The sequence below is a fragment of the Pseudomonas sp. A-RE-22 genome (assembly GCF_019956035.1).
In the GTDB taxonomy this organism is placed as follows: Bacteria; Pseudomonadota; Gammaproteobacteria; order Pseudomonadales; family Pseudomonadaceae; genus Aquipseudomonas; species Aquipseudomonas brassicacearum.
This window is the reverse complement of sequence record NZ_JAHBCZ010000044.1, coordinates 1-56,089: the sequence shown is the minus strand read 5'-3', so window position 1 is coordinate 56,089 and position 56,089 is coordinate 1. Positions and strand designations below refer to the sequence as shown.

The window sequence follows — 56,089 nt, the reverse complement described above, 5'->3', positions numbered from 1 at the left end:
CGGTGGATCTACTGAGTGCGACCCCATACCCGAAGGAGCTTCGCAGTCATCCCCATCTTCCCACCGCCCTCTCTTCATTATGTGATCGTTTTGAGCAGATTTTGAAATCTGAAGGATTTTTAATATCCGACCTCAACGAGGCCAAACTATTCTTCAAACCTGATGGCCAATACAGCGGCGAATATGGTTGCGAATGCCATGCAAAGTTGCTCCACTCAAGCGGCCGTAAATACTTTGCAGCGGTCAATTGCATGGGTAAATCTATTGTTCCCCAAGTTGCCAATATCTGACCCAACCCCCTCCGGTAATGTCCTCAATCCAGTGAAAAGCGAGCTTAGCCGGAATACGCCGAGGATGATCTAGCTTCTGATCATCTAGATCGTATCGGAGACGACCATGAAACGATTCGTTGAGGACGAGATTCGAACGCAAGTGGTGCTGCTGCCGTAAATGGCAACCTGACTGAGCCGTGTCTATAGTTTTTGGCGCCAAATCTATCGGAGGCTTGGACATGAGCCAGAGCATTTCGCCCGCCGCTTCAACTGCGCAAAAAACAGGCATGGTCGCCACGACCTTATGGGGCTCGGACAAAATCGCAGGTATCGCGGTCGATCCAGACGGTGCTATCTGGCTTGGCGCTTATAGTCGCCTGGGACGAGGAGGCGAAGAGGATTCAAGCTTCACCGGCAGCCTGGTCCGGTTCAATGCCAACGGTAGCCTGGACCGCAACTTCAGTGGCGACGGTAGATCCCTGCTCCCTGTGTCGCTCGATATCGAGGACGGCGGTAATGCCGCAGTGCAGCCGGGAGGGGCCTACCTGGTGACGCACTACGTGAACATAGGCAACGCCTGGGTTTCGGGCGTAAGTCGTACTTTGGCTGATGGCAGCCTCGATACGAGTTTCGGGAACGGCGGCACCGCGACAGTGCCTTTCTACTGGAGTGACTTTGGCCAGCAAGCGTCGTTCTCTGCGCAAAGCGACGGTAGCTTTTTCGCAAGCGCAGGGTACCCCTCTGGGGAGATCTATATTGCCCGCTTCGACGCGACGGGGGCTCTGGTCTCGTCTTTTGGAGAGGCTGGGATTCTGCACCTACCAGCGACCGTTGGCATTCACCCCAGTAGCACGTTCGACGTTTCGCTGCAGGGAGACGGGAAGGTATTGGTCACGGGGCAAGATACCCTGACCCGCCTCAACCCGGACGGTACGCTGGATAGCAGCTTTGCGAACGGCGGCAGCCTGGCCCTGGATGTTCACGCAGACGCCCTCGTCATCCAGGATGACGGCAAAATCCTGCTGGCAGGCGCCTCGGGCGGCATGGCGAGCGTCATCCGACTCAACGCTGACGGCTCACTCGACACCGCTTTCGGCGATCAGGGTCGGGTCAGTTGGGGCTCGGAAAGCGCGCCTTTCGCAGTCGCCGACATGATCGTGCGGGCCGACGGCAAGCTATTGATTGGTGGAAGCCAAGGCACGAGCGCGGACGGCTATCTGGCCGCCTTGGTCCAGTTGAACCCCGACGGTCGCCTGGACCACAGCTTTGGCAATCCCGACGACGGCTATTACCACCTGGACGGTGGCCGCGATGCTGACTTCTTGCTCGGTACCGCCTCGTTCGACGATGCGATCCTTGGCGGGGCCGGTAACGATCTGCTCGACGGCCAGCAAGGTCGTGACCTGCTGACGGGCGGTGCCGGGGCCGATACCTTCCGTTACCAGTCAGTCACAGACAGTTACCGAACCGCCACCGCGGCCCATAGCGACCGAATCACTGACTTCGACCCCAGCACCGATACGCTCGACCTCGCCTCCCTGGGCTTCCTCGGGCTGGGCAACGGACACGACGGAACGCTGGCGATACGCGTCAATGAAAGCGGGACGCGGACCTACCTCAAAAGCTTCGAGGCCAACGCCGATGGGGAACGCTTCGAAGTGGTCTTCGACGGTAACTTGGGCCAAGCGCTGAATGAAACCAACCTCCTGTTTCAGCAAGCCAGGTTGACGGGCACCGAGGGGGCCGATCGTTTACAAGGCAACGCTCGCGGCGAAATCATCGAAGGGGGCGCGGGCGATGATCGCCTTTATGGAGCGCTAGGGGATGATGTATTGGTTGGCGCAGAGGGCCGGGACCAATTGGTGGGGGGCGGTAACAACGATGTGTTCCGCTTCGACGGACTGAGCGACAGCTACCGCACCGCCACCGAAAACCACACTGATCGCCTGATTGACTATACCGCGGGTGAAGACACGATCGATTTATCCGCCTTGGGCTTTACCCGGCTGGGAAATGGTTACGACGGCACGTTGGACGTGATTTTCAATGAAGCCAAGGACCTGACTTACTTGAAGAGCTACGAAGCCGATGCGTCTGGGGCTCGATTCGAGTTGAGCCTGGTAGGGGACCACTCTGGTTACGGTAACTTGAACATCATCTTCGCCGAGCCCTCGCAAGAAGAGGCCATTAAATTGGTTGGATTGGCTAATGACTTCTGGGTGTAAAACGCAAAGCTGGTTATTTCTTACTCTTTGATCGTTCCCACGCTCCGCGTGGGAATGCAGCTCGGGACGCTCTGCGTCCCCCCAGAGCCGAACGCAGAGCGTCCGTGGAGGCATTCCCACGCAGAGCGTGGGAACGATCTCATTGAGCCCGGCTGGCCTCCGCCCATACTCCTGGTATTAGCTCCCACATCGCCCTGTTCATATTCCGGACCTTGGGTGAAGGATGTGCAGACGCAAATATTTTTACGTTCATTGACTGCATGAACCTGGCAGCCTTTCCTGCTTGACGGCCTACCAGCACCACCGTTTTGAGTCTGGGCAGCAGCGTCAAGAGGCCTGCCAGCTCCTCTACACCAGCACGTCTCTCGCCAGCTTTTATCTTGATGGTGCCATTCCATCCGGGTATGACGTTCCACAGCACCGTTCTCTTGCGGTCGATTTCCGCCAGTTCGGAGAAGGTGAAGAACGCTTCAGCAGTTGAATCATTGTTGTTACGCGAGATAAAGCCAGAACCCTTTTGTTTCGTTTGGGGGGACGTCATGGGGCCGGGCTTTTCCAGCAAAAAGAGCATGTCCGCATCTACCCCGCCATCCATGGGGTCAAAGTCTGGAAATTCCCAGTCAGGGTGTTTGGCGCGAAGGTCCTCTACATAGGCTGTCAGTGGAGCAATGTGAGGTTCATGGAGCATATGCCGCCGCATTGCTACAAGTTCTGGGTGCCTGAAATTTCGAGGTGTATCGTGATATTCAATTGTCATGAAAACACTCAATCGTCCAAGAACCAAAACCCGACGCAAAACGTCGGGTTTTTCCGTTGGGAAAAAAACTACTGCCGCGGCTCCACGTTATCCAACACGCGATTCGCCAGCAACGAACTCAGCTCAATCAATTGCTGAATCCCCTGCGCCACATGACGCCTCGATCCCTCCAGATCAAACGCCAGGTCACTCACCATGGCATCAGCCGAAGCCAGCGTCTCGCTGAGGTTGGCGAGCAAGCATTCGTTATCGAGGCCTTTCACGACGGCGTATAGCTGCCCCGGTTTGGGGTCGTCTTGGGATTTATCCGGTTTCGGTAGCAAGTAGTGATCGAGCACACGCTTGGTGGTTTCGTCTTGCTGCTTGGCTTTGGATTTTGCGGATGTAGAAGTGGAATCTGCCTCTGGCGGATTCGGGGTAATTTTGAACATATGCTTCGGTTCCAGATGTGATGCCGACACCCCGAAGCTACTAAACAATGGGGTGGCAGCTGTACGCAGGTTAGTAGACCGGGGAACCGAAGAAGCCGGCGCGCCTGAGCGCCCTGCGTACAGCCACCATCAAGAACAGGGTAGGGCCCTGTTTGAGAAGCGCTTGTACAACTTCGATTACCTCGGGCTACTAAACCCGACCACTGATGGGCAGTGGCAGGAAGACAATAGAACCCGGGGACAAGACGCACAAGCGGGCGGATTCTGGCGTAGTTGTAGGCAAAGGCGCAAGGATGCGTAGCTTGATAGTGGGGTGTAGGTGAGGGCTGTAGGAGGGAGGTTTTTTGGCGATGCGGGTGGGGTATTTTTGCTTTGGAATCGTGTCGATTCATCGTGAGCAAGCTCGCTCCCACAGGGATCGGGGCTGTTGCTTTCTAGTCATTACCGCTGGGTTGTTGGCCAATAGCCAGCGCTGTGCCAAGGACAGATTCGCGGCAAACAGGTAAGGTGCGCTCCATTGCATCGCCCACCAGGAGGGCGATGCCGTTGTTCATGGAGTTGCACCGCACATGAGTTGCTGGAATGTCCTCGGACTGTCCCCTGATGCCGACGCCCGCACAATCAAACGCCAATACGCCGTCCTGCTGAAGAACACCCGCCCGGATGACGACCCCGAGTGTTTTCAGCGTCTGCGCGAAGCCTATGAAGAAGCGTTGAGCTGGTGCGAATGGCAGCAGGAAGATGAGCCGCTGACGTCCGTGGAGCATGCGCCCACTGTCGTCGTTGCCGAGACTCTGCAACAGCAGTATCAGCAGGCGCTGGCAAGCGGCGCCGGGCTGATGTTTGAAGTCACGCTGCTGCAACGCATCGTCGATACCCAGGAAGTCAGCCTCGATGACCGCCAATGGGCCTTTGAAACCTTCCAGTGGCTGAGCGCCGGGCAACGCCTGGAACTGCCCTGCGCGCTGATTCAATCCCTGGAGATGCAAAGCAAGGCCGCGCTGCAAAAATCCTTGCGCCGGGCCCTCGAACAGCACGACGAAGCCGGATTCCTGGACGCCTATGAGGCGCGCTTGCGTCAGCCCTGGATCGACAAGAGTCCCCATGCGCAGTGGTTCGATACCTGGTTGGCCAAGCTGCTGCTGGACAGCCGCTATTGGTCGCCGACGGTGTTTGAAGCAGTGTGCGCCGGCCAGGGCTGGCATGGCGGCAGCGACCGTACCGGCCCGCCCGACGATTGGCCGCGGCTATTGTGGCGCCAGCAAAGCCCGCAGTTCATCGTCCGGCAACGCGAGCTGGCGACCGAGCCTCCCTGCACCCCGCAGCAACGCGCTGCGCGCCTGCTGTTGGCCCCCATGACCCTGGGCCAACGCCGTGCCTTCGCCCAGCGTTTGAACGAAGACGACTGGGCCGCCTGCCAACGGCTCAGCGACGATATTTATGCCGACCACCCCACGGTGGCGGCCTCGATGCCAGGCGGCACGCCTTACTTCTGGCAAGGTTGGGAACGTACGTTCGACAGTTGGCCGCTGGTGTTGGCGACCGTCGTGGGCTGCATGGTTAGCGCCCTGGTACACGCCGAATCCCTGGCAGGCAACCTGCTGCGAACCCTCGGCATCGGCCTGTTGTGGTCGATACCCATCGTGATGGGCGGCTTCGTGGGGTGGCATGTGTGGCGCCCGATGGCCCATCGGTATCGTCTGCTGGATGAGCGCCTGAGCGCCCTGCTCCCCCGGTGGCTGAGCCCAACGCGCTTGCCGCTGCTGCCGCTGCGCGACTTGCTGCCGGGCGCCGCGATGATGGCCGCAGCCGGTTATAAAATCGGCCCGGCGGCCAGCGTGACGCTGCTGCTCGTGCTGACGGCCATCGGCCTGTTCAAGCGGCACACCCTGAAAACCCACACCCCGTGGACAACCGGCAACGCCCAATGGCCAACCCGGATGATCGCCCTGGGCATCGCCGCGTGTGTGGTGCTGTATGGTGGATTGAAAATGCTCGACCTCCAATATCAGGTCAATCGCAACCAGGGTTTGCAGCAATGGACCGAGCGCCTATGCAGCCGCCTGCCCGCCACCGCACAGGAATGCCAGGCCCCCGCCACCGAGGCGCAATGGTATGGCCAGGAGGCCAGACGATGAATCCGAAATGGTTGATCTCCATCGCTCTGACATTGGGCCTGGGGTTGCTGGGCCTGGCCGGCGCCAGCAAGCAGGTGGCGCAAGTGCAACTGTGGCTCGACAAGCTCGACAGTCCCGAAACCGCCAAGGCCAGCGCCCTGGCGCCGATCATCGACTGCATGAACCGCGTCGACCGGGATTGGCGCCTGTTCTATTACGGCTACACCCACCAGCAATGGTACAGGCCCTCCATCTTCGAACAGCAGACCTACGAGTCCATGGTGCAGATGGACCGGATCCTCAAAGAGTTCGGTGACCACGACGAAGCCCTGGGCAGAGAGCTGCAAAACGATATCTGCACCCAACGCATCACCGGCAAGCTTGAGCGCCTGGAACCCGATAGCCAGTTGATCAATGCGGCCGGGCGATACGTGTTGGCCTTGCAGGACGTCACGCCGCTGACCAACTCGTTCGACTTCTACCAGCGGTCGGGTCAGACGGGCTTTCGACCGCCACAGGGCCGGGTAGCACAAGCCATGGTCATCAAGGGCGATGCCTACATGGCTGCCTCCATCGAACTGCGCACTCGCCTGGAACGCGAGGACGTGCGCCTGCGCCCTGCACAACGGGTGCTGCTGCAGGCGCGCCTTGGCCAGGACATCCACTGGCACTTGCTCAACTACATGATTGCCGCACGCACTGCGGTGGATGAGCTGGAGCAAGGGGCGTACCTCGCCACATTGACCCCAAAGACCCTCGCACCGTTGATCGACGCGGTGCAACAGGCGAGCATGCAGGGCAAGGACTATGTGCGCCTTCACCCCGGCAAGCCACTGGAAGAGTTTGCCAACGGCCTCTGGCAGACCATCACGCCGTCGGCGGACGCGTACCTGCAAGCATTGCAAAGCCTGCAGCAGCACTGGCTCGAGCGTGCGACGCCGCAGCAACTGAGTGACGACTTTGCCCTCGTCACCCGTCGCTACGACGTCTTGCTCAGCTTCTACAACAGATCGGCGCGCAGCGCCTTTTGAGTCTTCAATGAAAAGGAATAGATTTGCTGGAAATAAAAAACTGTCCCTTATTGGCTGAAAATCGCCAGAAATAAAGGGGCGGATTGTTAATTAATTCCGGTGTATTTCCTTCTCTTACAGCTTGGCAGTGGCAATTTTACAAAGGTTGCGCCCGTTATTTACGCTTGAGCATCTCCGGCAACTGCGCCACCAGTTTCTGGTTATTCAACGGCGCCCGAATAAACCCACGCTGGGTACCGTCCGGGCCAATCACGGCGAGGTTGCCGCTGTGATCGACCGTGTAGTTGGGCTTGCTAGTGTCCGCCGGGATGAACGGAATGCTCACTGCATTGGCGAGTTTCTGCAGGTCTTCGACGGAAGCGGCGGTCAGCCCTATGAACTGCGGATCGAAGTAGCCCAGGTACTGCTTGAGTTGCTTGGGCGTGTCGCGGTTCGGGTCGACGCTGACCAGCACGATTTGCAACTTGGCCACAGCCTCGGGCGGCAGTTCGCTTTTGATCTGGCGCAGTTGGGCGAGGGTGGTCGGGCAGATGTCCGGGCAGAAGGTGTAGCCGAAGAACAGCAGGCTCCATTTGTCTTTCAACCCGTCCATCGCCACGGGCTGGCCGTCCTGGTCGGTCATTTTCACGTCCGGCAGGTTGCGGCTCTGGGGCAGCAGGATGATGCCGGCATCGATCAGCGCCATCGGGTCGCCCTGGCCTTTGCCGGACAGCACCTTGTTGATGGTCAGGCCGAGGATCAGCGCGATCACGGCCACGAGAATGAAGACGGTTTTCTGGGTTCGAGTCATAGGCTCAACAGTAAGTAATGATCTACAAGCAGCGCGATAAACAGCAGGAACAAGTACCAGATAGAGTACTTGAAGGTGTTGATCGCCGCGTGCGGCCGACTGCCACGGTACAACACCACGGCCCATTGCAGAAACCTGGCACCCAGCACCAGCGCGCAAACCAGGTACAGCATCCCGCTCATGTGGATCACGAACGGCATCAGGCTCACCGCCAGCAGCACCAGGGTGTACAGCAGGATATGGATCTTGGTGTAGTGCTCGCCGTGGGTCACCGGCAGCATCGGGATGTCGGCCTTGGCGTATTCCTCCTTGCGGTGAATCGCCAGGGCCCAGAAGTGTGGCGGGGTCCAGGCGAAGATGATCAGCACCAGCAGCAGCGGTTCGGCGCTGACATGCCCGGTGGCCGCCACCCAGCCCAGCAGCGGTGGCGCCGCGCCAGCCAGGCCGCCGATGACGATGTTCTGCGGCGTCGCCCGTTTCAGGAAACCGGTATAGACCACCGCATAGCCCAGCAACGAGGCCAGGGTCAACCAGGCCGTCAGCGGGTTGGTGAACGCCAGCAGTAACGCTTGGCCGGCCACCGCCAGTGCCAGGGCGAAGGTCAGGGCGGCGGCGGGGGAGACTCGCCCCTCGGCCAACGGCCGTTTGTGGGTGCGGGCCATCACCGCGTCGATGCGCCGGTCCACCACATGGTTGACCGCCGCCGCGCCGCCGGCACACAGGGCGATGCCCAGGTTGCCGAACACCAGGACTGTCCACGGCACGCCGGCGCGGGTGGCGAGGAACATGCCGACCAGCGAGGTGATCAGCATCAGCACCACCACTTTGGGCTTGGTCAGCTCTAGGTAATCGCGCCAGATCGCTTGGCTGTGGCGTTCACCGGTCAAGGTTGCCATGGCATCTCTCCTTTTATTGTTATGGGGCTGGCGCCGTGTTTAGGCGGGTTGAACCGCCAGCGCAGCGGGACTTGATGCTTGACCCGGACCAGGCTGGTCCGGGCGTGATAGTTGACCAATACCAGGGTCAGCAGCAGTGCCGCGCCCCCGGCGTTGTGGGCAACGGCCACCGGCAACGGCAGATGGAACAGCACGTTGCTGATGCCCAGGGTGATCTGCGCCGCCAGTGCGGCCAACACCAGCCCGGCCAGCCGGGTCATGCCGACAGTCTTCAATTGCCAGGCCAGGCCCAGTAACACCACCGTCACCAGCAGCGCACCAATGCGGTGGGTCAGGTGGATGGCCGTGCGGGCGTCGCTGTCCAGTTGCCCGCCCAGGTAGTTCGGCCCGATGTGCTGGGTCAGGTGGAAGCCGTTGGCAAAATCGGCCGGTGGCAACCATTGGCCGTGGCAGGTGGGGAAATCGATGCAGGCCACGGCGGCGTAATTGGAGCTGACCCAACCGCCGAGGGCGATCTGGCCGATCACCAGCAGCAGCCCGGCCGTGGCCCAATGTTGCAGGCGCTTGGGCACGGTCAGCGCCGGCAATACGCCGGACAAGCGCAAGGTGAGCAGAAACAGCAGGCTCAACGTCGCGAAGCCGCCGAGCAAATGCCCGGTGACCACCTGCGGCCACAGCTTGAGGGTTACGGTCCACATGCCGAACGCCGCCTGGGCGAACACCACGGCCAGCAGGAACAGCGGCAGTTTCAACGGCAGGCCCGGGTGACGACGGTTCATCCAGGCCCGGGCGGCCAACAGGGTAATCAACAGCCCCAGGGTCCCGGCAAAGTAGCGATGGACCATCTCGTTCCAGCCTTTAAGGGCCTCCACCGGGGTGTCGGGGAAATGCAGCTCGGCATGGGCCAGCTGGGCTTCGCTCTTGGGCACGCTGATGAACCCGTAGCAACCGGGCCAGTCCGGGCAGCCGAGGCCGGCGTGGGTGAGCCGGGTGTAGGCGCCCAGCAGGACGACGATCAGTGCCAGCAGCGTGGCAAACAGTGCGAGGCGAAATCCAGGTTTGGCCATGTCGATGCCCTCATCCGATGTTCGACAGTTTCAGCAAGTGACGCAGGTCGTTGAGCAGGTCCTTGCCCTTGACCCGGGCGTCGTAGCGCAGCACCAGGTTGCTGTGGGGATCGATGATCCACAGTTGCGCACCGCCGGAGCCTTGGGCGCCTTTCTGGTAGGCCGGCAGGTCCAGTGGGTAGCGTTGCAACTGCGGGTATTCACGCTGCAGTTGCCCGTCATATTCGGCATCCAGCGGTTGCGCGATAGCCAAGGCGTGGCTGGCGCGGGAGGCGTCGCGGCCGAGGCCGATCTGTACCTGTCGGGCCAGGTACACCAGTTGCCGGCAATCCACCGAACATTCCTGCGGTGCGGTGACCAGGATCTGCCAGCGCTGTTCATCGGCCTGTACGCCAATCTCGGCGCGGGTCTGGCCGTTGCCGATCAGTTCGCCGTGGTAGCTGCGGCTGTCGGGCACCCAGAACTGGAATTTGTACATGCCGGTGGCCAGGATCATCGGGCCGATCACCCCGAGCACGATCAGCAGCAATTGCAGGCGTCCCTTGCGACGGTTGGGCACCACGGGCGCCTCAGACGTGTTGGTTGGATTCATGGTGTTTCCCATGGTGTCTCCCTGCGTTGTGCCATCCGAGATAAAGGAACAGGCCGAACAGTGCCGTCGCCATGGCGAACCACTGCACGGCATAGCCGAGGTGTTTTTCCGGGCCCATGGCGACCACCGGCCAATCGGTCCGGTAGGCGCCGGGGCCGCTTTGTTGGCGTAATTCATAGGTGAAGCCGCTGCGACCCAGTTCGGCCCAGAGCTTGTCCGGTTCGATGGTGGTGACCAGTCGCGGCCACGGGGCGCCCGCCGGGTCGGCGTGAAGCTGGAAGGTCGCGCCCGGTGCCACGTAGACCCAGGCCTGGAGGCTCACCGGTTGTTCCGGCGTGTTGAAAACCGGTGGGGTGCGCCGGTCGGGCCAGGGCAACCAGCCACGATTGACCAGCAGCCACAGTCCGGTGCGGTGGTCGAGGAACGGTTGCAGCACCTCGACACCGACCTTGCCGTCGTGCTGGCGGTTATCCAGCAGGATGCTGTGCTCGGCGTCGAACTGGCCCTGCAGAGTTACGAGTCGAAAGGCCGGATCGGTGGTGTGCGCAAGCTCGGTGCTGTCCATCGGCGGCGCCACGCGGCGCTCGGCGTAATTTTCCATGAGCACACGCTTCTGTTCGCCGCGGTTCAATTGCCAGAACCCCAGGCACACCATCACCGGCACCAGCACGGCCACCACCAGCGACGGCACGATACCCGGCCGGAAGTGTTTCATGGCGCCGTCCGAAAGCCGTCGAACGGGATAGCTATACTCACGTGCATCGCGTCCCCCCGGAGTGTCCCTAATGCTAAAAGCAGCCATCGTCCTGATGCTGATTGCCACGGTTGTCAGCCTGTTCAGCGGCCTGTTTTTTCTGGTCAAGGACGACAGCAACTCCAATCGCCTGGTCATCGCCCTGGCGATTCGGGTCAGTCTGGCCGCCGTCACCGTCGGCTTGATCGCCTGGGGTTTTTTCAGCGGCCAGTTGGTATCCCACGCGCCCTGGTAGTCGTGCCTCAGAGCACGTAGACGAAGACGAACAAACCGATCCACACCACATCGACGAAGTGCCAGTACCAGCTCGCCGCCTCGAAGCCGAACTGGTGCTCGTTATCGAAGTGCCCGCGCATGATGCGCATCAGCATGACGAACAGGATGATCGTGCCGATGGTGACGTGGGCGCCGTGGAAACCGGTGAGCATGAAGAACGTCGCACCGTAGACGCCGGAGCCCAGGGTCAGGCCCAGTTCCTTGTAGGCGTGCATGTATTCTTCGGCCTGGAAGCCCAGGAAGGCGCAACCCAGCAGCACGGTGATCGCCAGCCAGATTTTCAGCGCACCGCGATGGCCTTTTTTCAAGGCGTGGTGGGCAATGGTGACGGTGACGCTGGAGCTGACCAGCAGGATGGTATTGAGCAGCGGCAAGCCCCAGGGGCTGATGACTTCCTTGGGCGCCGGAAAGAGTTTCGGGTCCGGGTTGTTCAGCAACGGCCAGGCGAACTCGAAGCTCGGCCAGAGCATGTGTGACAGCCCCTTGGTGCCTTCACCCGCCAGGCCTGGCGCCGAGATGTTGCGCACATAGAACAGCGCACCGAAGAACGCGATGAAGAACATCACTTCGGAAAAGATGAACCAGCTCATGCCCCAGCGGAACGAGCGATCGAGTTGTGCGCTGTACAGCCCGGCGCGGCTTTCCTTGACCACCGCGCCGAACCAGCCGAACAGCATGTAGGCCACCAGCAGGCCGCCAACGAAAAAGATCAGCGGGCCATGGGATTCCGGACGCGCCGCCTTCAGATCGTTGAACCAGGTCGCCAGGCCATACACCGTGACGAACATCCCGACCGTGGCGATGATCGGCCATTTGCTCTGGGCCGGAACGTAATAGTGTTCGTGAGTTGCCATTTATTGTTCTCCTTATCGGGCACGCTATCGGTCAGTGTTTAGAGCCACCGGTGGATGACGAGCGGTGATATCGAACAGCGTGTAGGACAGCGTCAGGTGCTTCACTTCCTTGGGCATGTCCCGGTCGACGATGAAGCGCATGGGCATTTCGATGCGTTCGCCGGGTTGCAGCACTTGCTGGGTAAAACAAAAACATTCGGTCTTGTGGAAATACGCCGCCGCGGTGCTGGGCGAGATACTCGGAACCGCCTGGGCGCTCATCGGCCGGTTGGTGGGGTTGTGGGCGACGAACACCATCTCGTTCACCGCTCCCGGCTTGACCACCAGTTGGTCGCCCTTGGGGTAGAAATCCCAGACCATGTCCACCGCGTTGGTCGACAGGAACTGCACCCGCACCTGCCGCGATTCATCGACGGTCTGCTCGCCTTCGTACTGCCCGCCGGTCTTGCCGTTGATGCCGAACGCCTTGCACATCACGTCGTAGATCGGCACCAGGGCAAACCCGAAGATGAACATGGCCACCACCACCAGCAGCAGGCGGGTGACCAGTTTCTTCATCGAAATCGAATCAGCCATGATTTCCAGTCCCTACCCAGAACCCTGTGGGAGCGAGCTTGCTCGCGATAGCGACGACTCGGTGTGTCAGATACACCGCTATCGCGAGCAAGCTCGCTCCCACACAGGCGCCATGTGTCATCTATTTCACTTCCGGCGGCGTAGTGAAGGTGTGATACGGCGCCGGAGAAGGCACGCTCCACTCCAACCCTTCGGCACCATCCCAAGGCTTGGCCGGTGCGGGCGGGCCGCCTCGGATGGTCTTGATCACGATGAACAGGAAGAAGATCTGCGTCGTGCCGAACATGAACGCGCCGATGGACGAGACCATGTTGAAGTCGGCGAACTGCAGGTTGTAGTCGGGAATCCGCCGGGGCATGCCCGCCAGGCCGACGAAGTGCATCGGGAAGAACGCCATGTTCATCCCGACGAACGACAGCCAGAAGTGCAGCTTGCCGAGGGTTTCGTCGTACATGTGGCCGGTCCATTTCGGCAGCCAGTAGTAGGCCGAGGCGAAGATCCCGAAGATCGCGCCGGGCACCAGCACATAGTGGAAGTGCGCGACCACGAAGTAGGTGTCCTGGTACTGGAAGTCCGCCGGGGCGATGGCCAGCATCAGCCCGGAGAAACCACCGATGGAAAACAGGATCACGAACGCCACGGCAAACAGCATCGGCGTTTCGAAGGTCAGCGAGCCTTGCCACATGGTGCTGGCCCAGTTGAACACCTTCACCCCGGTGGGCACGGCGATCAGCAGGGTCGCGTACATGAAGAACAGCTCGCCCACCAGCGGAATGCCGACCACGAACATGTGGTGCGCCCAGACGATGAACGACAGGAACGCAATGGCGGCCGTGGCATAGACCATCGAGGTGTAGCCGAACAACGGCTTGCGCGAGAAGGCCGGGATGATCGAGCTGACGGCACCGAAGGCCGGCAGGATCATGATGTACACCTCGGGGTGGCCGAAGAACCAGAACACGTGCTGGAACAGCACCGGGTCACCGCCACCGGCGGCACTGAAGAAGCTGGTGCCGAAGTGGATGTCCATCAGCATCATCGTCACGCAGCCGGCCAGCACTGGCATCACTGCGATCAGCAGGAACGCGGTGATCAGCCAGGTCCAGACGAACAGCGGCATCTTCATCAGGGTCATGCCAGGGGCGCGCAGGTTGAGGATGGTGGCGATCACGTTGATCGCGCCCATGATCGAGCTGATGCCCATCAGGTGGATGGCGAAGATGAAGAACGTCACGCTTTCCGGCGCATAAGTGGTGGACAGCGGCGCGTAGAAGGTCCAACCGAAGTTAGGCCCGCCACCGGCTGTGAACAACGTCGACACTAGCAGCAGGAACGCGGCCGGCAACAGCCAGAAGCTGAAGTTGTTCATGCGCGGCAGGGCCATGTCCGGCGCGCCGATCATCAGCGGGATCATCCAGTTGGCCAGGCCGACGAAGGCCGGCATCACCGCGCCGAAGACCATCACCAGGCCATGCATGGTGGTCATCTGGTTGAAGAACGCCGGCTCCACGATCTGCAGACCGGGCTGGAACAGCTCGGCGCGGATCACCATGGCGAACGAGCCGCCCAACAGGAACATGGAGAACGCGAACCACAGGTACAGCGTGCCGATATCCTTGTGGTTGGTGGTCAGTACCCAGCGCATCAGGCCCTTGGCGGGGCCATGGGCGTGGTCGGCGCCGGCATGACCGTGGTCATCGATCACAGCACTCATGTCCTGTCTCCTTCGAACGAGTGGGCTGGACGGCGCGGGGCGGTGAGCCCCGACCGGTTGCGGGAACGAACGTCAGGCCGGCTCATTTGCTTTCCGCCTGTTTGAGTTCCAGCACTTCTTTAGGCGTAACCATGTCGCCCTTGTTGTTGCCCCAGGCGTTGCGTTCATAGGTCACGACTGCGGCGATATCGACTTCCGACAACTGTTTGCCGAACGCGGCCATGGCGGTGCCGGGCTTGCCGTGGTAGACGAGGCTCAGGTGATCAGCCTTGGGCCCGGTGGCGATTTTCGAGCCTTTGAGGGCCGGGAACATAGGCGGCAAGCCCTGGCCTTCGGCCTGGTGACAGGCCACGCAGGTGGTGTGGTAGATCTTGTCGCCACGTTCCTTGAGCTCGTCCAGGGTCCATTCCTTGCTGGTCAGCTCTTTAAGCTGCGCGGCTTCGGCCTTGCGTTCGCCCAGCCATTTCTCATAGTCGGGCTTGCTCTTGACCTCCACCACGATCGGCATGAAACCGTGGTCCTTGCCGCACAGCTCGGCGCACTGGCCACGGTACAGGCCGGGCTTGTCGACGCGGGTCCACGCTTCGTTGACGAAGCCTGGGATCGCATCGCGCTTGACCGCGAAGGCCGGCACCCACCAGGAGTGGATCACGTCGGCGGAGGTCACCAGAAAGCGCACCTTGGCATCGACCGGCAGCACCAGCGGCTTGTCGACCTCCAGCAGGTAGTGCTCGCCCTTGGCGCTCTGGTTATGGATCTGTTCGGCGGGGGTCGCCAGGTTGCTGAAGAACTCGACGTCCTGGCCCAGGTACTTGTAGTGCCACTTCCATTGATAGCCAGTGACCTGGATATCAATGTCCGACTCGCTGGAGTCGTACATCTTGATCAGGGTGGCGGTGGCGGGAATCGCCATCAGCACCAGGATCACGAAGGGCACGATGGTCCAGAGGATTTCGACGCGGGTGTTTTCGTGGAAATGCGCGGCATTCTGGCCGGTTGAACGGCGGTGCATGATCATCGACCAGAACATGGCGCCGAAGACGATGATGCCGATGACCACACAGATCCAGAAAATGGTCATGTGCAGGTCGAACACTGCGTTGCTGATCTGTGTCGCTCCAGGCGCCATATTCACAGTCCAGGCCGCTTGTGCCTGGCTGAAAATCGACCACAACAGGAGGCCCATCCATACGTGTGGATGTCGCGTCATTGCGGGTTCCCCTTATCGTTCTTGTTATCCCGTAGGCGTAAAGCCTGCGGCAAGGGATCGGCTATTCAGACTGCTTAATTGACTCGCCGCGCCTTGCTGCACATGCAATCGGGTGTCATCAGCTAACTCCATTCCAACCCGAGTATAGACAGCACCTGCAACCTCGCAACGCGATGGCGTAAATCGTTTGAAACAGACAGGGCTTGCACTAGAGCCCGCGAATGGAGAAGGATGCGAACCTGAGTGATGGCAAATCGATATAACTGCGACGTAGCAAGGAAGAGACGGTTATGAAAAATAGGTCTTAGGAGTGTTTTTGCGCCAGCTAAGTTATGTCTTCCCTATTTCATTGCCTTTGTTTCCTGGAGTTGTCATGAACACCGCCGCATTGCGCGAGCAGATCCAAAAAGCCCAACAACACGAGGCCGAGACCGGCCAGTTGACCCGTCAGCTGGAGGCTCAGCTACCGCACCTGCACGCCGCCATTCAACTGCCGGACATCGACGCGAAGGGCGTGATGACCCGTTTTGTCACCGCTTACATCGAACAAGTGCCAGACTTGCTGGACGCCGCCAACGAGGTGGCCCGCGAAGCCGGTATCGAATCGCAGATCAAGCCGGTACTGAAAATCGCCGAACAGTTTTTCCTCCAGCCACCCAAGCTGATGGAAGGCCACGTCGGTCTGGACAGCCTGTTGGATGAAGCCTACCTGGCCCATCGGCTGGTGGAGGAGGTCAACGACCTGTACATCAAGCATTTCAGCCAACCGCTGATCCCGCTGGACATGACGGTCGCCAACCTGATCGCTCACCATTTGATCGGCGAACCGTTCGCCAACCAGCTGGACGAAGCCGTGCATCACGCCGTTGACGAAATGCTCGACGAAGACAGCTTTGCGCTGGAGTCGGTGGAGTCTTACCGGGAGAAACTCGGCAGCCCGGACACGGGCGCTGCCTGGAAGCGCTGGCCGTGCCTGTCGCGCCAGCTGGGTGTTGGGCTGGAACTGGATCAGCCGGCGGCTTGATCCAGCAGCAAAACATGAAGCCCTTGTGGGAGCGGGCTTGCTCGCGAAGGCGCAGTGTCAGGCAGCATTTAGCTAACTGATCCACCGCTTTCGCGAGCAAGCCCCACATTGGATCTGTGCCGCTCATGAATCGTGTGTCCTACACCCAATCCCTGTGGGAGCGAGCTTGCTCGCGATGACATTACATCAGCCACATCACAGTTGACTGATACTCCGCTATCGCGAGCAAGCTCGCTCCCACATTGGGTCTGTGGTGTTCATGAATCCTGTGCCTTACACCCAGCCCCTTTGGGAGCGAGGTGTCAGGCAGAGGCTGCGCCAACCCCTACGGTGGTACGCAACCGCCCTTCCAGCCGGCGCTTGAGCCCGCGGGATTCGATCAGCAGCTTCGAACCCTTGCTGGCATTCGCCCGGCCCCATTCTTCCAGTAGCTCCAGGCACGAGTGATCGATGTAGCTCAGGTTATTGAGCGGCACATGCACGGTCGCGCCTGTCGGTATGCTACCCAGCACCTGGGTCAGCGCCGGGACCTTGAGGAAGGTGGCTGCCCCGACCAGTCGCAGTTCCATCTCGCCTTCCTGGGGCAGGTCGATCAGGCTGATTTTCAGTCGCGAGGCTTTCCAGGCCAGTTTCGCCAGGGTCAGGCCGAAGCCGATCAGCACACCGGTCAGCAGGTCGGTGAAGATGATCGCCAGCGCCGTTGCGGCGTAGGTGAACATCGGCATCCGGCCATAGCGACCCAGGCTGCGAAACGCCTTGAGGTCCACCAGTTTGAAACCGGTGTACACCAACACCCCCGCCAGGCTCGCCACCGGAATGCTTTGCAGCACGCTGGACAGCAACAGCACGAAGAGCAACAACCACAGGCCGTGGAAAATCGTTGACATCCGCGTGGTGGCCCCGGCCTGGACGTTGGCCGAGCTGCGCACGATCACCCCAGTCATTGGCAGGGCGCCGAGCAGGCCGCAGAGCATGTTGCCGATACCTTGCGCCGACAGTTCGCGGTCGAAGTCCGCACGATCACCGCTGTGCATGCGGTCCACGGCGGCCGCCGACAGCAGGGTTTCGGCGCTGGCGATGAAGGCCACGGCGAAGGCGGCGATCAGCAGCGTCGGGTCGGCCAGGTTCAGCAGGTCCGCCGGGCGCAGCCAATCAATGGCTTCGGCGAGGTTCTCCGGGACTTCCACCCGTTTGACCTGCAAGGCCAGCATCAGGCTGGCGATGGTCGCCAGGCCGACACCGAGCAAGGCGCCGGGAATGAAGCGCAGGCTGTGGGGACGAAACTTCTCCCACAACCACATCACCGCAATCGTCGACAACCCAAGCAGGCCGGCCTGCCAGCCGAAGGACGGCAAGGCCTGGGCCACCGCCGCCGGGAACGCCGCCAGGTTATCCAGCCCTGACGGCTTGGGCGCCGCGTCGAGCATCACATGGACCTGGGACAACACGATCAGCACGCCGATACCCGCGAGCATCCCGTACACCACCGCAGGTGCGGTGACCCGGAACCAGCAGCCGAGACGAAAGCGCCCGGCCAACAATTGCAGCAGACCGGCCAGCAGCAGGATCGGCCCGAGCATGGCGACGCCATGCTGGCGCACCAATTCGAAGACCAACACCGCCAACCCGGCGGCCGGGCCACTGACTTGCAGCTTGGAACCTGCCAGGAAACCCACTACCAGGCCACCGATGATGCCGGTGATCAGGCCTTTGGCCGGTGGCAGGCCGGAGGCGATGGCAATGCCCATGCACAAGGGCAGCGCCACCAGGAACACCACCACCGAAGCCAATAGCTCCCGTGGCAGAACAGCTTTTAATTGAGCACGCATGGCGACTCTCCCGAAGTTTTCTTCAGGCATGGCGAGGCCCTACCGCGCAAATAGCGGTAAGGCTGAACCACACAAGGATGTTTAGGAGTGGTTAGAAGCGCGCTTTGGGCGTCGCCACCGGTATCGGATGGCTGCCATCGAGCGGCAGGAAACGTCCCTGGTCCGCGTCATAGGCTTTGATCTCGCTGGTCTCGATGTTGTACACCCAGCCATGGATGAACAACTGACCATTGGCCATGCGCGATGCGACCGAGGGGTGCGTTCGCAAATGCTGCAACTGCGCGATCACGTTCTCTTCGGTGAGGATCGACATGGTCTGTTTTTCGTCGCCGCACGGACAGTTGTCGTGGACCATGGTCTTGGCCACTTCGGCGTGGCGCAGCCAGGCCTTGACCGTGGGCATTTTTTCCAGGGTATCGGGGTTGAGCACCGCGCGCATGGCGCCACAATCGGAATGGCCGCAAACGATGATGTGCTGCACGCCGAGGGCCAGCACGGCGTATTCGATGGCGGTGGAGACGCCGCCGTTCATTTGCCCATAAGGTGGAACGACGTTGCCGACGTTACGGGTCACGAACAGGTCGCCGGGGGAGCTATGGGTGATCAACTCGGGCACGATGCGCGAATCGGCGCAGGTGATGAACATCGCCCGGGGTTTCTGGGCGGTGGCGAGTTTCTTGAAGAGCTCTTCCTGTTGCGGAAAGATCTCGTGATGGAAATGCAAAAAGCCGTCAACAATATGCTGCAGCGCTGCATCGGCGGTTTCCGCCTCGGGTTGGGCTGAAGCCGACGCAGCCAACGGCTGTTTATCCTTGTCACTCATGATTCATCCTCTTTGACGTTGACGCCAGTGGCTGGTTAAAAAACATCCAGGTCGAGGTGTTCGACCCGTCAGTCACTCGCTGAACAAGGTAGCGGCCGAAACTTAACTCAAACTGAAATCGAAGGCTCTAGGACAACGATTCCAGGGGTGGCAAAACACTGGCGCAGCTCATGTCCAGTAGCCGTTCCAAGGTCAACTTTAATCAAATCAAAGACATCTGTCGGCCCGGCGGACAGAAGGCATCGCAATCAAGATTGTATCCGTCGCGGCGCTCAAGCCCCAAGCGCTTGAGGGCCTTGGCGAAACGTTGGGCCAGCAGGTCGGCGAACGGGCCTTCGCCGCGCATCCGCGCACCGAAGCGGCTGTCATACAGTTCGCCGCCGCGGCTCTGGCGGACCAGGCTCAACACATGGGCGGCGCGCTGCGGGTAGTGCGCTTGCAACCACTCCTCGAACAGCGGCGCGACTTCCAGCGGCAGGCGCAGCATGACGTACGCGGCATTCTGCGCGCCGGCGGCGTGGGCTTCGGTCAGCAGGCTCTCGATCTCGCTGTCGTTGATCATCGGGATCATCGGTGCACACAGCACTCCCACGGCAATGCCCGCCTCGCGCATGACCTTGATCGCCCGCAACCGCGCCTTGGGCGCCGCCGCGCGGGGTTCGAGAATACGCTTGAGCTCATCGTCCAGGGTGGTGAGGCTGATCATCACATGCACCAGGCGTTGTTGCGCCAGCTCGGTCAGCAGGTCCAGGTCGCGCAGGATCAGCGAACCCTTGGTGACGATGGTCACTGGATGCCGATAGCGCAGCAGCACCTCGAGAATCCGGCGGGTGATCCGTTGTTCACGCTCGATAGGCTGATAGGGATCGGTGTTGGACCCCAGCGCGATTGGCGCACATTGGTAGCCGCGCCGGGACAATTGCTCTTCCAGCACATCGGCGGCATTGGTCTTGGCGATCAGCTTCGTTTCGAAATCCAGCCCCGGTGACATGTCCCAATAGGCATGGCTGGGCCGCGCATAGCAGTAGATGCAGCCGTGTTCGCAGCCTCGGTACGGGTTGATCGAGCGGTCGAAGGGAATATCGGACGAGGTGTTGCGGGTAATGATGGTCTTGGCCATTTCGATGCGTACTTCAGTGCCTTGGGTCGGCGGGACTTCCTGATACCAGCCGTCATCTTCGGCCACCGAGCGACTCGGGGCGAAGCGGTTGTGCGGGTTGGTCGCGGTGCCGCGGCCGCGAGGCGGAAGTGAAGCTGACATGGGAGCACTCCGAAAGGCTGTATGTGCATACAGTATTCGTTGCATTCGATTAAGACCAGTGCCATTCAGCAGCCCGAATACCCGATCATCGTTCACAACGCTTTGACGTTCTCCTCACAGGCTTTTAACCGCAGCGAGCCGAAACTGTCGATCTCGCATTCCTTCGTTTTCGGTCGTCCGTGCATGCTCAAGCTCTGTTCCCGTTCACTGCTCTGCCTGGCCTTGCTCATCGGGCTGGCCGAGATCCCCGCCCAAGCGGCCGATTCCCCTGACGCGAGGCCCGCGGAATGGGCGCAGCCGGTGGAAAAGGACTACAACCTCTACCAGATGTCACCGACGCTCTACCGCAGCTCCCTGCCGGATGGCGCAGCGCTGCCCTTGCTGACCAAACTCAGGATCGGCACGGTCATCACCTTCCTGCCGGAGTCGGACAAGCGTTGGCTGTCCACCCCCGGCATCGAGCAAGTGCAGTTGCCCTATCGCACCAATCATGTCGATGACAGCGACATTCTCAGGGCTTTGCGCGCCGTCCAGGCGGCCGAAGCCAAGGGGCCGGTGCTGATGCACTGCAAGCACGGCTCGGACCGCACCGGGCTGGTCGCCGCCATGTACCGGGTGGTGGTGCAGGGTTGGAGCAAAGAGGACGCCTTGAACGAAATGACCGAAGGGGGCTTCGGTGACAGTCATCACTTCAAGGACGGGGTGCGCTACATGATGCAGGCCGATGTCGACAAACTCCGCGTGGCGCTGGCGAATGGCGATTGCAGCACCAGCGTCTTTGCCCTTTGCTCCCTGGAAAGCTGGGTCAACTCAACCACGACGACGCGTCACCTCGACCCTCAGGTTGTGCTTCCCGAGCGATGATCGCTACGTGCCCAGAAACGCCGTGATCGACTCAGACAGCGGTCGCGAATCGCCCGGCCCGAAAATCGTCTCGCGCAACGCCTGCCCGGTTTCCCGGTTGAACAGCCCGTCGCGCTTGATTCTCTGGAACACGGTTTTCGCCAATTCCCTCGACCAGGCATAGGCATAGAGCCCGGCACCATAGCCGGTCACCATGTAGTCCAGGCCATTGGGCCAGCGTTCGGTTGCAGACACCGGCAGATGCCCGACCTGCGCGCTGACTTGGTCGAATACGTGTTGGGCGGTGCGTCCATCGCCGTGGCTGCGGTGCAATTCCATGTCGAACAGCGCATCGCGCAAGAACGAGGCGCTGTCCCAACTGGTCTGGGTATGGAGGTAGACCAGCAATTGATCGGCGAGGGTGTCCGGCAAGGGCGCCCCGGTTTGGTGATGTTTCGAGACACGCAGCAGGCAGGGTTTGGCGAAGCACCATTGCTCGAACAACACCCCGGCGAATTCGGCCGTGTCCCGGGACAGTTCCGAGATGCCCGAAATTTCGCGGTATTCAGCCCGGGTCAAGACGTGATGCAAGCAATGGCCGAACTCATGAAAGAGGATGCGCAGCTGCCGATGATCCAGCAACACCGGGTTTGCGCCTGAGCCACGCGGCAACCAGCCATGCAAGACCGCGATGGGGAGCCGAGGCCGGCCTTCGGCGGTGATGCGGCGATTGCGCAGGGTGGTGGTATTGGGAAAACCGTCCTGGTTCGCCTCTGCAAACGGGTCGAAATAGAGGTAGCCCACGGTCTCGTCCCCCTCGCGGACTTCAAAAAGACGCACGTCCGGATGCCAGGTTGCGACGTCCTGGCGTTCAACGATGTTCACGCCGAACAGGTCCCTGGCGATCAGCAACAGCTGTGCAAAAGTCGACTCCAGTTCAAACCAGGCACTGGTGGCCTGCCCCGAAACCCCTGTCGTTTGCCGCCGAAGCTTTTCGGCCAGGTATTGATGATCCCAAGGCTGGAGACCGCTGAAGCCTTGCGTTGCGGCAAATTTTTCCAGTTGCTCGGTGTCCCGGGCAAATACGCTGCGCTGCTGGGCGAGTCGTTCCTGCAAGAACGACAGGACCTGTTCCGGCGACTCGGCCTGCTCCGGTTCGAGCGCCATTTGAGCGTAATTCGAATAGCCCAGTAACGTGGCGTGTTCATGGCGATCCCTGAGTAACTGCGCGAGGACTTCGCCGTTGTCGAACACGCCGGCATGGGGCCCCTGATCCGATGCGCGCGTGCTGAAGGCGACGTAGATTTGCTTGCGCAAAGCGTGATCGTCAGCGTAACGGGTGACCAGACGAAACGACTCCTCGTCGAGCATCAGCAACCAGCCCTTGCGTCCAGCCATACGCGCCTGGTCAGCCATGCGTTGTTTGAAGGACGATGGCAGGCCGCTCAACCGGGCCTCGTCGTCAAACGTTTGGCTCCAGGCTTTATTGGCCTCGTGCAAGTGTTCCAGGAACAAGTCACGGGCGCCTTGGATACGCAGTTGCAGGTCTTTCAAGTCGGCCTGTGCGGTGTGCGCCAAGCCGTTCTGGCGAAACTGCCGGAGGACCTTTGCCAGGGTTCTTTTTCTCGCTGGCGTGAAATGTCGGGCTATCGGGCTGTTTGCCAAGCGTTGATAAAGCTGGAACAGGTCGGGATGGTGTTTGAGTGACCGCTGGAAATCCTGTAGCCGTTCGCTGCAGTCCGACCAAGCCTGGATCCAGGCGTCACCTAACCTGTTCCAGCTCAGTCGCTCCAGCACATAGCCGAAGCTCTTCAAACGGGCGTGGATCTCGTCCATCGCCAGCACGAGGTCGTCCCAGGTGGGGAAGGGTGTCTGGGTCTTGATGATTTCGGCGACTTGAGCGCGGCTCTCGGCAAGAATCCGGTCAAGGGCCGGTGAAAAATGTTCGGCTTGGATCAGCGAAAAAGGGGGCAGGTCATGGGCCTGCAACAGCGGATTGGCATCGTCGGGCATGGCAGCCTTCCTCTCAGTCTGGACGTGATGAACAGTCTGCAAAGGAAGGTGTGGGTGCGGGCGGTATATATGTATCGCTTCCGGGCCGTGGGGCCCGGAAGGTGATATCGGATCATTCCGTCGGTTTTTTCTTCAACTTGGGGTTGGGGAAAAACTGCACCGCCTGAACCTTGGCGTCCGGCGCCTTGAGCGCCGAGGTATTGACCCGGGTGCCCAATTCCTTGGGCACCGACAGGCCTTGCTCGTTGAGTGTGTCGGAATAACCGCAGGCGACACATTCACGGTGCGGTACGCCGTCTTCGTTCCACATCATCAATTTGTCCGGCTCGCTGCAGGCCGGGCAGACCGCCCCGGCGATAAAGCGTCGCTTGGTAATCACAGGTCCCTCGCTCATGCTGCCGCGTCCTCGGTCAGGCCGCTGTGGCGCAAGAGTGCGTCAATCGACGGCTCACGGCCACGGAAGTCGACGAACAGCACCATCGGCTCCTGCGAGCCGCCACGGGCCAGGATCGCCTCACGGAAAGCACGCCCGGTGTCGGCGTTGAGCACGCCGTCCTCTTCGAACTTGGAGAATGCGTCGGCCGACAACACTTCCGCCCATTTGTAGCTGTAGTAGCCCGCCGCATACCCGCCGGCGAAGATGTGGGCGAAGCTGTTGGGGAAGCGGTTGTAGGCCGGTGGACGCATGACCGACACTTCGTCGCGCACGCCTTCGAGCACTTGCAGCACGCTGCGGCCATCGCCGTGGGTGGCGTGCAGCTCGAAGTCGAACAGCGAGAACTCCAACTGGCGGACCATCATCAGGCCGGACTGGAAGTTTTTCGCCGCGAGCATTTTCTCCAGCAGGTCCTGGGGCAGAGGCTCGCCGGTTTCGTAGTGGCCGGAAATCAGCGCCAGGCCTTCAGGCTCCCAGCACCAGTTTTCCATGAACTGGCTCGGCAGCTCCACGGCATCCCAGGCCACGCCGTTGATGCCGGACACGCCGGCATGTTCGACGCGGGTCAGCAGGTGGTGCAGGCCATGGCCGAATTCGTGGAACAGGGTGGTGACTTCATCGTGGGTCAGCAGCGCCGGCTTGCCGCTGTCGGCCGGGGTGAAGTTGCACACCAGGTTGGCGACCGGGCTTTGCAGGACGCCTTCGAAGGTGCGACGACGGTCGCGGGCGCCATCCATCCAGGCCCCGCCACGCTTGTTGGCGCGGGCGTAGAGGTCGAAGAAGAAGCGGCCGACGTGCTGGCCGTTTTCCTTGATTTCGAACAGGCGCACGTCCGGGTGCCAGGTGTCGAAGCCTTTCAGTTCGGCGATCTCGATGCCGTAGAGGCGTTGCACGATGGCGAACAGGCCGCCCAGTACCTTGTCGATCGGGAAGTACGCACGCAGGGCTTCCTGGGCCACGCTGTAACGCTGCTGGCGCAGTTTTTCACCGTAGAAACCGCTGTCCCAGCTTTGCAGGTCGGGGCAGCCCTGTTCGGCGGCGAAGGCTTTGAGCTGTTCCAGGTCCAGGGCAGCGAACGGTTTGCTGCGCTTGGCCAGGTCCCGCAGGAAACTGAGCACCTGATCGCTGGATTCGGCCATCTTGGTCGCCAGGCTCAACTCGGCGAAGTTGGCGAAACCGAGCAATTGGGCCAGTTCCTGACGCAGGTCGAGGATCTGTTCCATCACCGGGCCGTTGTCGTTCTGGCCGGCATTCGGGCCCTGGTCGGAGGCGCGGGTGCAGTAGGCGGCGTAGACTTCTTCACGCAGGGCGCGGTCTTCGGCGTAGGTCATCACCGCGTAATAGCTGGGGAATTCCAGGTTGATCAGCCAGCCGTCCAGCTCCTTGGCCTGGGCGGCCGCGGCCATTTGCGCCTTGGCCGAGTCGGTCAGGCCGGCGAGGGCGGCCTCGTCGGTGACGTGCTTGGTCCAGGCCTGGGTCGCGTCCAGCAGTTGATTGGAGAAGCGGCTGCCCAGTTCGGACAGTTTGCTCTGCACTTCGGCGTAACGCTTCTGCTGCTCCGGTGGCAGGTCGATACCCGACAGGCGGAAGTCACGCAGGGAGTGTTCCAGGATGGTTTTCTGCGCCACATCGAAACCGGCGGCTTCAGGGCTGCTCGCCAGGGCTTCGAAGGCCTGGAACAACTCGCGGTTCTGGCCCAGCTCAGTGGAGTAGGCACTCAGTGCCGGCAGGCAGGCCTCGTAGGCTTCGCGCAGTTCAGGGCTGTTGCGCACGGCGTTCAAATGACTGACCGGGCTCCAGGCGGCGCCCAGGCGATCATTGAGCTCATCCATCGCCAATACCAGGCCGGCCCAGGTAGGCTGCTGGACTTGGGTCTTGAGGAGCTCGGCGATGGCGGCACGGTTGTCAGCCAGGATCTGCTCGATGGCCGGTTGCACGTGCTCGGCACGGATCGCCGAGAATGGCGGCAGGTCATAGGGCTGCAAAAGAGGGTTGTTCACGCTCACGGTCGACACCTTGGCTGGAAGAAACATGGGCCCATCTTAATTACAATCGACGTTCACCGCAGCTAGCAGCGCCTATCACCGGATAAGAGAGAGCCTATCGTGACCCTTCGCACGTACCAGAACCACAGCCCGCGGCTAGCCCGGGGCGCTTTTGTCGACAGCACCGCGGTGGTGATCGGCGACGTCGAAATCGGCGAAGACAGCTCCGTCTGGCCGCTGACGGTCATACGCGGCGACATGCACCGCATCCGTATCGGTGCGCGTACCAGCGTCCAGGATGGTTGCGTGCTGCACATCACCCACGCCGGTCCGTTCAATCCCGAGGGCTTCCCGTTGCTGATCGGCGACGACGTGACCATCGCCCACAAGGTCATGCTCCATGGCTGCTCCGTGGGCAGCCGGGTCCTGATCGGCATGGGCAGCATCGTCATGGACGGCGCGGTGGTCGAAGATGATGTGATCATCGGTGCCGGCAGCCTGGTACCGCCGGGCAAACGCCTGGAAAGCGGCTTTTTATATGTGGGCAGCCCGGTGAAACAGGCCCGGCCGTTGACGGACAAGGAGCGCGCCTTCTTCACCTACAGCGCGGCGAACTACGTGAAGCTCAAGGACCTGCACCTGGCCGAAGGCTACGACCAGCCCTGACGGGTTCGCCTGCCACCTCTATTCATCGTGGCGAGGGAGCTTGCTCCCGCTGGGCTGCGCAGCAGCCCCATGACTTCCAGGAACTGCAATGCATTACCAGACTGTACTCTTCGACCTCGACGGCACCCTCACCGACCCCCGCGAGGGCATCACCCGTTCGATCCAGTTCGCCTTGAGCAAACTGGGCATCGACGAACCCGACCTGACCCGCCTCGAGCATTTCATCGGCCCGCCGCTGCTACAGGCGTTCATGCAGTTTTACGACTTCGATGAAGCGAAGGCCTGGGAGGCGGTGAATTTCTATCGCGAACGCTTCAAGGTCACCGGCCTATACGAAAATCGCGTCTTCGACGGCGTGATGCCACTGCTGGAAACCTTGGGCAGCCAAGGGCGCCAGTTGTACATCGCCACGTCCAAACCCTGGGTCTTCGCCCGGGAAATCGCCCGCCACTTCGACTTCGCCCGGCACTTCAAGGTGATCTACGGCAGCGAACTGGACGGCACCCGCACCAACAAGGTCGAGTTGATTGCCCACCTGCTGGCCGAAGAAGGCCTCGACCCGACCAGCACCCTGATGATCGGCGATCGCAAGCACGACCTGATCGGCGCCCGCAGCAACGGCCTGGATGCAGCGGCGGTGGGGTATGGATTCGGCAGCCATGAAGAACTCAGCGCCGAGGGCCCGGCGTATCACTTCGAGACGGTGGATGCGTTGCGTCAGGCGTTTTTGCGGGGTTAGTCATATTGCCATCGCGGGCAAGCCTTGCTCCCACAGGGCAGCGCCTTGAATGCTATGGGGGCAAGGCTTGCCCCGCCAAAAAGCAGCATCTGGAGTACCTGCGGGAGCAGGCCCCCCAAAAAGGCAGCATTTGGAATACCTGTGGAAGCAGGTTTTCTCCCCCAAAAGGCAGCATTTGGAATGCCTGTGGAAGCAGGTTTGCTCCCCCCAAAAGCAGCATTTGGAATACCTGTGGGAGCAAGGCTTGCCCGCGATGAGGCCATCATGGACGCAGCTTAAATCGAATCAGACCCATATCGCGTCCCACAATGGGTAGTCCCCAATTTTCTCAACTAAACCGGCTCGCAGCGGGTTTGCCACGACATATCGAGCGACTGTTTGCAGATCTTCCTCCTTGCGAATGGCTCGGTCATGAAATCCCTCCTGCCAAAGCGATCCTTCCCGCTGCGTCAATCGATTGAAGACAACCGTGGTCCGAGACTTTGTTCGCGCAATCAGCTTGGAGAGTTCTATACCCTGCAATTCGATCAGCCAGTGAAAATGGTCTGGCATCACCACCCAGGCCAACGAATGGGCAAATTGTTCTTTCTGAGCCTTTCGGAAGGCGTCAACCACCAAGCGTCCTGTCTCGAAGCGGCCAAAAAACGGCTCGCGGCCGCGCGTATTCACGGTCAGTAAATAGACGTGTCCAGACTGCGAATAACGTCCGAAACGCAACTGTTGGGAATGAGGCAGTGTTGTCACAAGTGATCCTCCTTGATCTGTCCTTTATTTCAAGGCTAGGACAGCAGAAGCGGATCCGACTTGGAATGTTGGAGCAGGATGTGTCTGGGCTGACGCCATCGCGGGCAAGCCTTGCTCCCACAGGGAATCAGGCCCTGAACTGGCTTGGCGCCACGCCGCTCCAGCGCACGAAGGCGTGGCGGAAGCTGGCGGTTTCGCTGAAGCCCAGTCGTTCGGCGATTCGATAGATCGGCAATTGGTCCTCGCAGAGCATCTGCTTGGCCCGTTCGAAGCGCAGTTCGTCCAGCAGTTCCTGGTAGCTGCAGCCCAGGTCCTTGAGGTGGCGGCGCAGGGTGCGCGCCGAGCAGTTCATCTGTTCGGCCAGGCCTTCCAGCCCGGGGGCGGCGTTCAGTTGGGCGTCGAGCAACTGGCGGATCCGCCCCAGCCAGGCCTGGCGTCCGGTGAACTCGGTATTCTGCCGGCGGCAACGTTCGGCCATGGCGTGATGGGTGATGGGGTCGGCCAGGGGCAAGGGTTGGTCGAGCCAGTGGCGCTCGAAGGCGAACGCGTTATCGACGCTGTCGAAGCGCACCGGGCAATCGAAGAGTGCGGCGTAGCGCGCCTGGTAATCGGGCGCCGGATGTTCGAAGCGTGCCGCACGCAAGGGTAGTGCATGACCAAGGAGGTCGTTACAGATGACCTTCAGCGAAACCATGCAGAACTCGGCATTGAACACCGCCAGGGCCGGGTTCTCCCGATAATCGCTGGCGCTGAACCAGATGTGCTGGCCGTCATCGTCCAGGTTCAGTTCGAAGAGTGTTCCCAATAGCGCCGGATAGCGCAGCGCCAGGCGCAAGGCGTCACCTAAGGTGGCACTGGTGAGCAGCGCATAGCCGAGCATGCCGTATGACGAAACGTGCATGCGCAGGCCCAGCTCCAGGCCGATGTCGCGCTTGAGGGCCACGGCGTTGGCGCAGACCTGCATCTCCTGGTTGGTGGTGATGCGCGTATCGGCCCGGCTCAGGTCCGCCGCGCTGATACCGCTGCCGGCCAGCAATGCCTCACTGGACAGCCCTTGGTTCTTGAAGGCGCTCAGTACCAGGGAGACGGCGTTGAGGGTGGTGAGGTGGGAATGAAGCATGTCCGTTTCCAGCCTGGGGAAGGCTGGAAACGGAGCAAGTTATATGCCGGATGAAAATCGAAGGTTCAACACAACCTCTAATGTGGGAGTAGACCTGTGGGAGCAAAGCTTGCTCGCGAAGAACGATGACGCGACCTTACAGTTGATCTGTGTCGCCTGCATCGCGAGCAAGCTTTGCTCCCACAAGTGTCCCCTCCCACAGGTTTTGCAGCGTCTAAGCTCAGCTCAGCTCGCCACACAGGTCCAGCTCTACCAGCCGCCGAACCTCTTCCACTGGCAGCCCGGCGCCAATCAAGGCCTGCAACTTGCCGAACGCGGCTTCGCGGGTCATGCCGCCGCCGGACAGCACGCCAACGCCACGCAAGCGGCTGCCAGCTTCATACACGTCCAGCTCGACGCCACCTTCATGGCATTGGGTCACCGCCACGACGACCACGCCGCTGTCCCGCGCCCGCTCCAGGCTGGCGAGGAAGGCCGGGTTGTCGCTCGGCCCGGTGCCGCTGCCGTAGCATTCCAGCACCAGGCCCTGGACACCGCTGCCCAGCAGGCCATCGAGGACCTGCGCGCTGATGCCGGGAAACAGCGGCAACACTGCGATGTTTACCAGTTGCTTGGGCTGGTTGTAATTCAACTGCGCCGGCAGCGAGGAGGCTTTGACACCTCCGCCCTGGCGTTCCAGGCGCTTGAACGGGTGACGACCAAAGCTGCGCACTTTCGCGCAACGGGTTGGCGCCAGCAGCTCACCGTGGAAGTACAGGTGCACGCCCGGCGCCAGGCCCTGGCCAAGAGCGACCAGCGCGCCGCTGAGGTTTTCCCAGGCGTCGCTGTCGGTCACGCCGGCGGGCAGCATCGAGCCGGTGAAGCAGACCCGCGCATGCAGGCCCAGCAGCTGGAAGCCCATCGCTGCAGCGCTGTAGGCCAGGGTGTCGGTGCCGTGCAGGATCAGTACGCTGTCGCAGCCCTGCACATCCACGGCATCGACCACCGCTTCGCGCAGTTGCTGCCAGTAGGCCGGGGTCATGTTGGCGCTGTCGATCAGCGGCGACATTTCCCGGAAGCGCCATTGCGGGACGACGAGTTCGGGTTGGCTGTGCAGGTAATCACGCATACGCGCTTCGAAACCGGATGCCGGAGCCAGGCCGTGGGCGCTGGCCTGCATGCCGATGGTGCCGCCGGTGTAGAGCACCATGACGTGCTGGGCGGCAGGGTAGGTCGAGCCATTCATGGGGTTGTTCTCCGAGGACGAAAACGGCAGCTTGGGTTAGCTGCCACAACATAAGGCCGAGCATGACGCCGACCTCAGGCTGTGTCACGCCGGGCGCAGGGGATGCGCCCGGTTTTTTCCAAACAGCTTGTACCGATCAGCGTTGCGCTGCGGTCGCGCCAGCAACAGCGGTGTCAGGATTGGCAACCGACGCCGATGGGTTGGCAGGCCAAGCCTTGCGGTCCAGATCCAGGTCCGGGAACTTGCTGGAATCGAAGACAGGGGTCCTGATGCCGGCCGAACGTTGGTCATCGTAGTCACGCAGGATGCGCATGCCGACCTTGAACAGCAGGAACAGCGCGATCAGGTTCACGAACGCCAGCAGGGTCATGGTGATGTCGGCGAAGGCGAACACGGTGCTGAGGTTTTCGATGGCGCCCCAGAAAATCAGGACCAGGACCAGTGCACGGTAGGCGATCAGGGCCTTGCGGTTCTCACCCAGCATGAAGCGCAGGTTGTTCTCGCCCAGGTAGTAGTTGTAGAGGATCGAGGTGAACACAAACAAGGACAAGGCCACGGAGATGAATACCCGGCCCCAGTCACCCACGACGGCCGCCAGGGAGTTCTGGGTCAGGGCAATGCCGTCGCCTTCGAAGCCCGGGGTGTAGAAGCCCGACAGCAGGATCAGCAGCGCGGTGCAGGTGCAGATCACGAACGTGTCCAGGAACACGCTGAATGCCTGTACCACGCCTTGGGCTACCGGGTGCTCGACCGACGCGACAGCAGCGACGTTAGGCGCACTGCCCAGGCCGGCTTCGTTGGCGAACACGCCACGCTTGACGCCCATGACGATGGCGCTGCCGATCAGGCCGCCGAAGGCCTGGTCCAGACCAAAGGCGCTCTTGACGATGGTCGCCAGCATGCCCGGTACATGTTCGAACTGCAGCACGATCACGTAGATGGTCACGGCGATGTACGCCAGGGTCTTGACCGGTACCAGCAGGTCAGCCACCTTGGCGATGCGCTTGATCCCGCCGATGAACACCAGGCCCAGCAGCACCGCCAGGCCCAGGCCGGTGTAGGTGGTGTCGAAGCCGAAGGCGTTGTTCAGGGAGTGGGTGACGGCGTGGGCTTGCAGGCCGTTGAAGGCGAAGCCGAAGGTGACCAGCAACAGGACCGCCATGATCATGCCCAACCAGCGCTTCTGCAGGCCGTGCTGGATGTAGTAGGACGGGCCGCCACGGAACTGGCCTTCGGAGTCGCAGCGCTTGTAGAGCTGGCCGAGGGAGCACTCGAAGAAGCTGCTGGACATGCCGACCAACGCGGTCACCCACATCCAGAACACCGCACCAGGACCACCGAGGGTCACGGCGATGCCGACACCGGCGATGTTGCCCGCGCCGACACGACCGGCCAGGCTGAGCATCAAGGCCTGGAACGAGCTGAGCTGGCCAGCACTGCTCTTCAGGCTGTCACGGAACACCGCGAACATATGAAAGAAATGACGGAACTGGACGAAACGCGAGCGGATCGTGAAATAGCTCCCGAGCCCGACAATGAGCACGATCAGCACTTTCCCTGAGAGGAAGTCGTTGATGACTTCAAGCATGAGTATTCCTCGCTGTTTTTTGTTTAAGCAAATGCTGGCCATTTGGAAATATCGCGTTACATCGGTTGGTGCGCGGCCCAACAGGTGAGGCGATGTTTCGTCCCGGTCCATTTTCGCGGGTTGTTATTAGTTCGGTTTTCGCATGTTTAAGGGTCTCGCTGCAGACGACCACTCATGCGAAGAGGGGCGGCACTATACCTATCAGTGCGGTGCCCGTCTGCACAGTTGTGGTGCGTCCGACGAAACGAAACCTTTGAAACACCTGGCCTTTCGGTCAGGTTATTGTGGGGGCGAGCCTGCTCGCGTTGGCTGGCGACGCGGTTTACAACGGGCAGCGCGTCGTCGTTTATCGCGAGCAGGTTCCTTCCCACAGGTTCAGTCATCCTTTGCTGCTATCAATTAAAAAAAGGGCTTGGGGAAGATCCCCAAGCCCTCAAAAGGTGAGAGGTGTCTAGTCCCTCGACCTGGTGAGCGGTGTTCGTGTCGATCACGCTTTGAGCGGGACCAGACGCGGAGCAATCATGTTTTCCGGGCGCAGGATGTCGTCGAGCATGGCGTCGTCGAGCAAGCCTTCTTCGCGCACCAGTTCCAGCACGCCGCGGCCACTTTCCAGGGCAACACGGGCGATGCGGGTGGCGTTTTCATAGCCGATGTACGGGTTCAGGGCGGTGACCAGGCCGATCGAGTGCTCGACCAGTTCACGGCAGCGCGCTTCGTTGGCGGTGATGCCGACGATGCAGTGCTCGCGCAGCATGTCCATGGCCCGTTGCAGCAGGCGGATCGAGTCGAAGATCTTGAAGGCGATCAGCGGTTCCATCACGTTCAGTTGCAGTTGGCCGCCTTCGGCCGCGATGGTCAGGGCCAGGTCGTTGCCGATGATCTGGAATGCCACCTGGTTGACCGCCTCCGGGATCACCGGGTTGACCTTGCCGGGCATGATCGAGCTGCCTGGCTGGCGGGCTGGCAGATTGATTTCGTTGATGCCAGTGCGTGGGCCGCTGGACAGCAGGCGCAGGTCGTTGCAGATCTTCGACAGCTTGACCGCGGTGCGCTTGAGCATGCCGGAGAACAGCACAAAGGCGCCCATGTCGGAGGTGGCTTCGATCAGGTCGGCGGCCGGAACCAGCGGCTGGCCGCTGATGGTCGCCAGGCGCTGTACGGCCAGGGCCTGGTAGCGCGGGTCGGCGTTGATGCCGGTGCCGATGGCTGTGCCGCCCAGGTTCACTTCAGTGAGCAGTTCAGGCGCCAGGGTTTTCAGGCGCGCCAGGTCTTCGCTCAGGGTGGTGGCGAAGGCGCGGAATTCCTGGCCGAGGGTCATCGGCACGGCGTCTTGCAGCTGGGTGCGGCCCATTTTCAGGACGTGGCTGAATTCTTCACCTTTGGCCGCGAACGCCTGGATCAGGCTGTCGAGGCTGGCCAGCAACGCGTCGTGGCCCAGCAGCAGACCCAGGCGGATCGCGGTCGGGTAGGCGTCGTTGGTGGACTGCGCCATGTTCACGTCGTTGTTGGGGTGCAGGTACTGGTACTCGCCTTTCTGGTGGCCCATGGCCTCCAGCGCGATGTTGGCGATGACTTCGTTGGCATTCATGTTGGTCGACGTGCCAGCGCCGCCCTGGATCATGTCCACCACGAATTCTTCGTGGAAATCGCCGCGGATCAATCGTGCACAGGCTTCACTGATGGCTGCGTGCTTGGCTTCGCTGAGCTGACCCAGTTCGCGGTTGGCGTCAGCGGCGGCCTGTTTGACCATTGCCAGACCGACCACCAGCTTAGGGTAATGCGAGATCGGGACGCCGGAGAGACGGAAGTTGTTTACCGCTCGTAGGGTCTGGATGCCGTAATACGCTTGCGCTGGTACTTCGAGTACGCCAAGCAGGTCTTTTTCTGTGCGGAATGATGCAGCGGAGGACATGATAGAAATCATCTCGATAAGGACCCGGTCTGAGCCGGAACGCTGCGAATCCTAGGCTCTCAAAAAAAATAGGGCCAATGCTGTTAAGCACTGGCCTATGCATATTCGGCATAATGTCGGTGTGACGTCGGCGGTGCGACGAACGTGTGACCTGTTTTGGTGCGTGTAAGGGAGGACGTGATGAATCTTGAAAGCAAATGGCTTGAGGACTTCAGTGCCCTGGCCGCTACCCGCAGTTTCTCCCAGGCGGCCGAGCGGCGTTTCGTGACGCAACCGGCCTTCAGCCGGCGAATCCGCAGCCTCGAGGCGGCGCTGGGGCTGACCCTGGTCAACCGTTCACGCACGCCCGTCGAGCTGACGGCGGCGGGGCAGTTGTTCCTGGTGACGGCGCGCACGGTGGTCGAGCAACTGGGGGAAGTGTTGCGCCATTTGCATCACCTGGAGGGTGGGCAGGGCGAAGTCATACAAGTAGCCGCTGCCCACTCCCTGGCGCTGGGCTTTTTCCCGCGCTGGATTGCGCAACTGCGCAACGACGGGATGAACATCGCCACGCGGCTGGTGGCGACCAACGTCGGCGATGCCGTCCACGCCTTGCGTGAAGGGGGCTGCGACCTGATGTTGGCCTTCTACGATCCGGACTCGGCCATGCAGATGGACCCGGAGATATTCCCATCGCTGCACCTGGGCCAGACCGAAATGCTGCCGGTGTGCGCGGCCGATGCCGATGGCAAGCCGCTGTTCGACCTTGAGGGCGAGGCCAGCGTGCCGCTGCTGGCCTACAGCGCCGGGGCGTTCCTCGGGCGTTCGGTCAACCAGTTGTTGCGCCAGCGGGCGCTGCGGTTCACCACGATCTACGAGACGGCCATGGCCGACAGCCTCAAGAGCATGGCCCTGGAAGGCCTGGGCATCGCCTGGGTGCCGCACCTGAGCGTACGCGCCGAACTGGCCCGGGGCGAACTGGTGATCTGCGGCGGCCCGCAATGGCACGTGCCGTTGGAGATCCGCCTGTACCGCTGCGCCCTGGTGCGCAAGGCCAATGTGCGGTTGTTGTGGCGCAAGCTTGAAGGTGGCGTGGCGCAGGGTGCCGCGGGATCTTGATAGCACTGCAAACCCTGTGGGAGCGTTGCCTCAAGACTGACTTTGAGGTCAATAAAACCGCCACTTCACCGCAAATGACAGATGGTCGGCGAAAGTGCGTTTAACGCACCATTTTCGGTATACTGCCCGGCCTTCGGTCGGCTTGCCCGGCCATAATTCGTACAACAAGCCACGCCGGTTTCCTGCGTGGCTTGTTGTTTTTTGACGCGCCTGCGGGCGCCCAGAGAGAAGAGGCACGACGATGAGTGCACTGGTTGGCGTGATCATGGGCTCCAAGTCCGATTGGTCCACCCTTAGCCACACCGCCGATATGCTGGAAAAGCTCGGCATCCCTTACGAGGTGAAAGTGGTCTCCGCCCACCGTACCCCGGACCTGCTGTTCCAGTACGCCGAAGAGGCCGAGGCGCGTGGCATCGAGGTGATCATCGCCGGTGCCGGTGGCGCCGCCCATTTGCCAGGCATGTGTGCGGCCAAGACCCACCTGCCGGTGCTGGGCGTGCCGGTCCAGTCTTCGATGCTCTCGGGCGTCGATTCGTTGCTGTCGATCGTGCAGATGCCAGCCGGCATCCCGGTCGCGACCCTGGCCATCGGCAAGGCCGGCGCGATCAACGCGGCCCTGCTGTCGGCGAGCATCCTGGGCGCCAAGCATCCACAATTTCATACCGTGCTGAAAAAATTCCGCGCTGAGCAGACAGACAGCGTCCTGGACAATCCAGACCCACGCATTGCCTGAGGTTGTTGACGAATGAAGATCGGTGTAATCGGTGGCGGCCAGTTGGGTCGCATGTTGGCCCTGGCGGGTACACCGCTGGGGATGAACTTCGCTTTCCTGGACCCGGCGCCGGACGCTTGTGCCGCGGCGTTGGGTGAACACCTGCGGGCCGACTACGGCGACCAGGATCACCTGCGCCAATTGGCCGATGAAGTCGATCTGGTGACCTTCGAATTCGAAAGCGTCCCGGCCGAAACCGTGGCCTTCCTGTCCCAGTTCGTTCCGGTCTACCCGAGCGCCGAAGCCTTGCGGATCGCCCGTGACCGCTGGTTCGAAAAGAACATGTTCAAGGACCTGGGCATCCCCACGCCGGCTTTTGCCGACATCCAGTCCCAGGCCGACCTGGACGCCGCCGTCGCTGCCATCGGCCTGCCCGCCGTGCTCAAGACCCGTACCCTGGGTTACGACGGCAAGGGCCAGAAAGTCCTGCGCAAGCCTGAAGACGTGGTCGGTACGTTCGCCGAACTCGGCAGCGTGGCCTGCCTGCTGGAAGGCTTCGTGCCGTTCACCGGCGAAGTCTCGCTGATCGCCGTGCGTGCCCGTGACGGTGAAATCCGTTTCTACCCGCTGGTGCACAACACTCACAAGGACGGCATCCTCAAGCTGTCCGTCGCCAGCACCGACCATCCGTTGCAGGCCCTGGCCGAGGACTATTCCAGCCGGGTACTCAAGCAGCTCGATTATGTCGGCGTGATGGCGTTCGAGTTCTTTGAAGTGAACGGCGGCCTCAAGGCCAACGAAATCGCCCCTCGGGTACACAACTCCGGGCACTGGACCACCGAAGGCGCCGAGTGCAGCCAGTTCGAAAACCACCTGCGGGCGGTCGCTGGGTTGCCGCTGGGGTCGACCGCCAAGGTCGGTGAGAGCGCGATGCTCAACTTCATCGGCAAGGTGCCGGACAGCGAGAAAGTCCTGTCGATCGCTGACTGCCATTTGCATCACTATGGCAAGGCGTTCAAGGCCGGGCGCAAGGTCGGTCACGCCAACCTGCGCTGCGCGGACCGGGCGACTTTGGCGCAGCAGATCATCAAGGTCGAGACGCTGATCGCCGAGCAATAATCCGCAACATCGGTGGAACCATTCGTCGGCTAACCTCTCTCATGGCTAAGTGCCAAAGCCTGATCGGGCTTTGGCATCGCTATCCAATCAGAGGGCAATGCCATGGGAATCATCGGAACCATTTTTATCGGCTTGATCGTTGGCCTGCTGGCACGCTTCCTGAAACCGGGCGATGACAGCATGGGCTGGATCATGACCATCCTGCTCGGTATCGGCGGTTCGTTGGCAGCCACGTACGGCGGCCAGGCCCTGGGCATCTACCAGGCCGGCCAAGGTGCTGGTTTCATCGGGGCCCTGGTGGGCGCGGTGGTATTGCTGGTGATCTACGGCCTGATCAAAAGAAACTGATTCAAATGCAATAAAGCCCTCTCTGCCTGGCGCGCAGAGGGGGCTAGAATGCTCGGCGTTTCACTTTCCACTCATTGCCGAGCCCTTTCATGCGCCGTCTAGTGTTGACCCTTCTTCTGCTGGGCAGTGGCCTGGCCCATGCTGCCGAACTGCCGGAAACCGACTGGCTCGAACTGATGCCCAAGTCGGACCAGAAAGCCCTCGAGGCCATGCCCGAGATCGACCACGACTCCCCCGAAGCCAACGGCACCTTCACCGAAAAAGGTGGCCTGAAGCAAAGCAAAGGCTTGCCGGCGGTGATGTATTCGACCAAGACTGTGGCGGCGATGAACGACAAGCATATCCGCATCGGTGGTTACCCGGTGCCGCTGGAAACCGACGCCAAGGGCCGCAGTACGCTGTTTTTCCTGGTGCCATACCCCGGCGCCTGCATCCACGTCCCGCCACCGCCGCCTAATCAGTTGGTGCTGGTGCGCTATCCCAAGGGCCTGAAGCTGGAGGACATCTATACACCGCTGTGGGTGACCGGCACGCTGAAGATCGAAAAGGTCGACAACGACCTGGCGAGTGCGGCGTATGCGCTGGAGGCGGAGAAGGTGCGGGTGGTGCAGGAGGCGGATTTGTAGGTCTGGTACGAGTCCACTGTGGGAGCGAGCCTGCTCGCGATAGCGGACTGACAGTCAATATTTGCATTGACTGATACACCGCTATCGCGAGCAGGCTCGCTCCCACATGGGGATTTTCAGTGTGGCTTAGAGCGGCTTGCTGCCGATGCTCACACCCAGGGTATGGCTGGCCTGCGGCAACAACGTCACCACATCGTCCATCACGTTCGCCGTCTCGATGCACAGCATGCGCTGCCAGCCGTCGTCGGCCATGTCGCTGAAGGCCTTGGCGCGTTCGGTCCAGGGGTTCCAGATCACCGCCGAGCGCGAACCGCTGCTGGTCAGCTCGATCCGGCGTTCCCACTGCGGGTCAATGATGCTCAGCTTTGGCGGGGTGTCGAGGTAGATGCGGTCGGTCTCGCCAGCAAAGTGCAGATCGCCGGCCTGGGTGACGGTTTTCCAGTCGTCCAGGGTCTCGATGTAGCTCAAGCCATCGACCCCTTCGACCTGCACGTTGCGCACGTCGCTCACGGCAAAGTAGCTGTGCAGCGCCTGGCTGAGGCTGACGGCTTCGCTGCCACGGTTATGGCTGGTGAGGCGGATATGCAGTTGCTCGTCCATCACGATGGCCAGCGTCAGGTCGACCTGGTGAGGCCAGCCTGAAAGGCCATTCTCGGGGTAGGGCAGCACGAACTCTACCTTGAGGCTTTCGCCTTCGGCTTCGATGCCCTTCAACTCCCAATCCATCGTCCGCACCAGGCCGTGGGCCGTGGCCGGGTCGTTGCTCACGCGCATGGCCTGTACGCTGTCGGGGTTGCGCGTCAGGTTGCCGAACCATGGCCAGCACACCGGCACGCCTGCGCGGATGCTCTTGCCGGCCTTGAACGTGGCCTGGTCGTTGAGCCAGATCAGCGGCGGCTGGCCGTCCACTTGATAGCTGAGGATATGCGCGCCTTGTTGGGCCACCAGCAACTCGGCTTGACCGTGGCGGATGCGCCAGGCGTTCAGTTCATCCAGTTTGACGGCTTCGACGTTGGGCGTAGGCATGTTGCAAATCTCGCTCGGGAACAGGGACTGCAATGGACCGCAAAACGGCCGCCGTGTTTAACGGGCGCGCGGCGGAACCGAGCGGGTGCGACCGCTGCCGTCGATGGCGACGAAGACAAACACCGCCTCGGTCACCTTGCGCCATTCACTGGATAGCGGGTCGTCGCTCCAGACTTCGACCATCATCTGGATCGAACTGCGGCCGATTTCCAGCGCCTGGGTGTAAAAGGAAAGCTGCGCCCCCACTGCCACCGGCACGAGGAACGCCATGCGATCGATCGCCACGGTGGCCACGCGCCCGCCCGCCACTTTGCTGGCCATGGCGGTGCCGGCCAGGTCCATCTGGGACACCAGCCAGCCGCCGAAAATATCGCCGAAGCCGTTGGTCTCGCGAGGGAGCGCGGTGATTTGCAGGGCCAAGTCGCCTTGCGGGATTGGATCTTCTTGTTCGAGCTCTATCATGCCGGGGGTGCCTCTGACCCGTAACGCTGTCTTGTACTTCAGGTGAATAGCCGTCTTTGTAAAAAACGATTCAGCCCGAACATACTGCGTTCGTCACGTTTTTCGTAAAGGCGTGCCAAAGGGAAACTCTGCGAAACCGGCTGGTTCTGGTACTACACCACCAACGACGTTTTCGCACAGCAACCCCTTACAGAGTACTGCAAGGTTGCGAGTATATCGGGCGATAGACGTCGAGACGACCACTCGGTTCTGATTTTGACTATCAAATACGCACCTCTATGTGCTTTTTCGAACAATTTGCTATCGTGCCGGACCTGCCCAGGCCCCCAACCCGTGTTACCAGGGTTGCAGAACCGACTATAAGAGAAGCCCTTGCCATGACCACTGCGCCTTCGAGCACGGCGACGCCCGCACAACCCGCACGTCCATTGACCCGCAACGATTACAAGACCCTGTCGCTTTCTGCCTTGGGCGGTGCGCTGGAGTTCTACGATTTCATCATTTTCGTGTTCTTTGCCACCGTGGTCGGCAAATTGTTCTTCCCTGCCGAAATGCCCGAGTGGCTGCGCTTGATGCAGACGTTCGGCATTTTTGCCGCCGGTTACCTGGCCCGGCCGCTGGGCGGGATCGTCATGGCCCACTTCGGCGACCTGCTGGGGCGCAAGAAGATGTTCACCCTGAGCATTTTCATGATGGCCGTGCCGACCTTGATCATGGGCCTGCTGCCCACTTATGCACAGATCGGCATGTGGGCGCCGATCCTGCTGTTGCTGATGCGCGTGATCCAGGGCGCGGCCATCGGCGGGGAAGTGCCGGGTGCCTGGGTATTCGTTTCCGAACACGTTCCGGCGCGCCACATCGGCTATGCCTGCGGCACGCTGACTTGCGGCCTGACGGCGGGGATTTTGTTGGGTTCGCTGGTCGCTACGGCGATCAACAGCATCTATACACCGGTGGAGGTGGCCGATTACGCCTGGCGGATCCCGTTCCTGCTGGGTGGCGTGTTCGGGCTGTTTTCGGTGTATCTGCGCCGCTGGTTGCACGAAACTCCGGTGTTCGCCGAGCTGCAACTGCGCAAGGCCCTGGCCGAGGAAGTGCCGCTGCGGGCCGTGTTGCGTGATCATCGCGGCGCCATCGCCATTTCCATGCTGTTGACCTGGCTGCTGTCGGCCGGCGTCATTGTGGTCATCCTGATGACACCGACCGTGCTGCAGACGGTGTACCACTTCAGTCCGACCACCGCGTTGCAGGCCAACAGCCTGGCGATCGTGTTCCTGAGTCTAGGTTGCATCGGTGCGGGTGTGCTGGCCGACCGTTTTGGTGCTGGCCGGGTATTTGTCTTCGGTAGCGGTTTGCTGCTGATCACGTTCTGGACCTTCTACCACTGCCTGTTCGACCACCCCGAGTGGCTGTTTCCGCTGTATGCCTTGAGTGGCTTGCTGGTAGGTACCATCGGCGCGGTGCCTTATGTCATGGTCAATGCCTTCCCGGCCGTGGTGCGTTTCAGCGGCTTGTCGTTCTCCTACAACCTGGCCTACGCAATCTTCGGCGGGTTGACGCCGATGATCGTGACCCTGCTGTTGAAAGAGAGCTCGATGGGGCCGGCGTATTACGTGGCGGCGATCTGTGGGATCGGGATTGTGGTGGGCGGTTATCTCTGGAAGAAGGGGCGCTAGCCCGAATCTTTCACTGACTGTACTGGCCTCATCGCGAGCAAGCTCGCTCCCACAAGGGTTCTGCGTTCACCGCAAATCCCCTGTGGGAGCGAGCTTGCTCGCGATTGGGGCCGCATGAATCATCTTGTAAAACTCGATACTGGCCTTTCATCCAATTGTCATATTTCAGCCATAGAGTGTTCACACGGCTTACCGATACTTGGCCGACTTAACACACCCTATCTGCTAGGAGTAAGGCATGAAACTGAAGCGTTTGATGGCGGCAATGACGTTTGTCGCTGCTGGCGTTGCGACCGCCAGCGCGGTTGCCGCTGGTGTTGACCCGGCAATTCCGTCTTACACCAAGACCACTGGTGTATCGGGCAACCTGTCCAGCGTCGGCTCCGATACCCTGGCTAACCTGATGACCTTGTGGGCCGAGAACTACAAGAAAGAATACCCGAACGTAAACATCCAGATTCAGGCCGCCGGTTCCTCTACCGCGCCACCTGCGCTCACCGAAGGCACCTCCAACCTGGGCCCGATGAGCCGCAAGATGAAGGACAACGAGCTGCAGGCTTTCGAAACCAAATACGGTTACAAGCCTACCGCCATCCCGGTTGCCGTGGACGCCCTGGCGGTATTCGTGCACAAGGACAACCCGATCCAGCACCTGACCATGGAACAGGTCGATGCGATCTTCTCGTCGACTCGCCTGTGCGGCGCTAAAGCCGACGTGAAAACCTGGGGCGACCTGGGTGTGACCGGCGACCTGGCCAACAAGCCAGTGCAACTGTTCGGTCGTAACTCGGTATCCGGCACCTACGGCTACTTCAAGGAAGAAGCCCTGTGCAAAGGCGACTACAAGCCAAACGTCAATGAACAACCAGGCTCGGCTTCGGTCGTGCAGTCGATCAGCTCTTCGCTGAACGGCGTTGGTTACTCGGGCATCGGCTACAAGACCGCCAGCGTGAAGACCGTGGCCCTGGCCAAGAAAGGCAGCACTGAGTTCATCGAAGACAGCGAAGAAAACGCCCTGAACGGCAAGTACCCGCTGTCGCGCTTCCTCTACGTTTACGTCAACAAGGCACCGAACAAGCCTCTGGCCCCGCTGGAAGCCGAGTTCGTGAAGCTGGTCTTGTCCAAGCAAGGCCAGGAAGTTGTAGTCAAGGACGGTTACATCCCGCTGCCAGCCAAAGTCGCCGCCAAGGCACTGGCTGACCTGGGTCTGTCGGAAGGCGGCAGCGTCGCCAAGAAGTAATACCTGAGCCCGGGCCGAAGTCCGGACTCCTGTGGGAGCGGGCTTGCTCGCGAAGAGGTCAGTGCATTCAACAGGGATGTTGACTGACTTTGCGAGCAAGCTGTCCCACAACCCCAAATTCCTGTCCGCTGCCGGTTTCCTCGGCGGCGGATTTGTTGCGTCACTGCATTGTCATCTTTCTGTCATACAGGATCGCTAGGGTGTGCGCATGAATGATCTGGCCAATTCCACAATGACTACGACTTCCCCTCCCAAGCGCATTGACTTCAATACGCCTGAGCTGCAACGCAAGCGCCGCATTCGCGCGCTCAAGGATCGCCTGACCCGCTGGTACGTGCTGGTCGGCGGCCTCGCCGTCCTGGCCGCCATTACGTTGATCTTCTTCTTCCTGGCCTATGTGGTGCTGCCCCTGTTCCAGGGCGCGGACCTGACCGCCAAGGACTCGATCACCCCGGCCTGGATGCAAGATGCCGGCAAACCCCTGATGATCTCCATCGAAGAGCAGAACCAAGTCGCCATGCGGGTTTCCGACAAGGGCCAGGCGCTGTTTTTCGATATCACCAGTGGTGCCGAACTGCGCCGTATCGACCTGCCGATTCCGGCCGGTGCCAGCGTGACCGCCATTGGCGAAGACCAGCCTGGCAGCCCATTGGTGGTGATCGGTCTGTCCAACGGCCAGGCCCTGGTATTCCGTCACACCTATAAGGTCAGCTACCCGGACGGCAAGAAAACCATCTCGCCTGCCGTCGAATACCCTTATGGCGAGACGCCGATCGTGTTGAACGAGCAGGGCGCGGCCCTGGAGCATGTCAGCCTCAACGCCACCGATTCGACCCTGCTGCTGGCCGGTTCCAGCGGTGCCCAACTGCAAGTGCTGTCGATCACCAGCGAAGAAAACATGATGACCGGCGAGGTCACCAGCGAGCAGACCCGCATCGATCTGCCACAGATGACCGAGCCGGTGAAGAACATCTTCGTCGACCCGCGCCAGCAATGGCTGTATGTGGTCAACGGGCGCGCCCAGGCCGATGTGTTCAGCCTGCGGGACAAGAGCCTCAACGGTCGCTACAAACTGCTCGAGAACGCCGACGCCCAAGTCACCGCCGCCACCCAGCTGGTGGGCGGAATCTCGCTGATCATCGGCGACTCCAAGGGCGGCCTGGCGCAGTGGTTCATGGCCCGCGATCCGGACGGCGAGCTGCGCTTCAAACAGATTCGTACGTTCCAGATGGGCACCACGCCGATTGTTGAAATCACCGCCGAAGAGCGTCGCAAAGGCTTCGTAGCGCTGGACGCGGCCGGCAAGCTCGGCGTATTCCACAGCACCGCCCACCGCACCTTGTTGGTGGACCAGGTGGTCGACGGCCAAGGCCTGTTCGGCATGTCGCCACGGGCCAACCGCCTGATCGTGGAGCAGGGCGGCAAGCTGCAACCGCTGACGCTGGACAACCCGCACCCGGAAGTCTCGTGGAGCGCGTTGTGGAGCAAGGTCTGGTACGAAAACTACGACGAACCCAAGTACGTCTGGCAATCGACCGCCGCCAACACCGACTTCGAACCCAAGCTGAGCCTTTCGCCGCTGACCTTCGGCACCCTGAAAGCCGCGTTCTACGCGATGCTGCTGGCGGCGCCACTGGCGGTTGCCGCGGCGATCTATACTGCCTACTTCATGGCCCCGGGCATGCGCCGCAAGGTCAAGCCGGTGATCGAACTGATGGAAGCCATGCCGACGGTGATCCTCGGGTTCTTCGCCGGCCTGTTCCTGGCGCCGTACGTCGAAGGGCACCTGCCAGGTATTTTCAGCCTGCTGATGTTGGTGCCAATCGGCATCCTGGTCGCCGGTTTCGTCTTCAGCCGCCTGCCGGAATCCATTCGCCTGAGAGTGCCGGACGGCTGGGAAAGTGCCCTGCTGATCCCGGTGATCCTGTTCGTGGGCTGGCTCTCGCTGTACATGAGCCCGTACATGGAAGCCTGGTTCTTCGGCGGTGACATGCGCATGTGGATCTCCCATGACCTGGGCATCACCTACGACCAGCGCAACGCCCTGGTGGTCGGCCTGGCAATGGGCTTCGCGGTCATCCCGAACATCTACTCCATCGCCGAAGACGCCGTGTTCAGCGTGCCGCGCGGCCTGACCCTGGGCTCCCTGGCCCTTGGTGCGACGCCGTGGCAGACCATGACCCGCGTGGTCATCCTCACCGCCAGCCCCGGTATCTTCTCGGCGCTGATGATCGGCATGGGCCGTGCGGTGGGCGAGACCATGATCGTGCTGATGGCCACGGGTAACACGCCGGTCATGGAAATGAACCTGTTCGAAGGCCTGCGCACCCTGGCGGCCAACGTGGCGGTGGAGATGCCCGAGTCGGAAGTCGGCGGTAGCCATTACCGCGTGCTGTTCCTGTCGGCACTGGTGCTGCTGTTGTTCACCTTTGTCATGAACACCCTCGCCGAGCTGATCCGTCAGCGTCTGCGCAAGAAATATTCGTCGCTTTAAGAAAGGTAGAAGTCTGTGAAACAGAACTCCCTGAAAGGATGGTTCAAGAGCGGCGCCCCCGGCGTCTGGATCAGCGGTGGCGCGGTATCCATCGCGGTCATCATGACCATTGGCCTGCTGGCGGTGATCACTGTACGCGGCCTGGGTCACTTCTGGCCGGCGGACCTGGTCCACGCCAACTACAACGTGCCGGGCATGCCTGAGCACCTGGTGGTCGGCGAAGTCGTGCAGAAAGAAGAAGTGCCGCGCGAGCGCCTGAAAAGCGCCGGCCTGCCGGTGCCGGACGAAGGCCCCGAGTTCATGACCCGCGAACTGATCAAGGTGGGTAACCGGGACCTGAACGGCACTGACTTCACCTGGATCGTCGGCGAGTGGCTGACCAACCAGACCACGCCGCCGGAACTGATGGCGATCGAGCGCCGTGAGTGGGGCAACTTCTACGGCTACCTGGTCAACGTCAAGGAAGACGGCAAGGTCATCGCCGAAGGCGAGGCCGCCTGGCCGCAACTGCAGGCTCGCGTACAGCGGGTCAACCAGTTGGCCGCCGAGCTCAAGACCCTGGAAAAAGTCGACATCGGTGCAATCAACGCTGGCTTGGAGCGCATCCGCCTGCACGGTCGCAAGCTGGAGCTGGACGGCAAGCTCGATGCCGCCGCCCAAGCCGACCTGGAAAGCGAGCGCGCCGAACTCAATGCCCGTTACAAGGACATCGAGGCGCGCCTGTCCGACCTGCATGCACAATTCAACCGCGACAGCCTGACCGCCCGCGATGCCAACGGCAAGGAAGTGGAGATCGGCATCGGCAAGGTGGTACATGCCTATCAACCGAACCGCATGGGCACGTTTACCAAGCTCGGTTTCTATTTCAGCAAGGTCTGGGAATTCCTCAGCGACGACCCTCGTGAGGCCAACACCGAAGGCGGCATCTTCCCGGCGATTTTCGGCACCGTGATGATGACCCTGATCATGGCGATGATCGTGACGCCGTTCGGCGTGCTGGCGGCGGTTTATTTGCGTGAATACGCCCGCCAAGGCCCGATGACCCGCCTGATCCGCATCGCGGTGAACAACCTGGCCGGCGTTCCAGCCATCGTCTACGGTGTGTTCGGCCTGGGCTTCTTCGTCTACGTGCTGGGTGGTTCGGTCGACCGGCTGTTCTTCCCCGAAGCCTTGCCGGCGCCGACCTTCGGCACCCCGGGCCTGCTCTGGGCATCCTTGACCCTGGCGCTGCTGGCGGTGCCGGTGGTGATCGTGGCCACCGAGGAAGGTCTGGCGCGGATTCCACGGACCGTGCGCGAAGGCTCCCTGGCCCTCGGCGCGACCAAGGCCGAGACCCTGTGGAAAATCGTCCTGCCCATGGCGAGCCCGGCGATGATGACCGGGATGATCCTCGCCGTGGCCCGTGCCGCCGGTGAAGTGGCGCCGTTGATGCTGGTGGGCGTGGTGAAACTGGCGCCGTCGCTGCCGCTGGACGGCAACTACCCGTACCTGCACCTGGACCAGAAGATCATGCACCTGGGCTTCCATATCTATGACGTGGGCTTCCAGAGCCCGAACGTCGAAGCGGCGCGACCGCTGGTGTACGCCACGGCGCTGTTGCTGGTGCTGGTGATCGCCACGCTCAACCTGTCGGCGGTGTGGATCCGTAACCACCTGCGCGAGAAGTACAAAGCACTGGATAGCTGATTACACATTGATTTTCTGTGGGAGCGAGCCTGCTCGCGATGGCGTCACCTCGGTTCAAAGCCAGACCGAGTCGCCTGAATCGCGAGCAGGCTCGCTCCCACACAGACACATACACAGATTGGCATGGCCGCTCAGTGGCCAACCGAACCGAATTTGTTAGCACAGGGAGCCTCCCATGCAACACGAAGCACATACACACGGCATCAACATGTCGGCCCTGGGCCGCGACAAGCAGAGCCTGGACCTGGCCCAGGAAACCGTCGCCATCGAAGTGCCCGGCCTGAGTCTGTTCTACGGCGACAAGCAGGCGCTGTATGACGTCAGCCTGAACATCCCGAAACAGCGCGTCACCGCGTTCATCGGCCCGTCGGGCTGCGGCAAGTCAACCTTGCTGCGTACCTTCAACCGCATGAATGACCTGGTGGACGGCTGCCGTGTCGAAGGGGAAATCAACCTCTACGGCAACAACATCTACCGCAAGGGCGAAGACGTGGCCGAGCTGCGTCGTCGCGTGGGCATGGTGTTCCAGAAGCCCAACCCGTTCCCGAAAACCATCTACGAGAACGTCGTCTACGGCTTGCGCATCCAGGGCATCAACAAGAAGCGCATCCTCGACGAAGCCGTGGAATGGGCGCTCAAGGGCGCGGCGTTGTGGGATGAGGTCAAGGACCGCCTGCATGATTCGGCCCTGGGCCTGTCCGGCGGTCAACAGCAACGCCTGGTGATTGCGCGCACCATCGCCGTGGAACCGGAAGTGCTGCTGCTCGACGAACCTTGCTCGGCCCTGGATCCGATCTCGACGCTGAAAGTTGAAGAACTGATCTACGAGCTCAAGTCCAAGTTCACCATCGTCATCGTGACCCACAACATGCAACAGGCGGCGCGGGTTTCCGACTACACGGCGTTCATGTACATGGGCAAACTGGTGGAGTTCGGCGACACCGACACCCTGTTCACCAATCCGGCCAAGAAACAGACCGAAGACTACATCACCGGTCGTTACGGCTAGTCGAGGCTGCTGCATAGGCGCACTGCGCTATCAGGATCAACATTTAACTGCTTGAAGCTTGCAACTTGAAGCTTGCAACTTTCGCGGAGCGAACAAGATGATTTCGAAGGAAGGCCTTACTCACCACATTTCCGCACAGTTCAACGCCGAGCTTGAGGAAGTGCGCAGTCACTTGCTGGCCATGGGCGGGCTGGTGGAAAAGCAGGTCAACGATGCGGTGACCGCGCTGATCGAGGCCGACTCCGGCCTGGCCCAGCAGGTGCGCGAAATCGATGATCAGATCAACCAGATGGAGCGCAACATCGACGAGGAGTGCCTGCGTATCCTGGCCCGTCGTCAGCCGGCGGCTTCGGACCTGCGCCTGATCATCAGCATCTCCAAGTCGGTAATCGATCTTGAGCGAATCGGCGACGAAGCCACCAAGATCGCCCGTCGTGCCATTCAGTTGTGCGAAGAAGGCGAGGCGCCGCGCGGTTATGTCGAGGTTCGCCACATTGGCGACCAGGTGCGCAACATGGTTCGCGATGCCCTGGACGCCTTTGCCCGCTTCGACGCCGACCTGGCGTTGTCGGTGGCCCAGTACGACAAGATCATCGACCGCGAATACAAGACCGCCCTGCGCGAGCTGGCGACTTACATGATGGAAGACCCACGCTCCATCTCCCGAGTGTTGAGCATCATCTGGGTGCTGCGTTCTCTGGAGCGTATCGGCGATCATGCACGCAACATCTCGGAACTTGTCATCTACCTGGTGCGCGGCACGGATGTGCGGCATTTGGGGCTCAAGCGGATGAAGCAAGAAGTTGAGGGCACCCCGTCCGAAACCGCTAATGTTCCGGGCGAAACTGACGATAAGTAAGATTGCCAAGAAAAGCGCCCGGCCTTCTGGTCGGGCTTTTTTTTGGATTTTTTTTAATCGAAAGCAGCACCCCGCGAACGAAAAGTCCCGGCGTGACTGAAGGTTTTTGGCAATGTGCCATCAGTAAAAGCGGTATGCTTGCCGGGATTTTTTAGAGGTGTATCTGGATGAGTAAGGTCAGTGTGTTGGTCGTGGACGATGCTTCGTTCATTCGTGACCTGGTGAAGAAGTGCCTGCGCAACTACTTCCCGGGCGTGCGCATCGAAGACGCGGTGAACGGCAAGAAAGCCCAAGCCCTGCTGGCTCGCGAAGCGTTCGACCTGGTGTTGTGCGATTGGGAAATGCCGGAAATGTCCGGCCTGGAATTGCTGACCTGGTGCCGCCAGCAGGACAACCTCAAGGGCATGCCGTTCGTGATGGTCACCAGCCGCGGCGACAAGGAAAACGTGGTCCAGGCGATCCAGGCCGGCGTTTCCGGCTACGTCAGCAAGCCGTTCACCAACGAGCAGCTACTGACCAAGGTCAAGCAGGCCCTGCACAAGGTCGGCAAGCTCGACACGCTGATGAACAGCGCCCCGACCAAGATGAACTCGGCGTTCGGCAATGATTCCCTCAGTGCCCTGACGGGCGGCAAGGCTCCGGTTGCTGCTGTTGCTTCGGCCCCTGCCGCGAATCCTTTTGCCAAGCCGGTCGCTGCTCCCGCCGCGGCTGTGGCTCCGGCCCGTGGCTTGCTCAACAGCCCTCCCGTCAAGGCACCGGTAGCCGCTGCTTCGGGGACCAACCGTGGTCAGGGCCAGTTGCGCCTGTCCAGCGGCACCCAGCAATGCGTGATCAAGGCCCTGAGCCTCAAGGAAGCATTGCTGGTGGTCAAGCGCACCGACACCCTGCCACAAGTGCTCGAAAGCGCCGTGCTGGACATGGAGCAGGGCGACAACGCTGAAACCGCTCGCCTCAACGGCTACCTGCACGCCATCGTCGCCCACGAGCAGACGCCCGACAGCGAATGGTTGCAACTGACGTTCCGCTTCGTCGACAAAGACCCGCAGAAACTCGACTACATCTCCCGCCTGATCGCTCGCGGCACCGCGCAGAAGCACTTCGTACCTGGCGCCTGATTCGGCGGTGCCGGTCAGTCCGCCATCGCGAGCAAGCTCGCTCCCACACTCGATCCAGTGAACACTGAAGATCCCTGTGGGAGCGAGCTTGCTCGCAATGGGACCATAAGTTCCAACACCGACCGCTGATCCAATTTTGAAACATCCGTCGACTACGCTGGTCCATCCCAGCTGCTAGGCTGCTGTGCAGGCCTTCATTTTTCGACAGAACCCTTACCCATGCTCGCTCCCCTGCTGTTTGCCTGTGGTCTTGTCCTGGCCTCCACCTCGGCCGTGGCCATGACGATCTACAAATCCACCGATGCCAATGGCGTGGTGTCCTATAGCGACCGCCCCAGCAAGGGCGCGCAGGTGTTCGTGTTCCGCGACCGCATGGTCGAGCGCCTGGAGCGACAGGTATTCCTCGATATCAAGAAACAGAACGGCGCGGATGCGGTGTTCGTGCGCAACGACCTGTATGCGCCAGTGGAGATCGAGTTGAGTTTCGCCGGACTGCGTAATGTGAGCGGGGCACCGAGCCGGCCGATTCGGCGGGTGCTGCCGGCGCGCAGCAACCTGCGCCTGGCGCTGCTCACGGCCACGCAGCCGGGCAGGCCGTTGGTGTATACCCCAAGGTTCGAATACTCCCTGGGCGACCCCGCAGGCGCGGCACAGGCCTATCAGTACCCGTTGCCGTGGCGTGGCGGGCCGTTCCGGCTGAGTCAGGGTGCCAACGGCCAGTACAGTCATTACGGCCCGAAGAACCGCTACGCCATGGACATTGCCATGCCCGTCGGCACGCCGATCATCGCGGCGCGGGGCGGCGTGGTCATCAAGACCGAAAACGAGCAGACCGGCCGCGGTGACGATCCTTCGGGCAACTTCGTGCGGGTGCTGCACGATGATGGGACCATGGGCGTCTACCTGCACTTGCAGAAAGGTTCGGTGAGCGTACGGGAAGGGCAGCGGGTCGGGGTGGGCACGCCGTTGGCGTTGTCGGGCAATACCGGCAACAGCTCCGGCCCGCACCTGCATTTCGTGGTGCAGCGCAATACCGGCCTGGGGCTGGTGTCGATTCCCTACCAGTTCAATCAACCGGTGGGCGACTTGCCCAACTTTGCGTTGGGCAAGCAATAGCGCCGAGGCGTGACACAAGTGCTTTTGTGGTGGAGGGATTTATCTGTGGGAGCAAGGCTTGCCCGCGATACAGGCGACGCGGTTTTTTCAGCGATCGAGTCGCCTGTATCGCGAGCAAGCTTTGCTCCCACGGCTTCGCCACAGGCTCGCCGAAAAGCGGGCTGACACTCAATCGAGCATCAACACCTTCGCCAGAATGATCTTCGGCCCTTTCATCTTCTTGATGATGATCCGCAGGCCTTCGACTTCCAGCACTTCTTCCTCTTCCGGTACGCGCTTGAGGGTTTCATAGACCAACCCGGCCAGGGTTTCGGCTTCGATGTGGTCCAGGTCGATCCCCAGCAGGCGCTCGACCTTGAACAGCGGCGTGTCGCCGCGTACCAGCAGCTTGCCCGGCTGGTAGGCCAGGATGCCGCGTTCGGCCTTGCGATGTTCGTCCTGGATGTCACCCACCAGCACTTCCAGCACGTCTTCCATGGTCAGGTAGCCGATGATATTGCCGTCGGCTTCCTCGACCAGGGCGAAGTGCGAGCCGCCCTTGCGGAACTGCTCCAGCAATTGCGACAGCGGCATGTGCCGCGACACGCGCTCCAGCGGCCGGGTCAGTTCGGCCAGGTTGAACGACTCGGGGATGTGATCCAGGGCCGCCAGTTCCAGCAGCAGGTCCTTGATGTGCAGCAGGCCGACGAACTCCTGGCGCTCGCTGTCATACACCGGATAGCGGCTGAACTTGTGGCGACGAAACATCGCCAGGATTTCCTTGAGCGGCGCATTGAACTCCAGCGTCACCAGGTCTTCCCGGGAGTTGGCCCAGTCCACCACTTCCAGCTCGCCCATTTCCACGGCCGATGCCAGCACGCGCATGCCTTGGTCGCTCGGGTCCTGGCCACGGCTGGAGTGCAGGATCAGCTTCAGTTCTTCGCGGCTGTAATGGTGTTCGTGATGCGGGCCGGGCTCGCCTTGGCCGGCGATGCGCAAAATGGCGTTGGCGCTGGCGTTGAGCAGGTAGATCGCCGGGTACATGGCCCAGTAGAACAGGTACAGCGGCACGGCGGTCCATAGCGACAGCAGCTCGGGTTTGCGAATGGCCCAGGATTTGGGTGCCAGTTCACCGACCACGATGTGCAGGTACGAAATGATGAAGAACGCGGTGAAGAACGACACGCCCTTGATCACTTCCGGCGCCTGCACGCCGACCGCGCCCAGCAACGGCTCGAGGATGTGGGCGAACGCCGGCTCGCCGACCCAGCCCAAGCCCAGGGAGGCCAGGGTGATACCCAGCTGGCACGCCGACAGGTAAGCGTCGAGCTGGCTATGGACGGTGCGCAGGATGTGCCCGCGCCAGCCGTTCTGCTCGGCAATGGCCTCGACCCGGGTCGAGCGCAGCTTGACCATGGCGAATTCGGCCGCAACGAAAAAACCGTTGAGCAAAACCAGGATCAGAGCAAAAAGAATCATGCCGAATTCGGCGAAGAGTGTGACGAGGGACAAGCCAGGGGAAGGGTCCATGATGGAGTTTTGCGGGTTCCGTATAGTCGTGGGAATTGAAAATGAGCGCCTGAAAAGGCAGGCGCAAGTCAGTCAATGTAGCGGCTGACTCGGCGATTGCCTAGGGGGCGTGCTCAATCAGCGGGGCGGGCGAGGCGTGCGCGAACCACCTGGGCCGGGGCGAAATGGCAGGTAAAGGTGCTGCCATGGCCGGGTACGCTGCTGATTTCCATGCGGGCGCGATGGCGCAGCAGGACGTGTTTGACGATGGCCAGGCCCAGCCCGGTGCCGCCGGTATTGGAGTTGCGGCTGGAGTCGACACGGTAGAAACGTTCGGTCAGGCGCGGCAGGTGTTTGCTGTCGATGCCAATGCCCGAATCGCGCACGCTCAGGTGCGCACCTTGCTCATCGCCCCACCAGCGCACATGGATCCGGCCTTGCTCCGGCGTGTATTTGACCGCGTTGAACACCAGGTTGGAAAACGCACTGCGCAGTTCCGCCTCGCTGCCTTTGAGCTGCACGGCCGCGTCGGCTTCCAGGGTGATGGTCTGCTGCTTGGCACCGGACAGTTCCTGCGCATCTTCGACAATGGTTTGCAGCAGGTCGTCGATGGGCACTGGCTGGTTGTCCGACGGGTAATCGGTGGCTTCCAGCTTCGCCAGCAGCAACAAGTCGTTGAGCAGGGTCTGCATGCGCCCGCTTTGCTGGTGCATCTGCTGCAAGGCCCGGCTCCAGCGCGGGTTCACCTCTTCGACGTTGTCGAGCAGGGTTTCCAGGTAGCCGCAGATCACCGTCAACGGCGTGCGCAGTTCATGGGAGACGTTGGCGATGAAGTCCTTGCGCATCTGTTCCAGCTGATGAATACGCGTGACGTCGCGCACCAGCATCAAGTGCTCATTGTTGCCATAGCGGGTGATGTACAGCTGGATGCGTAGCCGATCATTGGTGGGCGAAGGAATCTCCAGCGGCTCGGCGTAATTGGCCTGCTCGAAATATTCCTTGAAGCGCGGATGACGTACCAGGTTGGTCACCGGCTGGCCGCTGTCCTGTGGCGTCTTGAGGCCCAGCAGGGTCTCGGCGGCGCGGTTCCACCACTCCAGGTTGCCGTCGCTGTCGAGCATGATCACCGCGTCTTTCAGCGCTGCGGTGGACTCCTGGACCCGGTCGATCACCGCCTGCAGGCGCCCGCGAACGCGCTGGTCGCGCCGTTGCAGGTGGTAGATGCTGTCGAACACCTCACCCCACAGGCCATAGCCGTCGGGCGGTGCTTCGTCGGGTTGGTGCAGGCGCAGCCATTCATGCAGGCGCAGCAATTGCTTGAGTGTCCAGGCCAGGTAAAGCCCCAGGCCCGCGGCCAGGCTCCAACCGTAATAACCACTGATCAGGCCGATCAGCAAACAGCCGGTCACCAGCAACAACATGTGGCGAATCAGGGTGCCATGCCAGTTTTGGTTCACGTGACGCGCGTCCTTGTCAGCTTTGTCGGGCGGTAAGGGCTCGGATCAGGCCTTGGTCGAAAAACGATAACCGGTGCCGCGCACGGTTTGTACCAGATTTTCATAGGCATCGCCGAGGGCCTTGCGCAGGCGCCGGATGTGCACGTCCACGGTGCGCTCCTCGACATAGACGTTGCCTCCCCAGACCTGGTCCAGCAGTTGGCCGCGGGTGTAGGCACGTTCCTGGTGAGTCATGAAGAACTGCAGCAGGCGGTATTCGGTCGGGCCCATCTCGGCGGGTTTGCCGTCGATGGTCACGCGGTGGCTGATCGGGTCGAGCAGCAGGCCACCGACTTCGATGGGGGCTTCGCCATCGGTCGGCCCGGCGCGTCGCAGCACGGCCTTGAGGCGCGCCACCAGTTCCCGTGGGGAAAACGGCTTGGTGATGTAGTCGTCGGCGCCGACTTCCAGACCCTGGATCTTGTTGTCTTCTTCGCCCTTGGCCGTGAGCATGATGATCGGAATATCACCGGTCAGCTCGTCGCGCTTGAGACGCCGTGCCAGTTCGATGCCAGACGTGCCGGGCAGCATCCAGTCCAGCAGGATCAGGTCGGGCTTGCGGTCGACGATGATGGCGTGGGCCTGTTGAGAGTTTTCTGCTTCCATGCAGTCATAGCCGGCCATCTCCAACGCAACGGCGATCATCTCGCGGATGGGCGCTTCGTCGTCGACGATCAGAATGCTCCTGCCAACCATGGGGTAATCCTCTTGTCATTTAACTGTCTTGCGCCGCATTAGATAACGGAATTATTGCAGTCGTGTGACAGTTATTTCGGGGGGCGGCAGTGAAAGGGATCCTGGACTAAGCTTTTCAGTCCGAATCCTGACAACTACAAAGGAAGGTTTCCATGAAACAAATGACTGTTTCTTTCAAAGTCCTGCTGATGGCTGCTGCCCTGACGCTGCCTGGATTGGCGATGGCAGCTGATCCTGCGATGGAGAAGGACGGCATGTTCACCGACCATAAGGGCATGACGCTTTACACCTTCGCCAAGGACTCGGCCGGCAAGTCGGCGTGCAATGACAAGTGTGCCGCCAATTGGCCACCGCTGATGGCTGAGCCGGGTGATAAATCCATGGGTGACTGGACCGTGATCAAGCGTGAAGATGGCTCAATGCAGTGGGCCTATCAGGGCATGCCGCTGTACACCTTCGTGATGGACAAGAAGGCTGGAGACATGACCGGCGACGGTAAAATGGATGGCGCCTGGAAAGTTGCCAAGGCCAAGTAATCGCTAAACACGTGTGGGAGCGAGCTTGCTCGCGAAGGCGTCTGTCAGCCGACATCATCCTTGAATGACTTACGCTTTCGCGAACAGGCTCGCCCCCACAGGTTTGAGAATCACCTCAGAGCGTAATCCAGCACGATCCCCACGAAAATCGCCAACCCGGCCCAGTGGTTGTGCAGGAACGCCTTGAAGCAGCGCATCCGGTCCCGGTCACGGGTGTACCAGAACTCCCAGGCGAAGCACGCGGCAGCGGCCACCAGCCCCAGGTGGAACCAGCCGCCCAGTTGGAATTTCGCCCCGGCCAACAGCAGGCAGCCCAGGGCCAGGCCTTGCAACGACAGGATGATCACCCGGTCGGCATCGCCAAACAGGATCGCGGTGGACTTCACGCCGATGCGCAGGTCGTCGTCCCGGTCGGTCATCGCGTAATAGGTGTCGTAGCCCACCGTCCACAGCAGGTTGGCGATGTACAGCAACCAGGCGGCGGCCGGCAGATGACCGGTTTCGGCGGTGAACGCCATCGGCATGCCCCAGGAGAACGCCGCGCCCAGGACCACTTGCGGGTAGTAGGTATAGCGCTTCATGAACGGGTAGCTGAACGCCAGCGCCAGGCCCCCTAGGGAGAGCAGGATGGTCGGGGTGTTGGTGCAAAGCACCAGCAGGAAACTCACGCTCATCAGCACGGCGAAGAACACCAGTGCCTCTTTTGAACTGATCTTGCCGCTCACCAGCGGGCGCTGCTCGGTGCGCTTGACGTGGCCGTCCACCTTGCGGTCGGCCCAGTCATTGATCACACAGCCGCCGGCGCGGGTCAGCACCACGCCGAGGACGAAAATCACCACGTTGGCGATGGACGGTGAGCCTTCACCGGCAATCCACAGCGCCCACAACGTCGGCCACAGCAGCAGGTAGATGCCGATGGGCTTGTCCATCCGGGTCAGTTGCACGAAGTCCCAGGCCCGCGGGTTCAGGCGGTTCAACGATTTGAGCAGTTGCACGTACATCAGCAATTCTCCGAATAGGCACGGGCGACAGTCCACAGGCGCGGCAGGAAAATTTCCGCCACCAGCACGCTCAACGCACCGCGATCGAAACGTGAGCGACGACCCCACAGCCCGCTGGCGCGCACTTCTTCCGGCAACCCGGCGTCGGGGTAATGGCAAACTTCGATGGCTCGGCGCTGGAACGCCTGGTCGCAAAACAGTAACTCCCCCAGGGAACGGCTGCCCAGTTCGTCCATCTGCAAGCCGTCACCCTGCAAGGCGCTGCGCGCCGCCACGCTGCGGGCGAACACCCACGGCTGGTCGTGGCCGCGCAGGTACACCTCGCGTACCCAGCCCTCGCTGCCCTCGGCCAGGTCCAGGGCGGCGCATTCGTCGGCGCGCAATGGCTGCCAGCCTTCGAACAGCGGCGTCACGCTGAAATGGCCGTCCGACAGGCGCGTGAGGCGCCGGGTCAGGGAGCCTTCGTCGAACAGCCAGTCGAGGACACCCACATCGGGGCGGGGCGACAGCAGGGGC

General features: G+C 61.3%; 52 protein-coding genes (1 of these 52 cut by a window edge). 23 read left to right on the top strand and 29 right to left on the bottom strand.

Annotated elements, in window-relative coordinates:
- Both KGA89_RS20780 and KGA89_RS20775 read left to right on the top strand, forming a co-directional pair.
- Positions 1 to 290, top strand: the 3' portion of a protein-coding gene (locus KGA89_RS20780) for a hypothetical protein (protein ID WP_223472433.1). 124 nt of this gene lie to the left of the window's left edge; only the last 290 of its 414 coding nucleotides appear in the window; the start codon falls outside the window, past its left edge; it ends in the stop codon at positions 288 to 290.
- Positions 291 to 511: 221 nt separating this feature from the next.
- Positions 512 to 2,497, top strand: a complete 1,986-nt coding sequence (locus KGA89_RS20775) for a M10 family metallopeptidase C-terminal domain-containing protein (RefSeq protein WP_223472432.1) — start codon at positions 512 to 514, stop codon at positions 2,495 to 2,497.
- A gap of 139 nt (positions 2,498 to 2,636) precedes the next feature.
- Here KGA89_RS20775 and KGA89_RS20770 read toward each other — a convergent pair whose 3' ends face one another.
- On the bottom strand, positions 2,637 to 3,254 hold the full coding sequence (locus KGA89_RS20770; RefSeq protein WP_123351243.1) for a uracil-DNA glycosylase: 618 nt from the start codon (positions 3,252 to 3,254) through the stop codon (positions 2,637 to 2,639).
- 68 nt (positions 3,255 to 3,322) lie between these two features.
- Complete coding sequence (locus tag KGA89_RS20765; protein ID WP_223472431.1) at positions 3,323 to 3,685, bottom strand: DUF6124 family protein; 363 nt, start codon at positions 3,683 to 3,685, stop codon at positions 3,323 to 3,325.
- A gap of 569 nt (positions 3,686 to 4,254) precedes the next feature.
- On the opposite strand from KGA89_RS20765, the gene KGA89_RS20760 reads away from it, so the two are divergent.
- Both KGA89_RS20760 and KGA89_RS20755 read left to right on the top strand, forming a co-directional pair.
- The gene (locus KGA89_RS20760; protein ID WP_223472430.1) at positions 4,255 to 5,823 is read left to right on the top strand and encodes a J domain-containing protein; all 1,569 of its coding nucleotides are present in this window, start codon (positions 4,255 to 4,257) and stop codon (positions 5,821 to 5,823) included.
- Positions 5,820 to 6,833, top strand: coding sequence for a YiiG family protein (locus KGA89_RS20755; protein ID WP_223472429.1), 1,014 nt, complete (start codon positions 5,820 to 5,822; stop codon positions 6,831 to 6,833). The genes KGA89_RS20760 and KGA89_RS20755 overlap by 4 nt, the downstream gene beginning before the upstream one ends.
- A 154-nt stretch (positions 6,834 to 6,987) precedes the next feature.
- On the opposite strand, the gene KGA89_RS20750 is transcribed toward KGA89_RS20755, so the two are convergent.
- The 5 genes from KGA89_RS20750 to KGA89_RS20730 are packed head-to-tail and all read right to left on the bottom strand — an operon-like array spanning position 6,988 to position 10,893.
- Positions 6,988 to 7,623, bottom strand: coding sequence for an SCO family protein (locus tag KGA89_RS20750; RefSeq protein ID WP_223472428.1), 636 nt, complete (start codon positions 7,621 to 7,623; stop codon positions 6,988 to 6,990).
- Entirely contained in the window at positions 7,620 to 8,519 is a 900-nt protein-coding gene (cyoE, locus tag KGA89_RS20745) for a heme o synthase (RefSeq protein ID WP_003196318.1), read from the bottom strand. The genes KGA89_RS20750 and cyoE overlap by 4 nt, the downstream gene beginning before the upstream one ends.
- A complete protein-coding gene (locus tag KGA89_RS20740; RefSeq protein ID WP_223472427.1) occupies positions 8,507 to 9,586 on the bottom strand; it encodes a COX15/CtaA family protein in 1,080 nt (359 codons plus the stop codon). Before KGA89_RS20740 ends, cyoE begins: the two co-directional genes overlap by 13 nt.
- Positions 9,587 to 9,596: 10 nt before the next feature.
- Positions 9,597 to 10,190 (bottom strand): hypothetical protein, encoded by a 594-nt coding sequence (locus KGA89_RS20735; RefSeq protein WP_003196322.1) that lies wholly within the window; start codon positions 10,188 to 10,190, stop codon positions 9,597 to 9,599.
- Positions 10,156 to 10,893, bottom strand: coding sequence for an SURF1 family protein (locus tag KGA89_RS20730; RefSeq protein ID WP_223472426.1), 738 nt, complete (start codon positions 10,891 to 10,893; stop codon positions 10,156 to 10,158). The genes KGA89_RS20735 and KGA89_RS20730 overlap by 35 nt, the downstream gene beginning before the upstream one ends.
- Before the next feature lie 70 nt (positions 10,894 to 10,963).
- Here KGA89_RS20730 and KGA89_RS20725 point away from each other — a divergent pair, with 70 nt between their 5' ends.
- Positions 10,964 to 11,167 carry a twin transmembrane helix small protein gene (locus KGA89_RS20725; RefSeq protein WP_003196325.1) on the top strand — a complete coding sequence of 68 codons (204 nt, stop codon included), beginning with the start codon at positions 10,964 to 10,966 and terminating at the stop codon, positions 11,165 to 11,167.
- A 7-nt stretch (positions 11,168 to 11,174) separates the two neighbouring features.
- Here KGA89_RS20725 and KGA89_RS20720 read toward each other — a convergent pair whose 3' ends face one another.
- From KGA89_RS20720 to coxB, 4 genes are all read right to left on the bottom strand, one after another.
- A complete protein-coding gene (locus tag KGA89_RS20720) occupies positions 11,175 to 12,062 on the bottom strand; it encodes a cytochrome c oxidase subunit 3 (RefSeq protein WP_013691982.1) in 888 nt (295 codons plus the stop codon).
- 24 nt (positions 12,063 to 12,086) lie between these two features.
- Complete coding sequence (locus KGA89_RS20715) at positions 12,087 to 12,638, bottom strand: cytochrome c oxidase assembly protein (RefSeq protein ID WP_013691983.1); 552 nt, start codon at positions 12,636 to 12,638, stop codon at positions 12,087 to 12,089.
- A 121-nt stretch (positions 12,639 to 12,759) separates the two neighbouring features.
- Positions 12,760 to 14,352, bottom strand: coding sequence for a cytochrome c oxidase subunit I (gene ctaD / locus KGA89_RS20710; protein WP_003196332.1), 1,593 nt, complete (start codon positions 14,350 to 14,352; stop codon positions 12,760 to 12,762).
- A gap of 82 nt (positions 14,353 to 14,434) precedes the next feature.
- Positions 14,435 to 15,562, bottom strand: coding sequence for a cytochrome c oxidase subunit II (coxB, locus tag KGA89_RS20705; RefSeq protein ID WP_223472425.1), 1,128 nt, complete (start codon positions 15,560 to 15,562; stop codon positions 14,435 to 14,437).
- A gap of 373 nt (positions 15,563 to 15,935) precedes the next feature.
- Here coxB and KGA89_RS20700 point away from each other — a divergent pair, with 373 nt between their 5' ends.
- Positions 15,936 to 16,586: a hypothetical protein gene (locus tag KGA89_RS20700; RefSeq protein ID WP_014335872.1), complete on the top strand. Its 651-nt coding sequence runs from the start codon at positions 15,936 to 15,938 to the stop codon at positions 16,584 to 16,586.
- A gap of 302 nt (positions 16,587 to 16,888) precedes the next feature.
- Here the strand turns inward: KGA89_RS20700 and KGA89_RS20695 are convergent, their stop codons facing one another.
- The 3 genes from KGA89_RS20695 to KGA89_RS20685 form a co-directional block, all read right to left on the bottom strand.
- Positions 16,889 to 18,415, bottom strand: coding sequence for a SulP family inorganic anion transporter (locus tag KGA89_RS20695; protein ID WP_003196339.1), 1,527 nt, complete (start codon positions 18,413 to 18,415; stop codon positions 16,889 to 16,891).
- Between the two features lie 91 nt (positions 18,416 to 18,506).
- Entirely contained in the window at positions 18,507 to 19,238 is a 732-nt protein-coding gene (locus KGA89_RS20690) for a carbonic anhydrase (protein WP_003196341.1), read from the bottom strand.
- A 202-nt stretch (positions 19,239 to 19,440) separates the two neighbouring features.
- The gene (locus KGA89_RS20685; protein WP_003196342.1) at positions 19,441 to 20,499 is read right to left on the bottom strand and encodes a PA0069 family radical SAM protein; all 1,059 of its coding nucleotides are present in this window, start codon (positions 20,497 to 20,499) and stop codon (positions 19,441 to 19,443) included.
- Positions 20,500 to 20,682: 183 nt separating this feature from the next.
- Between KGA89_RS20685 and KGA89_RS20680 the strand changes: the two genes are divergently transcribed.
- On the top strand, positions 20,683 to 21,363 hold the full coding sequence (locus KGA89_RS20680) for a tyrosine-protein phosphatase (RefSeq protein WP_003196344.1): 681 nt from the start codon (positions 20,683 to 20,685) through the stop codon (positions 21,361 to 21,363).
- Positions 21,364 to 21,366: 3 nt separating this feature from the next.
- On the opposite strand, the gene KGA89_RS20675 is transcribed toward KGA89_RS20680, so the two are convergent.
- From KGA89_RS20675 to prlC, 3 genes are all read right to left on the bottom strand, one after another.
- Entirely contained in the window at positions 21,367 to 23,355 is a 1,989-nt protein-coding gene (locus KGA89_RS20675) for a M3 family metallopeptidase (protein WP_223472424.1), read from the bottom strand.
- Between the two features lie 112 nt (positions 23,356 to 23,467).
- The gene (locus tag KGA89_RS20670) at positions 23,468 to 23,749 is read right to left on the bottom strand and encodes a YheV family putative zinc ribbon protein (RefSeq protein WP_003196348.1); all 282 of its coding nucleotides are present in this window, start codon (positions 23,747 to 23,749) and stop codon (positions 23,468 to 23,470) included.
- Complete coding sequence (gene prlC / locus KGA89_RS20665) at positions 23,746 to 25,824, bottom strand: oligopeptidase A (RefSeq protein WP_013691985.1); 2,079 nt, start codon at positions 25,822 to 25,824, stop codon at positions 23,746 to 23,748. Before prlC ends, KGA89_RS20670 begins: the two co-directional genes overlap by 4 nt.
- Positions 25,825 to 25,896: 72 nt before the next feature.
- Here prlC and KGA89_RS20660 point away from each other — a divergent pair, with 72 nt between their 5' ends.
- Positions 25,897 to 26,442: a gamma carbonic anhydrase family protein gene (locus KGA89_RS20660; RefSeq protein ID WP_003196351.1), complete on the top strand. Its 546-nt coding sequence runs from the start codon at positions 25,897 to 25,899 to the stop codon at positions 26,440 to 26,442.
- Positions 26,443 to 26,530: 88 nt separating this feature from the next.
- Complete coding sequence (locus KGA89_RS20655) at positions 26,531 to 27,181, top strand: HAD family hydrolase (protein ID WP_223472423.1); 651 nt, start codon at positions 26,531 to 26,533, stop codon at positions 27,179 to 27,181.
- Between the two features lie 285 nt (positions 27,182 to 27,466).
- Here the strand turns inward: KGA89_RS20655 and KGA89_RS20650 are convergent, their stop codons facing one another.
- From KGA89_RS20650 to aspA, 5 genes are all read right to left on the bottom strand, one after another.
- Entirely contained in the window at positions 27,467 to 27,925 is a 459-nt protein-coding gene (locus KGA89_RS20650) for an REP-associated tyrosine transposase (RefSeq protein ID WP_223472422.1), read from the bottom strand.
- Positions 27,926 to 28,052: 127 nt separating this feature from the next.
- Positions 28,053 to 29,045, bottom strand: a complete 993-nt coding sequence (locus KGA89_RS20645) for an AraC family transcriptional regulator (protein WP_003196356.1) — start codon at positions 29,043 to 29,045, stop codon at positions 28,053 to 28,055.
- Between the two features lie 220 nt (positions 29,046 to 29,265).
- The gene (locus KGA89_RS20640; RefSeq protein WP_223472421.1) at positions 29,266 to 30,270 is read right to left on the bottom strand and encodes an asparaginase; all 1,005 of its coding nucleotides are present in this window, start codon (positions 30,268 to 30,270) and stop codon (positions 29,266 to 29,268) included.
- A 136-nt stretch (positions 30,271 to 30,406) separates the two neighbouring features.
- Positions 30,407 to 31,858 carry an alanine/glycine:cation symporter family protein gene (locus KGA89_RS20635; RefSeq protein WP_003196361.1) on the bottom strand — a complete coding sequence of 484 codons (1,452 nt, stop codon included), beginning with the start codon at positions 31,856 to 31,858 and terminating at the stop codon, positions 30,407 to 30,409.
- Between the two features lie 487 nt (positions 31,859 to 32,345).
- Positions 32,346 to 33,770, bottom strand: a complete 1,425-nt coding sequence (aspA, locus tag KGA89_RS20630; RefSeq protein WP_003196363.1) for an aspartate ammonia-lyase — start codon at positions 33,768 to 33,770, stop codon at positions 32,346 to 32,348.
- Positions 33,771 to 33,950: 180 nt separating this feature from the next.
- Between aspA and KGA89_RS20625 the strand changes: the two genes are divergently transcribed.
- From KGA89_RS20625 to KGA89_RS20605, 5 genes are all read left to right on the top strand, one after another.
- Entirely contained in the window at positions 33,951 to 34,868 is a 918-nt protein-coding gene (locus KGA89_RS20625; RefSeq protein ID WP_003196365.1) for a LysR substrate-binding domain-containing protein, read from the top strand.
- A gap of 241 nt (positions 34,869 to 35,109) precedes the next feature.
- Complete coding sequence (gene purE / locus KGA89_RS20620; RefSeq protein WP_003196369.1) at positions 35,110 to 35,601, top strand: 5-(carboxyamino)imidazole ribonucleotide mutase; 492 nt, start codon at positions 35,110 to 35,112, stop codon at positions 35,599 to 35,601.
- 12 nt (positions 35,602 to 35,613) lie between these two features.
- Complete coding sequence (locus tag KGA89_RS20615; protein ID WP_223472420.1) at positions 35,614 to 36,699, top strand: 5-(carboxyamino)imidazole ribonucleotide synthase; 1,086 nt, start codon at positions 35,614 to 35,616, stop codon at positions 36,697 to 36,699.
- Positions 36,700 to 36,801: 102 nt separating this feature from the next.
- Positions 36,802 to 37,047 carry a GlsB/YeaQ/YmgE family stress response membrane protein gene (locus tag KGA89_RS20610; RefSeq protein WP_003196372.1) on the top strand — a complete coding sequence of 82 codons (246 nt, stop codon included), beginning with the start codon at positions 36,802 to 36,804 and terminating at the stop codon, positions 37,045 to 37,047.
- 89 nt (positions 37,048 to 37,136) lie between these two features.
- Positions 37,137 to 37,673: a DUF3299 domain-containing protein gene (locus KGA89_RS20605; RefSeq protein ID WP_223472419.1), complete on the top strand. Its 537-nt coding sequence runs from the start codon at positions 37,137 to 37,139 to the stop codon at positions 37,671 to 37,673.
- 126 nt (positions 37,674 to 37,799) lie between these two features.
- On the opposite strand, the gene KGA89_RS20600 is transcribed toward KGA89_RS20605, so the two are convergent.
- Positions 37,800 to 38,699: a D-hexose-6-phosphate mutarotase gene (locus KGA89_RS20600; RefSeq protein ID WP_223472418.1), complete on the bottom strand. Its 900-nt coding sequence runs from the start codon at positions 38,697 to 38,699 to the stop codon at positions 37,800 to 37,802.
- A 57-nt stretch (positions 38,700 to 38,756) separates the two neighbouring features.
- The gene (locus tag KGA89_RS20595) at positions 38,757 to 39,161 is read right to left on the bottom strand and encodes an acyl-CoA thioesterase (protein WP_003177184.1); all 405 of its coding nucleotides are present in this window, start codon (positions 39,159 to 39,161) and stop codon (positions 38,757 to 38,759) included.
- A gap of 377 nt (positions 39,162 to 39,538) precedes the next feature.
- Between KGA89_RS20595 and KGA89_RS20590 the strand changes: the two genes are divergently transcribed.
- From KGA89_RS20590 to KGA89_RS20555, 8 genes are all read left to right on the top strand, one after another.
- The gene (locus tag KGA89_RS20590) at positions 39,539 to 40,837 is read left to right on the top strand and encodes an MFS transporter (RefSeq protein ID WP_003196378.1); all 1,299 of its coding nucleotides are present in this window, start codon (positions 39,539 to 39,541) and stop codon (positions 40,835 to 40,837) included.
- Between the two features lie 238 nt (positions 40,838 to 41,075).
- Positions 41,076 to 42,077 carry a phosphate ABC transporter substrate-binding protein PstS gene (locus KGA89_RS20585; RefSeq protein WP_003196380.1) on the top strand — a complete coding sequence of 334 codons (1,002 nt, stop codon included), beginning with the start codon at positions 41,076 to 41,078 and terminating at the stop codon, positions 42,075 to 42,077.
- Between the two features lie 208 nt (positions 42,078 to 42,285).
- Positions 42,286 to 44,571, top strand: coding sequence for an ABC transporter permease subunit (locus tag KGA89_RS20580; protein WP_003196382.1), 2,286 nt, complete (start codon positions 42,286 to 42,288; stop codon positions 44,569 to 44,571).
- Positions 44,572 to 44,586: 15 nt separating this feature from the next.
- Complete coding sequence (pstA, locus tag KGA89_RS20575; protein WP_223472417.1) at positions 44,587 to 46,257, top strand: phosphate ABC transporter permease PstA; 1,671 nt, start codon at positions 44,587 to 44,589, stop codon at positions 46,255 to 46,257.
- Between the two features lie 175 nt (positions 46,258 to 46,432).
- Positions 46,433 to 47,266 carry a phosphate ABC transporter ATP-binding protein PstB gene (pstB, locus tag KGA89_RS20570; protein ID WP_003196386.1) on the top strand — a complete coding sequence of 278 codons (834 nt, stop codon included), beginning with the start codon at positions 46,433 to 46,435 and terminating at the stop codon, positions 47,264 to 47,266.
- 97 nt (positions 47,267 to 47,363) lie between these two features.
- Positions 47,364 to 48,125 carry a phosphate signaling complex protein PhoU gene (phoU, locus tag KGA89_RS20565; RefSeq protein WP_003196388.1) on the top strand — a complete coding sequence of 254 codons (762 nt, stop codon included), beginning with the start codon at positions 47,364 to 47,366 and terminating at the stop codon, positions 48,123 to 48,125.
- 167 nt (positions 48,126 to 48,292) lie between these two features.
- On the top strand, positions 48,293 to 49,240 hold the full coding sequence (locus KGA89_RS20560; RefSeq protein ID WP_003196390.1) for a response regulator: 948 nt from the start codon (positions 48,293 to 48,295) through the stop codon (positions 49,238 to 49,240).
- A gap of 219 nt (positions 49,241 to 49,459) precedes the next feature.
- On the top strand, positions 49,460 to 50,356 hold the full coding sequence (locus KGA89_RS20555; protein ID WP_003196393.1) for a peptidoglycan DD-metalloendopeptidase family protein: 897 nt from the start codon (positions 49,460 to 49,462) through the stop codon (positions 50,354 to 50,356).
- Positions 50,357 to 50,524: 168 nt separating this feature from the next.
- Here KGA89_RS20555 and KGA89_RS20550 read toward each other — a convergent pair whose 3' ends face one another.
- The 3 genes from KGA89_RS20550 to phoB all read right to left on the bottom strand — a co-directional run bounded on the left by KGA89_RS20550 (position 50,525) and on the right by phoB (position 54,036).
- The gene (locus tag KGA89_RS20550; RefSeq protein WP_003196395.1) at positions 50,525 to 51,865 is read right to left on the bottom strand and encodes a hemolysin family protein; all 1,341 of its coding nucleotides are present in this window, start codon (positions 51,863 to 51,865) and stop codon (positions 50,525 to 50,527) included.
- Between the two features lie 113 nt (positions 51,866 to 51,978).
- Complete coding sequence (gene phoR / locus KGA89_RS20545) at positions 51,979 to 53,265, bottom strand: phosphate regulon sensor histidine kinase PhoR (RefSeq protein ID WP_209311595.1); 1,287 nt, start codon at positions 53,263 to 53,265, stop codon at positions 51,979 to 51,981.
- A gap of 81 nt (positions 53,266 to 53,346) precedes the next feature.
- Positions 53,347 to 54,036: a phosphate regulon transcriptional regulator PhoB gene (gene phoB, locus KGA89_RS20540; protein WP_003177195.1), complete on the bottom strand. Its 690-nt coding sequence runs from the start codon at positions 54,034 to 54,036 to the stop codon at positions 53,347 to 53,349.
- A 152-nt stretch (positions 54,037 to 54,188) separates the two neighbouring features.
- Between phoB and KGA89_RS20535 the strand changes: the two genes are divergently transcribed.
- Positions 54,189 to 54,572, top strand: coding sequence for a hypothetical protein (locus KGA89_RS20535; RefSeq protein ID WP_223472416.1), 384 nt, complete (start codon positions 54,189 to 54,191; stop codon positions 54,570 to 54,572).
- Between the two features lie 110 nt (positions 54,573 to 54,682).
- On the opposite strand, the gene ubiA is transcribed toward KGA89_RS20535, so the two are convergent.
- Both ubiA and KGA89_RS20525 read right to left on the bottom strand, forming a co-directional pair.
- Positions 54,683 to 55,573: a 4-hydroxybenzoate octaprenyltransferase gene (gene ubiA / locus KGA89_RS20530; RefSeq protein ID WP_003196401.1), complete on the bottom strand. Its 891-nt coding sequence runs from the start codon at positions 55,571 to 55,573 to the stop codon at positions 54,683 to 54,685.
- On the bottom strand, positions 55,573 to 56,085 hold the full coding sequence (locus KGA89_RS20525; RefSeq protein ID WP_223472497.1) for a chorismate lyase: 513 nt from the start codon (positions 56,083 to 56,085) through the stop codon (positions 55,573 to 55,575). The genes ubiA and KGA89_RS20525 overlap by 1 nt, the downstream gene beginning before the upstream one ends.
- Positions 56,086 to 56,089: the final 4 nt, after the last annotated feature.

What these genes read in the sequence shown, in the direction of transcription:
- KGA89_RS20580 (WP_003196382.1), top strand. Translation starts at nt 42,286, where the DNA reads ATGAATGATCTGGCCAATTCCACAATGACTACGACTTCCCCTCCCAAG.
- KGA89_RS20590 (WP_003196378.1), top strand. Translation starts at nt 39,539, where the DNA reads ATGACCACTGCGCCTTCGAGCACGGCGACGCCCGCACAACCCGCACGT.
- KGA89_RS20775 (WP_223472432.1), top strand. Translation starts at nt 512, where the DNA reads ATGAGCCAGAGCATTTCGCCCGCCGCTTCAACTGCGCAAAAAACAGGC.
- KGA89_RS20615 (WP_223472420.1), top strand. Translation starts at nt 35,614, where the DNA reads ATGAAGATCGGTGTAATCGGTGGCGGCCAGTTGGGTCGCATGTTGGCC.
- KGA89_RS20750 (WP_223472428.1), bottom strand. Translation starts at nt 7,623, where the DNA reads ATGACTCGAACCCAGAAAACCGTCTTCATTCTCGTGGCCGTGATCGCG.
- coxB (WP_223472425.1), bottom strand. Translation starts at nt 15,562, where the DNA reads ATGACGCGACATCCACACGTATGGATGGGCCTCCTGTTGTGGTCGATT.
- KGA89_RS20560 (WP_003196390.1), top strand. Translation starts at nt 48,293, where the DNA reads ATGAGTAAGGTCAGTGTGTTGGTCGTGGACGATGCTTCGTTCATTCGT.
- KGA89_RS20640 (WP_223472421.1), bottom strand. Translation starts at nt 30,270, where the DNA reads ATGAATGGCTCGACCTACCCTGCCGCCCAGCACGTCATGGTGCTCTAC.
- purE (WP_003196369.1), top strand. Translation starts at nt 35,110, where the DNA reads ATGAGTGCACTGGTTGGCGTGATCATGGGCTCCAAGTCCGATTGGTCC.
- KGA89_RS20770 (WP_123351243.1), bottom strand. Translation starts at nt 3,254, where the DNA reads ATGACAATTGAATATCACGATACACCTCGAAATTTCAGGCACCCAGAA.
- KGA89_RS20715 (WP_013691983.1), bottom strand. Translation starts at nt 12,638, where the DNA reads ATGGCTGATTCGATTTCGATGAAGAAACTGGTCACCCGCCTGCTGCTG.
- KGA89_RS20735 (WP_003196322.1), bottom strand. Translation starts at nt 10,190, where the DNA reads ATGGGAAACACCATGAATCCAACCAACACGTCTGAGGCGCCCGTGGTG.
- cyoE (WP_003196318.1), bottom strand. Translation starts at nt 8,519, where the DNA reads ATGGCAACCTTGACCGGTGAACGCCACAGCCAAGCGATCTGGCGCGAT.
- KGA89_RS20585 (WP_003196380.1), top strand. Translation starts at nt 41,076, where the DNA reads ATGAAACTGAAGCGTTTGATGGCGGCAATGACGTTTGTCGCTGCTGGC.
- ctaD (WP_003196332.1), bottom strand. Translation starts at nt 14,352, where the DNA reads ATGAGTGCTGTGATCGATGACCACGGTCATGCCGGCGCCGACCACGCC.
- KGA89_RS20595 (WP_003177184.1), bottom strand. Translation starts at nt 39,161, where the DNA reads ATGATAGAGCTCGAACAAGAAGATCCAATCCCGCAAGGCGACTTGGCC.
- KGA89_RS20635 (WP_003196361.1), bottom strand. Translation starts at nt 31,858, where the DNA reads ATGCTTGAAGTCATCAACGACTTCCTCTCAGGGAAAGTGCTGATCGTG.
- KGA89_RS20700 (WP_014335872.1), top strand. Translation starts at nt 15,936, where the DNA reads ATGAACACCGCCGCATTGCGCGAGCAGATCCAAAAAGCCCAACAACAC.
- KGA89_RS20555 (WP_003196393.1), top strand. Translation starts at nt 49,460, where the DNA reads ATGCTCGCTCCCCTGCTGTTTGCCTGTGGTCTTGTCCTGGCCTCCACC.
- KGA89_RS20725 (WP_003196325.1), top strand. Translation starts at nt 10,964, where the DNA reads ATGCTAAAAGCAGCCATCGTCCTGATGCTGATTGCCACGGTTGTCAGC.
- KGA89_RS20675 (WP_223472424.1), bottom strand. Translation starts at nt 23,355, where the DNA reads ATGCCCGACGATGCCAATCCGCTGTTGCAGGCCCATGACCTGCCCCCT.
- KGA89_RS20605 (WP_223472419.1), top strand. Translation starts at nt 37,137, where the DNA reads ATGCGCCGTCTAGTGTTGACCCTTCTTCTGCTGGGCAGTGGCCTGGCC.
- KGA89_RS20670 (WP_003196348.1), bottom strand. Translation starts at nt 23,749, where the DNA reads ATGAGCGAGGGACCTGTGATTACCAAGCGACGCTTTATCGCCGGGGCG.
- KGA89_RS20645 (WP_003196356.1), bottom strand. Translation starts at nt 29,045, where the DNA reads ATGCTTCATTCCCACCTCACCACCCTCAACGCCGTCTCCCTGGTACTG.
- KGA89_RS20720 (WP_013691982.1), bottom strand. Translation starts at nt 12,062, where the DNA reads ATGGCAACTCACGAACACTATTACGTTCCGGCCCAGAGCAAATGGCCG.
- KGA89_RS20600 (WP_223472418.1), bottom strand. Translation starts at nt 38,699, where the DNA reads ATGCCTACGCCCAACGTCGAAGCCGTCAAACTGGATGAACTGAACGCC.
- KGA89_RS20610 (WP_003196372.1), top strand. Translation starts at nt 36,802, where the DNA reads ATGGGAATCATCGGAACCATTTTTATCGGCTTGATCGTTGGCCTGCTG.
- KGA89_RS20695 (WP_003196339.1), bottom strand. Translation starts at nt 18,415, where the DNA reads ATGCGTGCTCAATTAAAAGCTGTTCTGCCACGGGAGCTATTGGCTTCG.
- KGA89_RS20685 (WP_003196342.1), bottom strand. Translation starts at nt 20,499, where the DNA reads ATGTCAGCTTCACTTCCGCCTCGCGGCCGCGGCACCGCGACCAACCCG.
- phoR (WP_209311595.1), bottom strand. Translation starts at nt 53,265, where the DNA reads ATGTTGTTGCTGGTGACCGGCTGTTTGCTGATCGGCCTGATCAGTGGT.
- phoU (WP_003196388.1), top strand. Translation starts at nt 47,364, where the DNA reads ATGATTTCGAAGGAAGGCCTTACTCACCACATTTCCGCACAGTTCAAC.
- KGA89_RS20655 (WP_223472423.1), top strand. Translation starts at nt 26,531, where the DNA reads ATGCATTACCAGACTGTACTCTTCGACCTCGACGGCACCCTCACCGAC.
- KGA89_RS20760 (WP_223472430.1), top strand. Translation starts at nt 4,255, where the DNA reads ATGAGTTGCTGGAATGTCCTCGGACTGTCCCCTGATGCCGACGCCCGC.
- KGA89_RS20550 (WP_003196395.1), bottom strand. Translation starts at nt 51,865, where the DNA reads ATGGACCCTTCCCCTGGCTTGTCCCTCGTCACACTCTTCGCCGAATTC.
- KGA89_RS20740 (WP_223472427.1), bottom strand. Translation starts at nt 9,586, where the DNA reads ATGGCCAAACCTGGATTTCGCCTCGCACTGTTTGCCACGCTGCTGGCA.
- prlC (WP_013691985.1), bottom strand. Translation starts at nt 25,824, where the DNA reads ATGTTTCTTCCAGCCAAGGTGTCGACCGTGAGCGTGAACAACCCTCTT.
- KGA89_RS20680 (WP_003196344.1), top strand. Translation starts at nt 20,683, where the DNA reads ATGCTCAAGCTCTGTTCCCGTTCACTGCTCTGCCTGGCCTTGCTCATC.
- ubiA (WP_003196401.1), bottom strand. Translation starts at nt 55,573, where the DNA reads ATGTACGTGCAACTGCTCAAATCGTTGAACCGCCTGAACCCGCGGGCC.
- KGA89_RS20765 (WP_223472431.1), bottom strand. Translation starts at nt 3,685, where the DNA reads ATGTTCAAAATTACCCCGAATCCGCCAGAGGCAGATTCCACTTCTACA.
- KGA89_RS20625 (WP_003196365.1), top strand. Translation starts at nt 33,951, where the DNA reads ATGAATCTTGAAAGCAAATGGCTTGAGGACTTCAGTGCCCTGGCCGCT.
- KGA89_RS20690 (WP_003196341.1), bottom strand. Translation starts at nt 19,238, where the DNA reads ATGAGTGACAAGGATAAACAGCCGTTGGCTGCGTCGGCTTCAGCCCAA.
- KGA89_RS20730 (WP_223472426.1), bottom strand. Translation starts at nt 10,893, where the DNA reads ATGAAACACTTCCGGCCGGGTATCGTGCCGTCGCTGGTGGTGGCCGTG.
- KGA89_RS20535 (WP_223472416.1), top strand. Translation starts at nt 54,189, where the DNA reads ATGAAACAAATGACTGTTTCTTTCAAAGTCCTGCTGATGGCTGCTGCC.
- pstB (WP_003196386.1), top strand. Translation starts at nt 46,433, where the DNA reads ATGCAACACGAAGCACATACACACGGCATCAACATGTCGGCCCTGGGC.
- phoB (WP_003177195.1), bottom strand. Translation starts at nt 54,036, where the DNA reads ATGGTTGGCAGGAGCATTCTGATCGTCGACGACGAAGCGCCCATCCGC.
- aspA (WP_003196363.1), bottom strand. Translation starts at nt 33,770, where the DNA reads ATGTCCTCCGCTGCATCATTCCGCACAGAAAAAGACCTGCTTGGCGTA.
- KGA89_RS20755 (WP_223472429.1), top strand. Translation starts at nt 5,820, where the DNA reads ATGAATCCGAAATGGTTGATCTCCATCGCTCTGACATTGGGCCTGGGG.